The organism is [Rhizobium] kunmingense (genome assembly GCF_977018605.1).
In genome coordinates, this window is the sequence record NZ_CDRNXG010000002.1 from 1 (window position 1) to 56,865 (window position 56,865).

The 56,865-nt window shown below is 59.1% G+C and carries 49 protein-coding genes, 3 tRNA genes, 3 rRNA genes and 2 pseudogenes (1 of these 57 only partly in view); 34 read left to right on the forward strand and 23 right to left on the reverse strand.

Features of this window, described 5'->3' with window-relative positions; genetic code table 11:
- The first annotated feature begins 226 nt into the window (after positions 1-226).
- From AC0JZ4_RS18265 to AC0JZ4_RS18290, 6 genes are all read left to right on the forward strand, one after another.
- Positions 227-1,709 (forward strand): 16S ribosomal RNA (locus AC0JZ4_RS18265).
- A 335-nt stretch (positions 1,710-2,044) separates the two neighbouring features.
- A tRNA-Ile gene (locus AC0JZ4_RS18270) sits at positions 2,045-2,121 on the forward strand.
- Between the two features lie 75 nt (positions 2,122-2,196).
- Positions 2,197-2,272 (forward strand) — tRNA-Ala (locus AC0JZ4_RS18275).
- Between the two features lie 517 nt (positions 2,273-2,789).
- Positions 2,790-5,588: ribosomal RNA gene (locus tag AC0JZ4_RS18280) — 23S ribosomal RNA — on the forward strand.
- A gap of 111 nt (positions 5,589-5,699) precedes the next feature.
- Positions 5,700-5,814 (forward strand): 5S ribosomal RNA (rrf, locus tag AC0JZ4_RS18285).
- The 16S, 23S and 5S rRNA genes sit together here with 3 tRNA genes alongside, the layout of an rRNA operon.
- A 252-nt stretch (positions 5,815-6,066) precedes the next feature.
- Positions 6,067-6,143, forward strand: a tRNA-Met gene (locus AC0JZ4_RS18290).
- Positions 6,144-6,451: 308 nt separating this feature from the next.
- Here AC0JZ4_RS18290 and AC0JZ4_RS18295 read toward each other — a convergent pair.
- Positions 6,452-7,541 (reverse strand): annotated as a pseudogene (locus AC0JZ4_RS18295) (IS3 family transposase).
- A gap of 466 nt (positions 7,542-8,007) precedes the next feature.
- Here AC0JZ4_RS18295 and AC0JZ4_RS18300 point away from each other — a divergent pair.
- Positions 8,008-9,111, forward strand: a complete 1,104-nt coding sequence (locus AC0JZ4_RS18300; RefSeq protein WP_471887942.1) for a nucleotidyltransferase family protein — start codon at positions 8,008-8,010, stop codon at positions 9,109-9,111.
- Positions 9,112-9,240: 129 nt separating this feature from the next.
- Here AC0JZ4_RS18300 and AC0JZ4_RS18305 read toward each other — a convergent pair.
- A pseudogene (locus tag AC0JZ4_RS18305) lies at positions 9,241-9,518 on the reverse strand (type II toxin-antitoxin system VapC family toxin); the annotation flags it as partial.
- A 24-nt stretch (positions 9,519-9,542) separates the two neighbouring features.
- On the opposite strand from AC0JZ4_RS18305, the gene AC0JZ4_RS18310 reads away from it, so the two are divergent.
- The 3 genes from AC0JZ4_RS18310 (at position 9,543) to AC0JZ4_RS18320 (ending at position 11,895) form a co-directional block, all read left to right on the forward strand.
- Complete coding sequence (locus AC0JZ4_RS18310) at positions 9,543-9,626, forward strand: DUF4387 family protein (protein ID WP_471889025.1); 84 nt, start codon at positions 9,543-9,545, stop codon at positions 9,624-9,626.
- A gap of 81 nt (positions 9,627-9,707) precedes the next feature.
- Positions 9,708-10,676, forward strand: coding sequence for a flavin reductase (locus AC0JZ4_RS18315; protein ID WP_471887943.1), 969 nt, complete (start codon positions 9,708-9,710; stop codon positions 10,674-10,676).
- A gap of 94 nt (positions 10,677-10,770) precedes the next feature.
- The gene (locus tag AC0JZ4_RS18320) at positions 10,771-11,895 is read left to right on the forward strand and encodes a zinc-dependent alcohol dehydrogenase family protein (protein WP_471887944.1); all 1,125 of its coding nucleotides are present in this window, start codon (positions 10,771-10,773) and stop codon (positions 11,893-11,895) included.
- A gap of 34 nt (positions 11,896-11,929) precedes the next feature.
- Here the strand turns inward: AC0JZ4_RS18320 and AC0JZ4_RS18325 are convergent, their stop codons facing one another.
- Both AC0JZ4_RS18325 and AC0JZ4_RS18330 read right to left on the reverse strand, forming a co-directional pair.
- The gene (locus AC0JZ4_RS18325) at positions 11,930-12,295 is read right to left on the reverse strand and encodes a DUF1330 domain-containing protein (RefSeq protein ID WP_471887945.1); all 366 of its coding nucleotides are present in this window, start codon (positions 12,293-12,295) and stop codon (positions 11,930-11,932) included.
- Between the two features lie 65 nt (positions 12,296-12,360).
- A complete protein-coding gene (locus tag AC0JZ4_RS18330) occupies positions 12,361-13,065 on the reverse strand; it encodes an SDR family oxidoreductase (RefSeq protein ID WP_471887946.1) in 705 nt (234 codons plus the stop codon).
- Positions 13,066-13,185: 120 nt separating this feature from the next.
- Here AC0JZ4_RS18330 and AC0JZ4_RS18335 point away from each other — a divergent pair, with 120 nt between their 5' ends.
- The gene (locus tag AC0JZ4_RS18335) at positions 13,186-14,064 is read left to right on the forward strand and encodes a LysR substrate-binding domain-containing protein (protein WP_471887947.1); all 879 of its coding nucleotides are present in this window, start codon (positions 13,186-13,188) and stop codon (positions 14,062-14,064) included.
- A gap of 27 nt (positions 14,065-14,091) precedes the next feature.
- Here AC0JZ4_RS18335 and AC0JZ4_RS18340 read toward each other — a convergent pair whose 3' ends face one another.
- A complete protein-coding gene (locus tag AC0JZ4_RS18340; RefSeq protein WP_471887948.1) occupies positions 14,092-15,102 on the reverse strand; it encodes an aldo/keto reductase in 1,011 nt (336 codons plus the stop codon).
- Between the two features lie 42 nt (positions 15,103-15,144).
- On the opposite strand from AC0JZ4_RS18340, the gene AC0JZ4_RS18345 reads away from it, so the two are divergent.
- Positions 15,145-15,540 carry a MerR family transcriptional regulator gene (locus AC0JZ4_RS18345; protein ID WP_471887949.1) on the forward strand — a complete coding sequence of 132 codons (396 nt, stop codon included), beginning with the start codon at positions 15,145-15,147 and terminating at the stop codon, positions 15,538-15,540.
- Between the two features lie 225 nt (positions 15,541-15,765).
- On the opposite strand, the gene AC0JZ4_RS18350 is transcribed toward AC0JZ4_RS18345, so the two are convergent.
- From AC0JZ4_RS18350 to AC0JZ4_RS18365, 4 genes are all read right to left on the reverse strand, one after another.
- The gene (locus AC0JZ4_RS18350) at positions 15,766-16,986 is read right to left on the reverse strand and encodes an MFS transporter (RefSeq protein ID WP_471887950.1); all 1,221 of its coding nucleotides are present in this window, start codon (positions 16,984-16,986) and stop codon (positions 15,766-15,768) included.
- Between the two features lie 55 nt (positions 16,987-17,041).
- Positions 17,042-19,159 (reverse strand): TonB-dependent receptor, encoded by a 2,118-nt coding sequence (locus AC0JZ4_RS18355; RefSeq protein WP_471889026.1) that lies wholly within the window; start codon positions 19,157-19,159, stop codon positions 17,042-17,044.
- A gap of 255 nt (positions 19,160-19,414) precedes the next feature.
- Positions 19,415-20,413, reverse strand: a complete 999-nt coding sequence (locus tag AC0JZ4_RS18360; RefSeq protein ID WP_471887951.1) for a helix-turn-helix transcriptional regulator — start codon at positions 20,411-20,413, stop codon at positions 19,415-19,417.
- Positions 20,414-20,652: 239 nt separating this feature from the next.
- Positions 20,653-20,889: a hypothetical protein gene (locus AC0JZ4_RS18365; protein WP_471889090.1), complete on the reverse strand. Its 237-nt coding sequence runs from the start codon at positions 20,887-20,889 to the stop codon at positions 20,653-20,655.
- On the opposite strand from AC0JZ4_RS18365, the gene AC0JZ4_RS18370 reads away from it, so the two are divergent.
- The 3 genes from AC0JZ4_RS18370 (at position 20,843) to AC0JZ4_RS18380 (ending at position 24,859) form a co-directional block, all read left to right on the forward strand.
- Positions 20,843-21,388, forward strand: coding sequence for a protein-S-isoprenylcysteine O-methyltransferase (locus AC0JZ4_RS18370; RefSeq protein ID WP_471889027.1), 546 nt, complete (start codon positions 20,843-20,845; stop codon positions 21,386-21,388). The genes AC0JZ4_RS18365 and AC0JZ4_RS18370 overlap by 47 nt on opposite strands.
- Positions 21,385-23,154, forward strand: coding sequence for an ABC transporter ATP-binding protein (locus tag AC0JZ4_RS18375; protein ID WP_471887952.1), 1,770 nt, complete (start codon positions 21,385-21,387; stop codon positions 23,152-23,154). Before AC0JZ4_RS18370 ends, AC0JZ4_RS18375 begins: the two co-directional genes overlap by 4 nt.
- A gap of 79 nt (positions 23,155-23,233) precedes the next feature.
- Positions 23,234-24,859, forward strand: coding sequence for an ABC transporter ATP-binding protein (locus AC0JZ4_RS18380; RefSeq protein WP_471887953.1), 1,626 nt, complete (start codon positions 23,234-23,236; stop codon positions 24,857-24,859).
- Between the two features lie 100 nt (positions 24,860-24,959).
- Here the strand turns inward: AC0JZ4_RS18380 and AC0JZ4_RS18385 are convergent, their stop codons facing one another.
- Entirely contained in the window at positions 24,960-25,886 is a 927-nt protein-coding gene (locus AC0JZ4_RS18385) for a ribokinase (protein ID WP_471887954.1), read from the reverse strand.
- 153 nt (positions 25,887-26,039) lie between these two features.
- Here AC0JZ4_RS18385 and AC0JZ4_RS18390 point away from each other — a divergent pair, with 153 nt between their 5' ends.
- The 8 genes from AC0JZ4_RS18390 (at position 26,040) to AC0JZ4_RS18425 (ending at position 32,048) form a co-directional block, all read left to right on the forward strand.
- On the forward strand, positions 26,040-26,795 hold the full coding sequence (locus AC0JZ4_RS18390) for a FadR/GntR family transcriptional regulator (RefSeq protein ID WP_471887955.1): 756 nt from the start codon (positions 26,040-26,042) through the stop codon (positions 26,793-26,795).
- Positions 26,796-26,824: 29 nt separating this feature from the next.
- Positions 26,825-27,271 carry a ribose 5-phosphate isomerase B gene (gene rpiB, locus AC0JZ4_RS18395; RefSeq protein ID WP_471887956.1) on the forward strand — a complete coding sequence of 149 codons (447 nt, stop codon included), beginning with the start codon at positions 26,825-26,827 and terminating at the stop codon, positions 27,269-27,271.
- A gap of 31 nt (positions 27,272-27,302) precedes the next feature.
- Positions 27,303-28,226: an NAD(P)-dependent oxidoreductase gene (locus AC0JZ4_RS18400; RefSeq protein WP_471887957.1), complete on the forward strand. Its 924-nt coding sequence runs from the start codon at positions 27,303-27,305 to the stop codon at positions 28,224-28,226.
- Positions 28,223-28,900, forward strand: coding sequence for an amino acid ABC transporter permease (locus tag AC0JZ4_RS18405; RefSeq protein WP_471887958.1), 678 nt, complete (start codon positions 28,223-28,225; stop codon positions 28,898-28,900). The genes AC0JZ4_RS18400 and AC0JZ4_RS18405 overlap by 4 nt, the downstream gene beginning before the upstream one ends.
- Before the next feature lie 12 nt (positions 28,901-28,912).
- Complete coding sequence (locus AC0JZ4_RS18410) at positions 28,913-29,608, forward strand: amino acid ABC transporter permease (RefSeq protein WP_471887959.1); 696 nt, start codon at positions 28,913-28,915, stop codon at positions 29,606-29,608.
- Positions 29,609-29,610: 2 nt separating this feature from the next.
- On the forward strand, positions 29,611-30,336 hold the full coding sequence (locus tag AC0JZ4_RS18415; protein WP_471887960.1) for an amino acid ABC transporter ATP-binding protein: 726 nt from the start codon (positions 29,611-29,613) through the stop codon (positions 30,334-30,336).
- A gap of 27 nt (positions 30,337-30,363) precedes the next feature.
- Positions 30,364-31,161, forward strand: a complete 798-nt coding sequence (locus AC0JZ4_RS18420) for a transporter substrate-binding domain-containing protein (protein ID WP_471887961.1) — start codon at positions 30,364-30,366, stop codon at positions 31,159-31,161.
- 86 nt (positions 31,162-31,247) lie between these two features.
- Complete coding sequence (locus AC0JZ4_RS18425) at positions 31,248-32,048, forward strand: transporter substrate-binding domain-containing protein (RefSeq protein WP_471887962.1); 801 nt, start codon at positions 31,248-31,250, stop codon at positions 32,046-32,048.
- 546 nt (positions 32,049-32,594) lie between these two features.
- On the opposite strand, the gene AC0JZ4_RS18430 is transcribed toward AC0JZ4_RS18425, so the two are convergent.
- On the reverse strand, positions 32,595-33,494 hold the full coding sequence (locus AC0JZ4_RS18430) for a LysR family transcriptional regulator (RefSeq protein WP_471887963.1): 900 nt from the start codon (positions 33,492-33,494) through the stop codon (positions 32,595-32,597).
- A gap of 119 nt (positions 33,495-33,613) precedes the next feature.
- Between AC0JZ4_RS18430 and AC0JZ4_RS18435 the strand changes: the two genes are divergently transcribed.
- Complete coding sequence (locus AC0JZ4_RS18435; RefSeq protein WP_471887964.1) at positions 33,614-34,546, forward strand: VOC family protein; 933 nt, start codon at positions 33,614-33,616, stop codon at positions 34,544-34,546.
- Between the two features lie 49 nt (positions 34,547-34,595).
- Here AC0JZ4_RS18435 and AC0JZ4_RS18440 read toward each other — a convergent pair whose 3' ends face one another.
- Positions 34,596-35,159: a hypothetical protein gene (locus AC0JZ4_RS18440; RefSeq protein WP_471887965.1), complete on the reverse strand. Its 564-nt coding sequence runs from the start codon at positions 35,157-35,159 to the stop codon at positions 34,596-34,598.
- A 207-nt stretch (positions 35,160-35,366) separates the two neighbouring features.
- On the opposite strand from AC0JZ4_RS18440, the gene AC0JZ4_RS18445 reads away from it, so the two are divergent.
- The 8 genes from AC0JZ4_RS18445 (at position 35,367) to AC0JZ4_RS18480 (ending at position 43,258) form a co-directional block, all read left to right on the forward strand.
- Positions 35,367-36,278 carry a helix-turn-helix domain-containing protein gene (locus AC0JZ4_RS18445; RefSeq protein WP_471887966.1) on the forward strand — a complete coding sequence of 304 codons (912 nt, stop codon included), beginning with the start codon at positions 35,367-35,369 and terminating at the stop codon, positions 36,276-36,278.
- A gap of 458 nt (positions 36,279-36,736) precedes the next feature.
- On the forward strand, positions 36,737-37,426 hold the full coding sequence (locus AC0JZ4_RS18450) for a hydrolase (protein ID WP_471887967.1): 690 nt from the start codon (positions 36,737-36,739) through the stop codon (positions 37,424-37,426).
- 66 nt (positions 37,427-37,492) lie between these two features.
- Positions 37,493-37,783, forward strand: coding sequence for a XapX domain-containing protein (locus AC0JZ4_RS18455; RefSeq protein WP_471887968.1), 291 nt, complete (start codon positions 37,493-37,495; stop codon positions 37,781-37,783).
- On the forward strand, positions 37,783-39,765 hold the full coding sequence (locus AC0JZ4_RS18460; RefSeq protein WP_471887969.1) for an amidohydrolase: 1,983 nt from the start codon (positions 37,783-37,785) through the stop codon (positions 39,763-39,765). Before AC0JZ4_RS18455 ends, AC0JZ4_RS18460 begins: the two co-directional genes overlap by 1 nt.
- Before the next feature lie 80 nt (positions 39,766-39,845).
- Entirely contained in the window at positions 39,846-40,088 is a 243-nt protein-coding gene (locus tag AC0JZ4_RS18465) for a hypothetical protein (RefSeq protein ID WP_471887970.1), read from the forward strand.
- Positions 40,085-40,528 (forward strand): DoxX family protein, encoded by a 444-nt coding sequence (locus AC0JZ4_RS18470; RefSeq protein ID WP_471887971.1) that lies wholly within the window; start codon positions 40,085-40,087, stop codon positions 40,526-40,528. The genes AC0JZ4_RS18465 and AC0JZ4_RS18470 overlap by 4 nt, the downstream gene beginning before the upstream one ends.
- Positions 40,525-42,123, forward strand: a complete 1,599-nt coding sequence (locus AC0JZ4_RS18475; RefSeq protein ID WP_471887972.1) for an MFS transporter — start codon at positions 40,525-40,527, stop codon at positions 42,121-42,123. Before AC0JZ4_RS18470 ends, AC0JZ4_RS18475 begins: the two co-directional genes overlap by 4 nt.
- 298 nt (positions 42,124-42,421) lie before the next feature.
- Positions 42,422-43,258: an alpha/beta fold hydrolase gene (locus AC0JZ4_RS18480; protein WP_471889028.1), complete on the forward strand. Its 837-nt coding sequence runs from the start codon at positions 42,422-42,424 to the stop codon at positions 43,256-43,258.
- Between the two features lie 228 nt (positions 43,259-43,486).
- Here the strand turns inward: AC0JZ4_RS18480 and AC0JZ4_RS18485 are convergent, their stop codons facing one another.
- The gene (locus tag AC0JZ4_RS18485; RefSeq protein ID WP_471887973.1) at positions 43,487-45,277 is read right to left on the reverse strand and encodes a helix-turn-helix domain-containing protein; all 1,791 of its coding nucleotides are present in this window, start codon (positions 45,275-45,277) and stop codon (positions 43,487-43,489) included.
- Positions 45,278-45,400: 123 nt separating this feature from the next.
- Here AC0JZ4_RS18485 and AC0JZ4_RS18490 point away from each other — a divergent pair, with 123 nt between their 5' ends.
- The gene (locus AC0JZ4_RS18490; RefSeq protein WP_471887974.1) at positions 45,401-45,985 is read left to right on the forward strand and encodes an amino acid synthesis family protein; all 585 of its coding nucleotides are present in this window, start codon (positions 45,401-45,403) and stop codon (positions 45,983-45,985) included.
- A gap of 120 nt (positions 45,986-46,105) precedes the next feature.
- On the opposite strand, the gene proX is transcribed toward AC0JZ4_RS18490, so the two are convergent.
- The 9 genes from proX to AC0JZ4_RS18535 form a co-directional block, all read right to left on the reverse strand.
- Positions 46,106-47,146: a glycine betaine/L-proline ABC transporter substrate-binding protein ProX gene (gene proX, locus AC0JZ4_RS18495; RefSeq protein WP_471887975.1), complete on the reverse strand. Its 1,041-nt coding sequence runs from the start codon at positions 47,144-47,146 to the stop codon at positions 46,106-46,108.
- A 49-nt stretch (positions 47,147-47,195) separates the two neighbouring features.
- Positions 47,196-48,143 carry an ABC transporter permease gene (locus AC0JZ4_RS18500; protein ID WP_471887976.1) on the reverse strand — a complete coding sequence of 316 codons (948 nt, stop codon included), beginning with the start codon at positions 48,141-48,143 and terminating at the stop codon, positions 47,196-47,198.
- Positions 48,136-49,281 (reverse strand): quaternary amine ABC transporter ATP-binding protein, encoded by a 1,146-nt coding sequence (locus tag AC0JZ4_RS18505; protein WP_471887977.1) that lies wholly within the window; start codon positions 49,279-49,281, stop codon positions 48,136-48,138. Before AC0JZ4_RS18505 ends, AC0JZ4_RS18500 begins: the two co-directional genes overlap by 8 nt.
- Positions 49,282-49,389: 108 nt before the next feature.
- Entirely contained in the window at positions 49,390-49,704 is a 315-nt protein-coding gene (locus AC0JZ4_RS18510) for an NIPSNAP family protein (RefSeq protein WP_471887978.1), read from the reverse strand.
- A gap of 81 nt (positions 49,705-49,785) precedes the next feature.
- Positions 49,786-50,598 (reverse strand): alpha/beta fold hydrolase, encoded by an 813-nt coding sequence (locus tag AC0JZ4_RS18515; RefSeq protein ID WP_471887979.1) that lies wholly within the window; start codon positions 50,596-50,598, stop codon positions 49,786-49,788.
- Positions 50,595-51,677: an LLM class flavin-dependent oxidoreductase gene (locus AC0JZ4_RS18520; RefSeq protein ID WP_471887980.1), complete on the reverse strand. Its 1,083-nt coding sequence runs from the start codon at positions 51,675-51,677 to the stop codon at positions 50,595-50,597. Before AC0JZ4_RS18520 ends, AC0JZ4_RS18515 begins: the two co-directional genes overlap by 4 nt.
- A gap of 46 nt (positions 51,678-51,723) precedes the next feature.
- The gene (locus AC0JZ4_RS18525; RefSeq protein ID WP_471887981.1) at positions 51,724-53,235 is read right to left on the reverse strand and encodes an aldehyde dehydrogenase; all 1,512 of its coding nucleotides are present in this window, start codon (positions 53,233-53,235) and stop codon (positions 51,724-51,726) included.
- Between the two features lie 24 nt (positions 53,236-53,259).
- Positions 53,260-54,216, reverse strand: coding sequence for a flavin reductase family protein (locus AC0JZ4_RS18530; protein ID WP_471887982.1), 957 nt, complete (start codon positions 54,214-54,216; stop codon positions 53,260-53,262).
- Between the two features lie 146 nt (positions 54,217-54,362).
- Entirely contained in the window at positions 54,363-55,418 is a 1,056-nt protein-coding gene (locus AC0JZ4_RS18535) for an NAD(P)-dependent alcohol dehydrogenase (protein WP_471887983.1), read from the reverse strand.
- Between the two features lie 169 nt (positions 55,419-55,587).
- Here AC0JZ4_RS18535 and AC0JZ4_RS18540 point away from each other — a divergent pair, with 169 nt between their 5' ends.
- Positions 55,588-56,502, forward strand: a complete 915-nt coding sequence (locus tag AC0JZ4_RS18540) for a LysR family transcriptional regulator (RefSeq protein ID WP_471889029.1) — start codon at positions 55,588-55,590, stop codon at positions 56,500-56,502.
- 301 nt (positions 56,503-56,803) lie between these two features.
- Here the strand turns inward: AC0JZ4_RS18540 and AC0JZ4_RS18545 are convergent, their stop codons facing one another.
- A protein-coding gene (locus tag AC0JZ4_RS18545; RefSeq protein WP_471887984.1) for an aliphatic sulfonate ABC transporter substrate-binding protein crosses the window boundary here: on the reverse strand, positions 56,804-56,865 show its end. The gene runs 892 nt beyond the window's last position; the window shows 62 of its 954 coding nt (coding positions 893-954); its start codon lies beyond the right edge, outside the window; it ends in the stop codon at positions 56,804-56,806.

Here is a 56,865-nt window from a genome sequence, read left to right on the forward strand (position 1 = left end):
CGTCGGTTATTTGACAATTTAATATGAGAAGAAAAGAGAAACGTGGTCGGCGGGTTTTCGCGGGCTGTTTCGGGGCTTTAGGGTTTTGGAACGGTCTGTTTAGAAGACAAGATGACGGTCACGTTTTGATTAGAGAACGATGGAAACGATTGCAGCGATGCGATTGGTGTACATTTAAAAAGTTCTCGTCGATTCAGAACATAGTGATCAGTCATGATTGAATTCTCAACTTGAGAGTTTGATCCTGGCTCAGAACGAACGCTGGCGGCAGGCTTAACACATGCAAGTCGAGCGGGCCCTTCGGGGTCAGCGGCAGACGGGTGAGTAACACGTGGGAACATACCCTTTTCTACGGAATAACGCAGGGAAACTTGTGCTAATACCGTATACGCCCTTTTGGGGAAAGATTTATCGGAGAAGGATTGGCCCGCGTTGGATTAGCTAGTTGGTGGGGTAAAGGCCTACCAAGGCGACGATCCATAGCTGGTCTGAGAGGATGATCAGCCACATTGGGACTGAGACACGGCCCAAACTCCTACGGGAGGCAGCAGTGGGGAATATTGGACAATGGGCGCAAGCCTGATCCAGCCATGCCGCGTGAGTGATGAAGGCCTTAGGGTTGTAAAGCTCTTTCACCGATGAAGATAATGACGGTAGTCGGAGAAGAAGCCCCGGCTAACTTCGTGCCAGCAGCCGCGGTAATACGAAGGGGGCTAGCGTTGTTCGGAATTACTGGGCGTAAAGCGCACGTAGGCGGATATTTAAGTCAGGGGTGAAATCCCGCAGCTCAACTGCGGAACTGCCTTTGATACTGGGTATCTTGAGTATGGAAGAGGTAAGTGGAATTGCGAGTGTAGAGGTGAAATTCGTAGATATTCGCAGGAACACCAGTGGCGAAGGCGGCTTACTGGTCCATAACTGACGCTGAGGTGCGAAAGCGTGGGGAGCAAACAGGATTAGATACCCTGGTAGTCCACGCCGTAAACGATGAATGTTAGCCGTCGGGCAGTTTACTGTTCGGTGGCGCAGCTAACGCATTAAACATTCCGCCTGGGGAGTACGGTCGCAAGATTAAAACTCAAAGGAATTGACGGGGGCCCGCACAAGCGGTGGAGCATGTGGTTTAATTCGAAGCAACGCGCAGAACCTTACCAGCCCTTGACATGTCCGGCTATCCAGAGAGATCTGGGGTTCCCTTCGGGGACCGGAACACAGGTGCTGCATGGCTGTCGTCAGCTCGTGTCGTGAGATGTTGGGTTAAGTCCCGCAACGAGCGCAACCCTCGCCCTTAGTTGCCAGCATTCAGTTGGGCACTCTAAGGGGACTGCCGGTGATAAGCCGAGAGGAAGGTGGGGATGACGTCAAGTCCTCATGGCCCTTACGGGCTGGGCTACACACGTGCTACAATGGTGGTGACAGTGGGCAGCGAGACCGCGAGGTCGAGCTAATCTCCAAAAGCCATCTCAGTTCGGATTGCACTCTGCAACTCGAGTGCATGAAGTTGGAATCGCTAGTAATCGCGGATCAGCACGCCGCGGTGAATACGTTCCCGGGCCTTGTACACACCGCCCGTCACACCATGGGAGTTGGTTTTACCCGAAGGTAGTGCGCTAACCGCAAGGAGGCAGCTAACCACGGTAGGGTCAGCGACTGGGGTGAAGTCGTAACAAGGTAGCCGTAGGGGAACCTGCGGCTGGATCACCTCCTTTCTAAGGAAGCTGTGGAATTGGTAAGACGCCTGACCTGATCTTCGGATCACCTCAGGATGAACCTTCCCGTGCTTTTTAGAACATAGATGGCGCCAGTCAGGCGACCATCGAAAACGTAATACGCCACGGAATGCTTTTAGCATCGGATGGTATGGCGAAGACCGCCGACTACGTTTCTCTTTCTTCATTAGGATATGTCCTCACGGCGGTGCCGCGATCCGAACGTCGATCTTCGATCGACTTGGATCTCTCGCCTCCGGACGGGGCGCCAGACGACTGGCGACGGCCTCTGGCCTGTATGGGCGAGCGTCATTGACGTGGAGTTCGTAGAGATCGGGCCTGTAGCTCAGTTGGTTAGAGCACACGCTTGATAAGCGTGGGGTCGGAAGTTCAAGTCTTCCCAGGCCCACCATTCTCCTTTTTAAGGCGGTTGGTTTGTTCGATCTTGATCCTCCTGGTGGCGGTGTCATCGGGTGTTGCGATGGTTGGGGCTGTAGCTCAGCTGGGAGAGCACCTGCTTTGCAAGCAGGGGGTCAGCGGTTCGATCCCGCTCAGCTCCACCAATTCGCATTTGGTGTCGAGAGAGTGGAAGACATATCCTTTGAAGAAAATACAAGTTTGCACTGACCTTGTTGGTCGTGTGCCTGTTCTGCAAAAATCGTGAAGAGAAGATTGATCTGGAGGCTTCCAGGTCTGGGATTTACCGCAAGGTAAGCCTGGGTTTGAAGCTGATCCTTATGATGTCGTTGATGGCCTAGCCGGCCGGACACGAAAGAGGGATCGGTGGAGATAGGAAGCTTGTCACTCTGGTCGGTCGTTGTTGGTGTTTTGACCCTTGGGTTATGGCATCTCTGACGACTTATTGATGTCCGTTTGCTAACCGCACGGACCCGGATTTAATCTCGAGAAGCTGGTCTTAAGACAAGACTGCAAGCGGGTCGCTCGGCGTGACCCCGATAAAGCAGGCTTGTCGAACAAGAACACGTCGATGTCGTCATGAGAAGGTCGGGTTGTAAAAGGTAGCCCTTCCGCCGTTCTGGAAACAGAGCGGCTATATTGATGAGCATTGGCAATGAGAACGATTAAGTGTCGTAAGGGCATTTGGTGGATGCCTTGGCATGCACAGGCGAAGAAGGACGTGATACGCTGCGATAAGCTGTGGGGAGCTGCGAATAAGCTTTGATCCATGGATCTCCGAATGGGGCAACCCACCTTAAATACCTAGAAAGTTTAAGCCGTGCTTCGGTACGGTTTAGGTTTCTAGGTATTGTTTATAAGGTATCTTACCTTCGAATACATAGGGGTAAGAAGCGAACTCAGGGAACTGAAACATCTAAGTACCTGAAGGAAAGGACATCAACCGAGACTCCGTAAGTAGTGGCGAGCGAACGCGGACCAGGCCAGTGGCAATGAGGAATAAAGCTGAACAGGTTGGAAAGCCTGGCTATAGTGGGTGATAGCCCCGTAAGCGTAGAACACTCATTGTCCTTGAGTAGGGCGGGACACGTGAAATCCTGTCTGAACATGGGGAGACCACTCTCCAAGCCTAAGTACTCGTGCATGACCGATAGCGAACAAGTACCGTGAGGGAAAGGTGAAAAGCACCCCGACAAGGGGAGTGAAATAGAACCTGAAACCGGATGCCTACAAGCAGTCGGAGGGCGCAAGCCTGACGGCGTACCTTTTGTATAATGGGTCAACGACTTAGTGTAACTAGCAAGCTTAAGCCGGTAGGTGTAGGCGCAGCGAAAGCGAGTCTGAACAGGGCGTTCAGTTAGTTGCATTAGACCCGAAACCGAGTGATCTAGCCATGAGCAGGTTGAAGGTTGGGTAACACCAACTGGAGGACCGAACCCGCATCTGTTGCAATAGATTGGGATGACTTGTGGCTAGGGGTGAAAGGCCAATCAAACTCGGAGATAGCTGGTTCTCCGCGAAATCTATTTAGGTAGAGCGTCGATCGAATACCCCAGGGGGTAGAGCACTGGATGGGCTATGGGGACTCACCGTCTTACTGATCCTAACCAAACTCCGAATACCTGGGAGTACTAATCGGCAGACACACGGCGGGTGCTAACGTCCGTCGTGAAGAGGGCAACAACCCTGACCTCCAGCTAAGGTCCCCAAGTCATGGCTAAGTGGGAAAGGATGTGAGGATCCCAAAACAACCAGGATGTTGGCTTAGAAGCAGCCATCATTTAAAGAAAGCGTAACAGCTCACTGGTCTAAATAAGGGTCTTTGCGCCGAAAATGTAACGGGGCTAAAGCCATGCACCGAAGCTGAGGATACATCGTAAGATGTGTGGTAGCGGAGCGTTCCGTAAGTCTGTGAAGGGGGACCCGTGAGGGCCCCTGGAGATATCGGAAGTGCGAATGTTGACATGAGTAACGACAAAGGGGGTGAGAGACCCCCTCGCCGAAAGACCAAGGGTTCCTGCTTAAAGTTAATCTGAGCAGGGTTAGCCGGCCCCTAAGCTGAGGCAGAAATGCGTAGGTGATGGGAACCACGTTAATATTCGTGGGCCTGGTGGTAGTGACGGATTGCGTAACTTGTAAGGTCTTATTGGATTGATCTTGCAGGGAAGCGGTTCCAGGAAATAGCTCCACCGTATAGACCGTACCCGAAACCGACACAGGTGGTCAGGTAGAGTATACCAAGGCGCTTGAGAGAACTATGCTGAAGGAACTCGGCAAATTGCACGCGTAACTTCGGAAGAAGCGTGACCCTCTTTTACGCAAGTGGAAGAGGGTGGCACAGACCAGGGGGTAGCGACTGTTTATCAAAAACACAGGGCTCTGCGAAGTCGAAAGACGACGTATAGGGTCTGACGCCTGCCCGGTGCTGGAAGGTTAAAAGGAGAGGTGCAAGCTTTGAATTGAAGCCCCAGTAAACGGCGGCCGTAACTATAACGGTCCTAAGGTAGCGAAATTCCTTGTCGGGTAAGTTCCGACCTGCACGAATGGCGTAACGACTTCCCCGCTGTCTCCAGCATAGACTCAGTGAAATTGAATTCCCCGTGAAGATGCGGGGTTCCTGCGGTTAGACGGAAAGACCCCGTGCACCTTTACTATAGCTTTACACTGGCATTCGTGTCGGCATGTGTAGGATAGGTGGTAGGCTTTGAAGCGGGGACGCCAGTCTTCGTGGAGCCATCCTTGAAATACCACCCTTATCGTCATGGATGTCTAACCGCGGTCCGTCATCCGGATCCGGGACAGTGTATGGTGGGTAGTTTGACTGGGGCGGTCGCCTCCGAAAGAGTAACGGAGGCGCGCGATGGTGGGCTCAGACCGGTCGGAAATCGGTCGTCGAGTGCAATGGCATAAGCCCGCCTGACTGCGAGACTGACAAGTCGAGCAGAGACGAAAGTCGGTCATAGTGATCCGGTGGTCCCGCGTGGAAGGGCCATCGCTCAACGGATAAAAGGTACGCCGGGGATAACAGGCTGATGACCCCCAAGAGTCCATATCGACGGGGTTGTTTGGCACCTCGATGTCGGCTCATCGCATCCTGGGGCTGGAGCAGGTCCCAAGGGTTTGGCTGTTCGCCAATTAAAGCGGTACGTGAGCTGGGTTCAGAACGTCGTGAGACAGTTCGGTCCCTATCTGCCGTGGGTGTAGGAATATTGACAGGATCTGTCCCTAGTACGAGAGGACCGGGATGGACATATCTCTGGTGGACCTGTTGTCGTGCCAACGGCATAGCAGGGTAGCTATATATGGAATGGATAACCGCTGAAGGCATCTAAGCGGGAAACCAACCTGAAAACGAGTATTCCCTATCAGGGCCGTGGTAGACGACCACGTTGATAGGAGGCGTGTGGACGTGCAGTAATGCATGAAGCTTAGCCTTACTAATAGCCCGATTGGCTTAATCGTTCCCATTGATCAATGCTCATCCGCCTGCAAACGCAGGCCGTGAGACAAAGACGTGTTCAAATCAATCACTCAAAGAGTGAACCAGCTTCTCTTCACATTGCCCTTAGATGACCTGGTGGTCATGGCGGGGCGGCCGCACCCGTTCCCATTCCGAACACGGCCGTGAAACGCCCCAGCGCCAATGGTACTCCGTCTTAAGACGCGGGAGAGTAGGTCGCTGCCAGGTCTTCTAAAGGCAATGTCCATCGCAAGATGGAAAACAATCTTCTCATAACGAAAACAAACGGCCCCTGGCCAATACCAAAGGGTCGCCCAAAGCGACCCTTCGTCGTTTGCAGGACAATACCGAATAAGGATGGAACCACAGGCTCAGGCCGGTGCCCTCCTTACAGGAGACAAAACCCAAAGGTTTTGCTCCGGCACAAAGCATCACAGCACAGCTGTGACGCTACCGCGCAAGCAAAAGGCTTGCGCTCAACGCGGGGTGGAGCAGCCCGGTAGCTCGTCAGGCTCATAACCTGAAGGCCGCAGGTTCAAATCCTGCCCCCGCAACCAATATTCCCAAAAATAAATCAACGAAGAAATGCTTCCCGGATCCAGATCGAGGCCGGATAAAGCCGCTTTGGAAATCGGATCTGCCTGGAACCTGCCCGGTCGTTTCCCATCGAGCCATCGCCGATGGGCGGTCATGGTCGCCTTCAGTTCGATTCCGATCTCGATCCGCCGTCGAGGCGGCGGTTCAGATGAGGCTCTGGATGCCGGGGCGGAGCTGGTAGCTCGTGCCGCTGATCGCAGCTTCGGAATAGGTCGCGACGAGCTTCCAGCCGCGTTCCCTGGCGAAAGCTTGACCTGTCACTGAAGTTTCATCCGGCTGCGGCAATTATCCCGGCATAGTCTGCCGGGATCTGGTATCCGAGCGATGAATGCGGCCGGAAATTGTTGTAGTCGTCCGTCCATTCCGCAATGGCGCTGCGGGCATGATCGAGGCCAAAAAACAGGCTCTCGTTGAGCAACTCGTCACGCATGCGGCCGTTGAAGCTCTCACATAGCCGTTTTGCATTGGTTTTCCCGGCGCGATATAGTGCCACTGGACCTTTTGATCCTTCGACCAGGCAAGGATGGCATTCGAGGTCAGTTCGGTCCCATTGTCCGAGACAATCATGCCGGGCTTCCCCCGTCGTTCGATCAGTGTCGTCAGTTCTCGCGCGACACGCCGTCCTGATATCGATGTGTCCGGTATCGCCGCCAGGCATTCTCGCGTGACGTCGTCGACCACATTGAGTGTACGGAAGCGCCTGCCGCAGGCGAACTGATCGTGGACGAAATCCAGTGACCAGCGGGCATTGGCCTTGGCTTCGACGAGGATTGGCGCACGCGTGCCGACAGCACGACGCCTGGCTTTCCGCTTGCGCGCGCAGAGACCTTCCTCGCGATAGGGACGGTAGATGCGATTGACACCGGACGGCTCTCCATCTCGTCGAGGCAAGATGAACAATCGACGATAGCCAAACCGGCGGCGCTCATTGGCCAGATCGCGCAGCTTCGCTCGCAACTCGACCTCAGGCGGTCGCGAGGATCGATAGCGGATCGTCTTTCGGTCTGCGGATACGATCTGGCAGGCCCGCCGCTCTGAAAGGCCGATGATGGCCTTCAGGTGCACGACGGCGTCACGCTTGGCGGCAGGCCCTACCATTTTTTTGAAAGAAGCTCGCGGAGTGCGGCTGTGTCCGGCATCTGTTCGGCGAGCAGCTTCTTCAGCTTGGCGTTCTCATCCTCCAGCGCCTTCAGACGCTTGGCCTCAGACACTTCCATGCCGCCGTATTTGGCTTTCCAGTTGTAAAAGGTCGCCTCGGAAATCCTGTGCCTACGGCAAAGATCAGCCGCTTTGGCTCCGGCCTCCTGTTCCTTCAGCACCCCAATGATCTGCCCGTCCGTAAATCGCTGCTTCTTCATAAGTCCGTCCTCAATGGGCCGGACTCTAATCCATCCTGGAGGAAATTCTCAGTGGCAGGTCACCATTCAGGAGGGGTGGCGGTTTCCGGTAGATGATCGAGCTGACCAAGTAAGGCCAGGATATTCTCCTGGATGCGATTGGCGCAATACGCAGCTCGCAGAATTCGGATGTCTTTCGCTGAAAATGACGTGATGCAATGTCGTTCTTGGTCATGCTCATTCCGTTTTTCTCGGCGTTAATGCCGAGGGCGAGCGGGAATAGGAGGCGAGCTTCAAGAAAGGATGTATCAGATTTATGACCGTGCAGAGACAGCCGATTTGACGATCTCCTTTATGCTTCTCGCTTGGAGATTGTGGAACGCTTGTGCGTTGGTCGATGCATAGGGTGATGTCTCTGCTCTTTCGCAGAGGAGGTGAGTCTGATATACCGTAATTCTAAAAAGGTATAACTCGTGTTGGGATCAAGATGAAAAAGATCGATCTCGTCTATCAGACAATGCTGGCGGAGCTGGGACAACGGTCAATGGACGCCGCCTGGACCGCTGACTTTTCACCAGAAGGCCGCTTTCAGCGCGTGGTGGTCAAGGAAAAAAGCTACTGGTACTTCGACATCCCCGATGGTTCTGGTGGTAAATCCCGGCGCTATGTCGGTCCTGCAGAAGATGGTGAGATCACGCGCCGCGTCGAGACACATCAGCGGCAGAAACATGATCTTATAGCACGGCGGCGGATAGTAAGCAGTCTCACTCGTGAAGGCGGGATGATTGCACCGGATACGATGTCAGGAGCGATCGTGGAAGCGCTCGCATCCGGCGGCCTATTCCGGCTCCGTGGTGTGCTCATCGGCACAGTCGCGTTCCAAACCTATGCAGGCTTGCTCGGCGTTCGATTGCCAGCGGCGGCAATTCTGACCGGCGATGCCGATATCGCCCAGGATTACGCCATCTCTCGCGAGGTTGAAGACACGCTTCCTCCCATCGTTGTTCTCCTTCAGAACGTTGATCCAAGTTTTCGGCCGGTCCCCCACCGATCAGGTTCGATTGCCTCGTCCGCCTTCCAGAATGCTACGGGATATCGTGTAGAATTCCTAACTTCGAACCGGGGATCTAATGACTACATCGACCAACCCGCAAGCATGCCCGCTCTTGGTGGCGCGAGTGCGGATCCACTCCGGTTTCTCGATTTCTTGATCAGAGATCCATTACGAACGATTCTGCTGCACAAGAGCGGCGTCCCAGTAACTGTTCCAGACCCTGCCCGATATGCGGTGCATAAAATGATCGTGGCCACGAGACGAAGAACGGACGGGCTGAGTGCGGTTAAACGCGACAAAGATATACGTCAGGCCGAGATCCTTTTCGAAGCTCTTTATGAGACCCGCAGAGCGTCCGATTTTGCGATTGCGTTTGAGGAAGCGTGGCAACGTGGGCCGGCGTGGCAGGAGGCTCTTCGGAAAGCTGCAAACAGCATGCTGTCTGTAGAAGGTCAAGGTGCGCTAAAACGCATCAGGAGACAGGGCAATATCGAGATCGGCTTAAACCCGCCGGAGGACATCCCTTTAGGGGCTTAGAATTCGGTTACGGGTTTACGGATCCAAAATCGCGCATAAGCTTCAAGACTTTGGGGATTCAGCCAGCTTGGCGTAGATTCAAGTCACATCGATAGCGCAGTGAAGCTGGGAAAACACGTCTTTTCGTCGCTAATGAGGGATTTGGACAGGTAGATGAACCTTCGCACCGACTTTTTTTGCTGCGGTGGCTAGGCGTTTATCTCTCGTCCACAAGCTGCACCGCTGGTCCAGGAGTGTAGAAGTCAATAGGTGTGCGTCAGTGTAACCAATCCCCATGCTGAATATCGATTGGCGTTCAATCACAGTCATCACCTCTACATGGGATGCTATCTTATCGTTTATCGCTGAGCTGCGAGAAACGATAAGATAGCATCCCGTTCTCGCAAACTACCCAGACGGCCGCTGCCTTCAAGGCGACCTTCCCGCGGGCGGTGCCCGCCGGCGACATCGGCGATACCGACGTCTATGGCGCGCAACAGCATGCGCCTCTGCTGGATGTCGATATCCCGCTCTAATTCCAATCCGCCAAGCGAGAGGGTTTTCCGACGGGAGCCGGAAACCCTGTCGCCCATACAAGACGATCCAGGGAGGAAAACATGACCACAGATGCACAGCGGATCCTGCGCAATGCCCTCGGCTCCTTCGCCACCGGCGTCACCGTCGTCACCACCCTTGCTGCGGATGGCAGGGAGGTGGGTCGCACGGCAAACAGTTTCAGTTCCGTATCGCTCGACCCGCCGATGATCCTGTGGAGCCTGTCGAAGACGTCCTCCAGTTTCGAGGATTACCGGCAGGCGAAACATTTCGCCGTCCATATCCTGTCGTCCGAACAGAGCGACATTTCCGGCCTGTTCGCCAGCAAGACGGAAGACAAGTTCGAGGGACTGACGGTCGAGAGGGGTGAGGATGGAATTCCGCTGCTGAAGGACTGTGCCGCCCGGTTCGAATGCCGTACGGCTTACCAATATGAGGGCGGCGATCATATCATCTTCGTCGGCGAGATTACCGGCTTTGCCCATTCCGGCACGCCGCCGCTGGTTTTTCATGGGGGGCAATATGGTCGCCTGATCCGCCATGTCGGCGAAAGCGCCTCTTTTGAGAAGAACGACAGCAGTCTCTCGCCGGACGATTTCATCTACCAGATCTCACGCGTCTTCTATCAGATCCGGTCGAATGCGGTTGTGGAGAGGCGCAGGCGCGGCTGGAGCGGCGCCGATTATGCGGTGCTGACGCTGCTCGGTCACGAAGATGGCCGCGTGCTCGACGACATCCGCGAGATCGGCCGGTCGCGGGGTGACGAAATTACCGATGCAACGATCGTCAAGCTTCAATCGCTCGGGCTCATCAAGGTGGAAGACGGTGGGTCGCCGCGCGCCTATCTGGCGCCCGACGGACGACAGGCGATGATCGAGATCGTTGCCATGCTGAAGGTGGCGGAAGCTGAATGCCTGGCGCTGCTCGATGAGAACGAGGTCTGGGTGCTGAAGCAGTTGCTGAACCGGCTTGCGACATCGAGCAACACCGGATGGCCGCCTTTGCGGCAGCAGGTGGCAAGATCGGCTTGACGTCGAAATAGGACGATATGAGGCTTGCATGGGCGCCGCTGCGGATGCGAGCTTTCGGGATGATCCGCGACTGCGCGGATTTTGGGAGAGAGACATGAAGATCAGAGCCGCGACGCTGCGCGAAATGGGCGCCAGCATGCCTTATTTCGAAAGCAGGCCGCTGGAGATTGCCGAACTGGATCTGGGCCGGCCAGGGCCGGGAGAGGTGCTGGTGCGCATCCGGGCTGCGGGGCTCTGCCACTCGGATCTTTCCGTCATCAACGGCAGCCGGCCACGGCCGATGCCGATGGCGATCGGCCATGAAGCGGCGGGCGAGGTGATCGAGCTCGGCGAAGGGGTCGATGATCTCGATGTCGGCGATCATGTCGTGCTGACTTTCGTGCCGAGCTGCGGCCATTGCCTGCCCTGTGCTGAAGGCCGTCCGGCGCTCTGCGAGCCGGGGGCGGCTGCCAATGGCCGGGGCACACTGCTTTCCGGCGCCATCCGACTTCGATACCGTGGCGAAGCGGTGCATCACCATATCGGCTGCTCGGCCTTTGCCGAACACGCGGTCGTCTCCCGCCGCTCGATCGTCAGGGTCGACAAGGATCTGCCGTTTAATGAAGCTGCGCTTTTCGGCTGCGCGGTGCTGACGGGGGTCGGTGCGGTGGTGAATACGGCCAAGGTGCAGGCGGGGCAGACAACCGTGGTGATCGGCCTCGGTGGTGTCGGTCTGGCAGCTCTTATCGGGGCGATCTCGGCCGGTGCGGCGCAGGTGATTGCCGTCGATCTATCGGACGACAAGCTGGCGATCGCCCGCGAACTTGGCGCGACCGCGACCGTCAATGCTCGGGATGCGGACGCCATTGAGCAGGTTCGGCAACTCACCGATGGCGGTGCCGATTTCGCCTTCGAATTCGCCGGTTCGGAAAAGGCGCTGGAGACCGCCTACAAAATGACCCGGCGTGGCGGCACGACGGTGACGGCAGGCTTGCCTGCACCAACCGCCGCGATGCCGCTCAATATCGTCAGCCTCGTCGCGGAAGAGCGGACGGTGAAGGGCAGCTATATCGGCACCTGCGTGCCCGTTCGTGACATTCCTCGCTTTGCGGCGCTTTACAAGGCGGGCCGTCTGCCGGTGAACAGGCTCTTGAGTGGTACGATCGGGCTGGATGAGATCAATGAGGGCTTCGACCGGCTGCACAGGGGAGAGGTCATCAGGTTGGTGGTCGAGATGTGAAGGTCGTTTCTCTCGGCCAAATTGTACAAGCGCATCATGCGCTCAGGTCGTCCCGCGACCAACGTCTTACGCGGGGAAATACTGCAGCACAGCCGGTCTCGTGCCGCGCTCCTATGACCCCCTCAAAAATTGAAACTTCCCGAGAATAGGCCCTCGCGGCCAGCGGGAGCGAGGCCAGGTAATCGGGGTCCTCATAACATGCTCTTGCCGTCTCGTAGCTTTCAAACCGCAGAATGAACTGGCGCGGGAATTTTTCTCCTTCGACCGTCGCCACCCGGCCGCGGCCCGCGATGATCTCGGCGCCGTAGCGCTTCGCGATGCTTGCGAAGATATCGTTGTAGGCTTTGAGTGCCTCGTTATCCGTAACCTCGCCACCTCTGACAATCCAGTAACCCGACATCCTGTTTCCCCGTGTTGAAGCGGTCCCTCTCAGGGTGACGGGACCGCGGTCTGTCTTGTTCCAGATCACACAGATCGAGTAATGCCGCCATCTACCCGCAGATTCTGGCCGGTAATGTAGCCGGCGCCTTCCGAGACGAGGAAGGAGATGGTGGCCGCCACTTCCGCACTGGTGCCGTAGCGTTTCATCGGGACGCTGTCGCGGCGCTCTTCCGTCGACGGCAGACTGTCGATCCAGCCCGGCAGCACGTTGTTGAGGCGGATGCCTTCACCGGCATAGGTATCGGCATAGATCTTGGAATAGGCAGCAAGCCCGGCGCGGAATACCGCGGAGGTCGGGAACATCGAGGATGGTTCGAATGCCCAGGCGGTGGAGATGTTGACGATCGCACCGGACTTCTGAGCCTGCATGATTGGCGTGACCAGCCGTACGGGGCGGATGACGTTCATCAGGTAGACGTCGAGGCCGGTGTGCCACTGTTCGTCGGTGATCTCGACGATCTGGGCGCGAGGGCCATGGCCGGCGCTGTTGACCAGAGCGTCGACGCGACCCCATTTCTCCATCGTGGTGTCGACCAGTCGCTTGAGGTCGTCGTTGGACTGGTTGGAGCCCGTGACCCCTATGCCGCCAAGTTCCCCGGCAAGCGCTTCGCCTTTACCGGACGACGAGAGGATAGCCACCTTGAAGCCATCGGCGGCCAGACGTCGAGCCGCTGCCGCCCCCATGCCACTGCCGCCCGCGGTGATGATTGCAACTTTTTCTACAGTCATTGACAGTCCCTTTTCTTCCGCGACATCCGATTGCCGAATTTCCAACACGACGGTATCGTTATTTCTCAATGGGAACGAGAGAGTTCTCGTCACCTATCTCAGTAGAAAAACTATCGTATCATGGACGTATTAGGCAGACTCCCGTCGCTCAACGGCCTCAAGGCTTTCGAAGCCGCGGCGCGGCATCTCAATTTCCGGCTTGCCGCCGAAGAGCTTGGGGTGACGCAGGGTGCGGTCGCCCAGCAGGTTCGCGGGCTGGAGGCGGAGCTCGGCGTCGCATTGTTCGAACGCCTGCCACGAACGCTGGCGCTGACAGGTGAAGGGCGGAGCTACATTGCGGATATCCGGCGCGCCCTCGAAATCATCTCGCAGGCGACCACGGAGCTTCGGCCGCAGCCTGTGAAACTGACGATCAGCACGACGCCGACGTTTGCGTCCAAATGGCTGATCCCGAAACTGCCCGATTTCACGGCTCGACATCCGAAGCTCGATCTTCATATTCTGGCGACGGACCGGGTATCGAACTTCCAGCTGGATGGTGTCGATCTTGCGGTTCGATACGGTCGCCCTCCGTTCGGACCTGGACTGGCGCATCAGCTGCTATTCGAGCAGGAAATCATCGCAGTCTGTAGTCCTCACCTGCTTTCGGATCTGGGCGCACCCGGCACTGCCGAGCAACTCGCCCTTTATACGCTTCTCCATGACGCGCACAATTTCTGGCCCGAATTCGTGGAATTGCAATTTGGCCGTCGCGAACAGACGACGTTCAGGGGGATCAGTTTCAGCCAGACATCGCACGCGATAGAGGCCGCGATCGCCGGGCAGGGCATCGTTCTTGCCAACCGTGATTTTGTCGCGCGCGACCTCGTCGACGGGCGTCTCGTGCGCGCGCTCGACGGGGCCCTGCGTGGGCCGTCCGACTTCTATCTGGTGTGGCCACGCTATCGGAAGTCGGACGCGCTCGATGCGGTTCGGATCTGGATCACAGCCGAGACATGAGCCGCATGCCCAGGCTCCAGGCCGAGATCAGATCGCGATACCCCGCACTGCATCAGCCAGCGGATCCAACGCTGCCATGTCCTGCTCCGTCAGCGTGATTGCCGCTGCGCTGACGTTTTCCTGCAGGCGGCTTCGTTTCCGCGTGCCCGGAATGGGAACGGTTTTCACATTCAGCCTTCGGGACTGGGTATAGAGCCATGCAAGTGCAAGCTGGGCCGGCGTAATGCCTTTGGCAGACGCGAGGTCTTCGATCCTGGCGACCAGCCGCATGTTCGCTTCGCGGTTTTCCGCGGAGAAACGGGGGAAATTCTGACGTGCGTCGTTACCGGTCAATGCGCCCGCAAATGCCTGCCCGGTCAGCATTCCGCGACCGAGCGGCGAATAGGGCACCATCGTCACGCCAAGTTCTGCTGCCGCCGGCACCACATTCCCTTCTATGTCGCGCGTGAAAATCGACCATTCCGATTGCAGCGCCGCAATCGGATGAATGGCGTGCGCGGCTCGTAATTCCGATGCGCTGACCGCCGAAAGACCGAGCCATTTCACTTTTCCCGCCGCCACCAAGTCTGTCATCGCCCCGACGGACTCTTCGAGGGGCACGGCGTCGATCCGACGGTGCATGTAATAGAGGTCGATCATATCGACACCGAGCCGCTTGAGCGAGCGATCGACAGCAGCGCGGATGAACTCCGGACGGTTGTCGATATTCCAGTCGTTGGGATTTTCCGGGCTGCGCGTGTAGCCGAACTTCGTCGCGATGACGACCCTGTCGCGGTTGGCTGTAATGAAAGGCGCAAGAAATTCCTCGTTCGCGCCGACACCATACATGTCGGCAGTATCGAACATCGTCACGCCGAACTCGAGGGCTTGTCCGAGTGTTGCGCGGGTTTCGACCTCGTCCGTTTCTCCGTAAAATTCGCTCATTCCCATGCATCCCAGTCCTTGGGCGCCGATCAGAGGGCCATCCCGGCCGAGCTGGACTTGAGGCATGCTAGTCATCCGGCTTGTCATATCGCGTCTCCATATTTCGACAAGCATGCCTTATAAGTATTGAGTGCAGTCCATGGTCAAGGATAGAGAATGCTGATTTCGGAATTTGCAAAAGCGACCGGGCTTCCGATCGATACGATCCGCTTCTACATCACCAAAGGGCTGCTGAAGCCTGAGCGCAGCACCAAGGGCGGCTCGAACCCATACCAGATGTTCAATCCCGATGACGTCACGACGGCACGAATGATCCGCCTCCAGCAGACGCTTGGATATTCGTTGGCGGAGATCCTGGCACTTAACGATGAATATCGCGCCGGGGCGCATTCGCCGGAACGCACGATAGAGGTTTTGAGGATGCAGATCGAAAGGCTGGAAGAAAGACAGGCCGCGCTGAGTGCGGCACTGTCCTTCCTTCGCGGCAAGGTGGGCTGGATCAAGGCCGGCAAGCCGGATGATGCGCCGCGCCTTGAAGATTATCAGTGCTGACCGGATCGAAATTCTTCCCGTCCATGTTCTTCTAAGATCGGCTTTTCGTATGCGAGCCCTGCTCGCCTGTGCTTCAAAGGTTGCTGATAGGCGGCCGGAAGTCAGTTGAGTGCCGCCGATCCAGGCAAGCCTGCTCGGGCGTGAGGTTTCAATGGGTGCGGGCACTCGTCATCGGCAGCTGCCCTGGTTTCCATTGAAAGCGTGTGGCCTGTCTTTTTGATCAGTTCAGCTGGTATGTTGTAGCTGCGTCGTCCGGGGGCTTTCGTTCCTGGGGGAAAAGAAGAGGAAGGCGATCCCGCCTGCGAGCGTGGAGGTTGTCGCAGCCAGAGCGATAACGCCGATATAGCCAAATGACGCCGCAAGGTTGAGTGCCAGTGCCCCCGAGGCAAAGCCGACAAAGCTGTAGAGGCTGTATTGGGCAGTGAAGTCCGTTCCCGCCGAGTTGGGATCGCATCTGTCCATCATCACGGTCATCATCACGGTCGCCAGCGGATTATAAATGAGGAAGACCGCCAGAAGGCCCGGCAAAATCTGAGATGTCGAGCCGGAGCCGGTTGCCAACGGCATTATTGCAAGGATTGCGGCGGCTTGGGCAAAGGCTGCGGCGATGATCATCCGGCGCCGGCCGAAACGTTGGACAAGCCAGCCCATGACAAATACAGCGCCGAGGCCTACGAGCGATCCGGCGATGTTGATGGTGAAGCCCACTTCGTCGGTGGACCACCCGATATCGACCAGCATGGGGGTGAGCAGGCCGAAGGTCATGCCGATCCCGATGGGCAATGTCAGCATGGTGACGATCCACCGACCGGTTCCGGGCTTTCTCCAGAAGCGCCAAAGCTGGGAATAGCCGATCGACCCGATTTTCAGGTCTTCATCGTCGGGTTCCGTCAACATGAAGACCTGGATGAGGGCGATGCCGAGCAGCGCTGCCATCAGCATGAAACATGCCTGCCAGCCCACCTGCTCGAAAATCATCAGCGTCGCGCCGCCGCCGAGCATGATGCCGATCAGACCGCCGGCGACCTGAACGCTATTGCCCCAGCTGCGCTTGTCAGGCGGCAGAAGCTTGATCGTCAGCGCATCGGTGGCGATGTCCTGAGTTGCGGCGAATAGGGTCAGCAGAAGGCTCAGGACAATAAGCTGGCTCAGATTATCGTTGCCGCCTATCTGGCCGATCACCAGAAGCAGCACGATCATCACGCTTTGCGTGATGATCAGCCATCCTCGGTAACGGCCCAGCTGCGAAAACGAAAACCTGTCCACGGCGGGCGCCCAGAACACCTTAAGCACCCAGACAAAGCCCAGAAGATAGAGCGCGCCGATCTCCTCCAGCGATCGGCCCTCGCTGCGCAGGATTGCCGGAAGCCCCATGAAGAAAAAGGCGACAGGCAGGAACTGCGTCACGTAGAGGCTGGCAATCAGGCACCAATGGGCAGGTTTCATTGAGGCATTCCAGTTGTTGTTGTGGGGCTGGTTACTAGAGGATGGCGTTTCGGCATCAGAACTTGACCGTCATGCCGAGGCCGAGGGTGCGTCCGCGCGAGACGACGACCGATTCCACGCCCGTGGTCATGAACGCACCCTGCTGATCCAGGAGATCGCCGACCAGATTCTCGCCGAAGACGTAGAATTCGGTGTCGTTTACCTTCAACCCGACGCGGGCATCGACCACATGCTGCGGGTCCAGCTCGAATGCATTGGCCGTATCGCCTTCACGCTTTCCCACATAACGATAGCCAAGATAGGTAGAAAGCTGCGCGGGCGTCTCGAATGCTGCGATATCTATGTCGGTGAGGTAGGTGAGGGACGCATTCGCAGACCAGAGCGGGACGTTGGGAACGCGGTTGCCCACTTCTGCCGCGAGTACGCCGTCGGCGGGAATGCCGGTGATCTCGGAGCCGGTGATCGTCACACCGGTCGACAGCGTCAGGCCCGAAAGAAGCTCCTGGCGAACTTCCAGTTCGGCGCCATAGGTCTGCAGGCTGAAATTCTCGATCGGGAAGGTGGCGGTCGCTGCGTCATAGCCAAAGATCGCCTCGTCCTTCACGTCGTTGAAGAAGCCTGCGATCCTGAGCGACGTTCCGGTCTCGACGAAGTCAGCCTTGTAGCCGATCTCGTAGGCCCAGATCGACGTCTCGTCATAGCCCTCTTCCGGAAGGCCGATCGTGGCATTGCCGGTGAAACGGGGGTAGCCGCCCGCCTTGGTGCCGCGGCTGACCGTGCCGTAGACGAGGCTGTCGTCGGTCGGCTTGTAGCTCAGCGAGACGCGGCCGGAGAGCATGTTGAAATCACGATCGTCATCCTGCGAATAGCCGGCTACCGAACCGGGGAAGCCGTTTCCGGTATAGATCGCGTCTATCCCCTTGCGCTCATAGGTGTAACGAAGTCCGCCGCCGATCTCGAAGCGCTCGGCGAAAGGCTGGGCGATATCGGCGAAGATCGCGGCGGATGTGGAGGTCAGGTTGACGTCGCGCGTCCCGTTGACGGATGCGGCCGTGCTCGACGTGCCTGTGACGTTTTCGGTGAAGTCGTTGTAGGACAGGACGCCGCCTACGACCCAGCGGGTATCGGCGCCGTCGAGCGATTGCAGCCGCACCTCCTGATAGAACTGGCTTTCCCGCTGATCGGTGACATTCACGTCACCATCAAAGGTGTAGAAAGCCGGGGGAATCGAGAGGCCGAAGGCCCCATAGGTGGCGCTGTTGACGTAACCGTCGGAATTGTCCGTCCAGTTGTAGATGTCGTAATAGGTGAAGCCGGTTGTTGTCTTGAGCGCGAATGTATCGAATTCATGTGAGACGTTGAGCGTCGTATAGGAAAGGTCGCGCTTGAATTCCGGCGTCTGCTGATAGGCATTGCTGTCCCTCAACAGGTACGGATAGCCGGTATCGCCGCTATAACGGTCATAGCCGGTGCTCAAGTGGACTTCCGTGCTGTCACCCGGCGTCCATAACAACTGTCCCTTGAAAGCGCCGAGCCCGAAGCCGCCGATGTCGCCCTGGCCCGGATGGTCGTTGTCCACATAGCCGCCGCGATGAAGATAACGGGCAGCGAAGCGTCCGCTCAGCTCTTCGTTGAGTGCGCCGCCGAGGATGAACTCACCCTTGCGATAGCCCTCCGTGCCAACCTCGGTGGTGATCTGTCGAATGGTTTCGTCGCTTGGCAATTCGCTCTTGATGTTGATCGCGCCGCCGGTGGAGTTTCGGCCGTAAAGCGTGCCCTGCGGACCGCGCAGCACTTCGATCTGGCCAACATCGAGAAGCTGTCCGGTACCACCGAAGGCGGGCAGAGGCACACCGTCGACGATCGTCGGTGCGGTGCTGTTGTCCGGCGACAGCATGGTCGAGAGCGTGCCGACGCCGCGAACGATCGGCTGGGCAGTGCGCGGATCGTCGCCGTAATTGGGCATCTGCAGGCCGACGACATGGCCGGAAAGATCCTGCACCTCGCTGATCCGCTCGCTGGCGATTTCGTCGGCCGTCACGGGTGTGACGGCGACCGGCACTTCGACAACACGTTCGCCATAACGGCGGGCGTCGATGACGATGGGCTCAAGCGTGGTGTCGTCGCTCGTGTTCGCCTCCTGGGCGAGCGCCGAATGGGTACTCAGCAGCACAAGGCACAACAGGGCGGTTCCCGAGAGGAGACGTTTTCGACCATGTCTGGATACCGCAGGTCCCCGAGCCGAAAGGATAGGTTGCCCACAATTGGCCGTGCCGGTCATGCCCGGTGTAAACATTCTTCACTCTCCGAAAATGGCGAACGGCGGGTCACTTCAAGACCGGCCAGCCCGCGTTCCTTGACGATGCAAGGTTATTCCAGCGGCGGACGGGCAGGCCATATGGGGGGTCTATGGCAGGAGACAGATCGCTTATGACGACGGATAAATCCTGCGGCTTCCGGTGCTTCCGGGCGATCGGCCGAAATATTTCTGGAACGCGGCGGAGAAGTTGCTGGCATGGCTGTAGCCGGTGAAATGGGCCGCCTGCGTCACGGTCCAGCCCTCAAGCTCGATACCCGATTGTGCGGTGTCCATCCGCACGTCATGCAGAAAGGCGAAGACCGACTGATCGTAAACCTGACGGAATTTGGTCTTCAGGCCGGAAACACTGACGCCGGCCTCCCTGGCGAGAGACTGCAGGCTGTGCGGCGCGCCCGGTTCGTCGATGATCCGCTGCCGGACCTTTGCCATGCGCTTGCGGTCAACTTCCCTGGCCGTACTTGGGAAGCGTTCTCCAGCATCGCCGATCGACTGGATGGTTCGTGCAACGAGTTCCAAAGCATAGCTCTCGATCAATAGACGTCCGACAGTGCCGGTGATGTTCTCGCTGAAGAGCTGTTGGGAGAGGGCGTTCACCCGCTTGTTGGTGCCGAGCGATATCATCTCGCTCGACCTGACACGTCGCTCGACAAACTCGGCCAGGGTTTCATCGAAGATCGCACCGGGCCGCAATTGCATCAGGATGGACTTGCTGCAATGGCCGGCGATATATCGTCCTTCCGTCTGCGCCTCGTCGGAAAAACTGAAGAGGGCGGCTTCGCCTGGCTGCAGTATCACCTTTTCCCGACCGCTCCCCGCATTGACTTCAGAGGGGCGGCCTTCGAGCGAAATCACCAGGCTGAGAGATCGAGGAAAGACGACCGCATGGTCGCTGTCGCGCAAGGCCCTGATATTGGCCGTGGACAGGTTGATGCCGGAACTCATCGCCCGTGTGTGCAGGTGTCCGTCGAAGAGGCGTGGTTCCTCTTCGCCTGCGGGTTCGGCCACGGCCAATGAATACCGGTCGCAGAACAGCATCGACGCTGCTGAAAATTCCGCTGCGGATACCGTCTGGCCGCTTGCGGCCCTTCGTTCGTGGAAATGCGGCATGACCTACCCGTCGCCCCTGCGATCCGCCTCATGTTCGCGAACCCTGTTAAAGAATTGATACGTCTGCTCACGCTTCAGTGCAATAAACATGATTATTTTAATCCAGATTAATGGACGGCTTTTTGGCTGCAGGCATAGGCGAAGGGGCTGCTGGCATAGGCATGCCGGGTCGCCTCGCTATCCAGCGATCCGCTAAAACCCTTCGGTGTCGGACATTGTTGTGCGGGGAAGTGGATGTCTCAGGTGAGATCGGGCGGTGAGAACGTTTCTGGCGGGGTTGTTTCCGATCCCGCCTCCAAGGGTATGCTCTCGGCTGCATCCGCGAAAATTATCATGATTGCGACCGTTCTGCTTTGCTCCGCGGCGCTTTGGAACGGGCCGGCTTTCGATATCGGTGAGGTCGGGTGGTTCGCGGCCTTTTTGCTGGCCATGGTGATCAGGGCGCCGCATTCGAGGCGAAATGCCGGAAATGCCATTGCTTCATCCTTTGCCGATGCGCGGGATATGGTCGTCTTTCCTCTGTTGCTGACCGTAATGGTCCTGCCGCTTTCCCATCTGGCAGGATGGCGGCCCTCAGGACTGGATTATCGGCTGCCATCCGGCTTGACCTATCTGGGGCTTGCGATGCAGCTTCCCTATCTCTGGATCTTTTATCGCTCGCATGCGGACCTCACCCGCAACTGGAGCCCCGGCCTTGAAATAAGACTTGGCCATGAACTGGTGACAGGGGGCATCTACCGGCATATTCGCCATCCGATGTATGTCGCCGTCGCGATCTCGGCGATCGCGCAGCCGCTTCTGCTGCAGAACTGGCTTGCCGGGCCGCCTGCGATGCTTGCGGCCTTGCTGTTTCTGGCGATCCGCGTCCCGGCTGAGGAGCGGATGATGGAACGCCATTTCGGCGCCGGCTATCTGTCCTATCGCGCAGTAACCGGGCATTTCTTTCCACGACGGCGCAAAGGCCGTCTCTCATGACTGCCGCAGGGCCAGACTATCTGGCGAGCTTCCGGTTGATCTCGCGTTTTCTCGACGGCTCGCGCCTGCTTCTCGGCAGCGCTCTGCTTGCCGCCGTCGTTGCCGCCTTCTGTGAACTCCTTCCGATCTGGCTCCTGACCGAAGTGATCGGCATGACGCTCGATGGCAGCCTTGCGTCCGGGGGCAGTCTCTTCATGGCTGTGCTCATGCTGGGCGGAACTGCTGCCTGCTTCATCGCGACGGGCATGGCCGCCATCCTTGGCCATCTGGCCGCGTTTCGGTCTATCCTCCGCATGCGGGTCACCATTGTCGAGCATATGGCGCGTGTTCCGCTCGGTCTTCTCGAAAGATATCGCAAGGGCGATGCGAAGCGTCTCGTCATAGATGATCCGGACGGGTTGGAAGGCCTCTTCGCACACGGGATACCTGACGCGCTGGGGGCATTCTGTCTTCTGGTGGCAATCTCGATCTGGTTACTCGCTGTCGACTGGCTGGTCGCATTGAGCGCGATGCTTCCCGCCTTTGCCGGACTCGGTGCGCTGGCAATCGCCATGCGACGTTCGGCAAAGCTTGCCGCGGCATTTCAGGCTGCCAGCATGAGGATGAACGCATCCATCGTGGAAATGCTCGGCGGGATCGCGGTGCTGAAGATCTTCAGGGGAGGGGTGGGAACCGGTGCCGCAAGGGATGCCGTAAGGGCACACACGCGTGCGGAAACGGCCATGTCCGTCGATTACATTCCGTTCGGTGCGATCTTCACCACCCTGATTGCGGCCAATGTCGCCTTCATCCTGCCGATCGGTCTAATGCGGATACACCAGCGTGTTATCGAGCCGGCTGACCTGCTCTTCGCCATCGCTCTTGGAACAGCCTACAGTCCACCGCTGCTGAAACTGTTCGCCCAGTTTCACCGGTTTGCCTCGGTCAGTCTGAGCGCGACACTGGCAGCCGATCTTCTCGCCGTCGCGCCGCAACATGATTCCGGCGAGATGCATGAGCTCATGCGATCGGATGTGGCATTCGAGCACGTCCATTTCGCATATGGAGGCACGCCCGTTCTTCGGAACATCACGTTTACCGCACCACAGGGACAGATGACCGCGCTTGTCGGTCCGTCGGGCGCAGGCAAGACGACGATCGCCAGTCTCGTGCCGCGTCTGCTCGATATCGCCTCTGGCGCCATTAGCATAGGCGGTGTCGACATAAGGAGGCTCGGTCTCAGGCAATTGCAGGATACGGTGGCGCTGCTGCCGCAGGACGCATTTCTGTTCAACGATACGCTGCTGGAAAACCTTCGTATCGGAAAACCTGAAGCGAGCCAGGCCCAGGTCGAGGCGGCTCTACGCGCGGCGCAGCTTGAGGCGTTCGTCGATCGGCTGCCGGACGGCTTGTCGACGCGGCTGGGTCGGGGAGGGGTGACGCCGTCCGGAGGCGAGAGGCAGCGGATCGCGATCGCAAGACTCATTTTGAAGGACGCCCCGATCGTCGTCCTCGACGAGGCCACCGCGCTCCTCGATACCGACAATGAGGCCGCGCTGATGAAAGCGATCGATGCGCTGGTGGAAAGCCGCACGGTTCTGATCATCGCTCACCGGCTGAATACCGTTCGTAACGCGGCCAATATTCTGGTGGTCGATCAGGGGCAGATCCACGAGCAGGGCACGCATGATGCGTTGCTTGCCCGGAACGCGCTCTACGCCCGTCTGTGGGAGACGGGGTCTGCCACGGTTGACCCACAGATCACCAAACTTGGCGGCAAAGTCTGATCGGATGATGCAACCGGAGCAGTCTCGATCATCGGTGATCCTATCGCTTGCGCGCCTATGGCAACTTGCGCCCCGGACAATGCGCCGGCTTATCTTGAAGGGGCTGGTTTTCCGAATGCTGCAGGCCTTCTGCCTCGCTGGCGTGTTCGGTATCATCAGCCTGTGGGCTCATGCCCTCGCAAGGGGATCCGCTACGTCATTGGAAGCGATCGCCGCGACGTGCATCGCCGTGCTTGCAATGCTTTTCTTGCAATTCCTGTTTGCCTATTGGTCGGTGGGCTGCATATGGCTGACGAGTTTCCGGCTTGTCGGCGCGATACGCCACAAGTTGCTTCGGCGCACCATCGATCTGCCGATGACATTTCATCTGTCTCGACCGAAGGGTGAACTTGCCAACGCGCTGACGAGCGATCTGGCGCTGATCGAAAACCTGCTGACCGATGGCCTGCCGCGCATGGTTCATTCGCTCTCCCTGCCGCTCTTCGTCCTCCTCGTCATTTGTCTGATAGATCCAGTGACGGCCGCCCTCGCCATCCTGCCGATCATTGCCGCGCTTCCGCTGCTTTTGCTCGCCTGCCGTCACCTCGCCAGGCTGTCTGACGATAAACAAAGCGCCCAGGCAGATGCCACCTCGCAAGTGTTGCAATGGGTCGAGGGCATGGCAACGGTGCGCACCTTCGGCATGCTTGAGCGCAAGCGCGCGCCTTACAAACGGCCGCTTCTGGAGATCCATCGAATTTCGGTGAGCATGGTCGCACGCCTGACTGCACCGCTGCTGGGTTTCGCAGCTGTGGTCACAATCGGGCTTGCGGTGGTCGTAGCCGTTGCAGGTTACCGCCACGGTGTCGGTGCGCTATCGGCGGGGCAGGCGGCGGCGATTTTGACCCTGTCGCTTCCGCTCTACGCGCCGCTTCTGGGGCTGGCTCAGTTCATGGAGCTTGCAGCGGTCGCGCAGGGCGCTATCGGTCGGCTGAACGCGATCATGCAGGCGAGACCGGCATGTCCTGCTCCGGGGCTGGTTCCCTCAGGATATGCCGTCACATGCGAAGGGGCCGGCTTTCGCTATCCTTCCGCAAGGCAGGCATTGAAGCCGGTCAGTCTCCATATTCCCGAGCGCGGGCTGACTGCGATCGTTGGACCATCCGGTACCGGCAAGAGCACGCTCCTTCACCTTATGGCCGGGCTTTTGCAGCCGACAGAAGGTCGGGTTCAGATCGGCGGCGTGGATGTCGTGGACATCAAGGCAGCCGAGCTGAACAGGCTGATTTCCTTCGTGTCCCAGGACGTGGTCCTGTTCAGCGGGTCGGTGCGGGATAACATTGCCATGGGCAATCCTGCCGCAAAACAGACCGAGATCGAGATGGCGGCCAGGGCGGCAGGCGCCCATGCCTTTATCAATGAACTGGCGGATGGCTACGATACGCAGATCGGAGATGCCGGTTTCGCCCTTTCGGGTGGACAACGCCAGCGGCTGTCGCTTGCGAGAGGTATTCTGAAGGCTACGCCGATTATTCTGATCGACGAGGGGACGGCTTCCGTCGACAACCTCGCGGTTCAACAGATCGTTTCGGCACTAAAGGTCATCGCCCGAGATCGCTCGGTCGTGCTCGCGACGCACGGCGTGTCGTTGCTTGGAAGTGTCGAACAGATCATCAGCCTCGACAGATCTCCATCCTGTTCACAGCAGGATGGAGATCTGACCTGAACGGCGGGGCTCGAGTCTAGCCAGTTTCCTTGGCAAGATGCAGCGCCCATGAACCCGACGAGGGAAAGAGGGCCGACCGTCCATGTCGCCGTGGCGGTCATCAGTCCGGCAAGTGTAAAGAGTGCAAGCCGCTTGCCTTCAGCAGATCGTCGTTGCTGGGAATGGCCGATTGCGCACCCTTGGAGAGGCACGTGATCGAAGCCGCCGTCGCTGCGCGCCCCAGTGCCTCCTCGAAGGTCATGCCCTGATCGAGGCCGCTGACGAGATAACCGCAGAAGGTGTCGCCTGCTCCGACGGTATCGACCGGCTGGATTTCAGGACTGTCGGCCTGCAGCAGTTCGCCATTGCGGATGGCTATCACCCCGTCCTTGCCGAGCGTCACGACATAGGTTTGTCCCGTCTGCTGGTGCAGGCGCTGCAGAGCCTGTTTTCGCGCCTGAAGATCGGTCGCCGGAAATCCGGTCAACATATCGAACTCGGTCTCGTTGGCGATGACGATGTCGGCGAGAGCGGCCAGTCTGCTGGCGTCGGAAGTAAATGGAGCGGTGTTCAGGATCGTGGTGCTGCCTATTTCGCGGGCGACGAGCAGGGCGCGCTCAACTGTTGCCGCCGGAATTTCCAGCTGCAGCATCAGGAAATCATCAGGTGACATTCCTTCGACTGCCGCCTCCGTGGAATAGGCATCCACCGCATCGTTCGCGCCCGGGATGACCGTGATCATGTTCTCGCCGGAGGCATCGACGAGAATGACCGCCGTACCGGTTGCCGCCGCTTGCGTACGCACCAGGGAGAGATCCGTTCCCGCCCCGTGCAGCAGCTTGAGCGCGGTCTCGGCGAAGCCGTCATCGCCGACCGCGCCGACCATGCGAACATGGCTTCCCGACAAGGTCGCGGCCAGCGCCTGGTTAGCTCCCTTTCCTCCAGGCGATGTCTCGAATGTTCTCCCGGCAACCGTCTCACCCGGTGTTGGAAGACGGTCGACGGTGGCGACGAGATCCAGATTGATCGATCCCAAGACGGTAATCATACGTGTTGCTCCTCCCGAATGTTCCGGTGTCTTGCTGACTGCCGTCAGCTGAATGCAATCCGGAACAATAACTTAACAAAAATCCCAACTCGGCCGCTTGACACTGTGTCGACCGTGGATAGTGTAGTGGTAATACCACGGTATGGACAAGGCATGACCGAGAAAAAATCAATTCGACGCGAACCGCAGGAAGCTGGTGCCCATAACCGGGTCTCGGCATTTCTGCGCGACCAATTGCTGTCGGGAGAGCTGAAGGCGGGAGACTGTCTGCTTCCGGAGCGTGAGCTTGCGGTTCTGCTCAACGTCAGTCGCCCGGTCCTGAGGGAAGCCCTGCGAGCCTTGTCGATGATCGGTGCGGTGGAGATCAGGCACGGCGTCGGGACGATCGTGAAACGGCCCGATGCGACGGCGCTGGGCGATGTGTTCAGCTTCATGCTTGCGCATGGCTCGAATGTTACCGGCGATATCATGGAGGCGCGAAAGGCGATCGAGCATCATGCTGTCCGTCTGGCATGCCAGCGTGCCACCGAACAGGATTTCGTCAATATCGCGAGTGCTCTGCGGCATATCGTGGAAACGATCGACGATCCGGATGCCGGCGGCCTTGCCGACTTCCAGTTCCATGAGGCGATCGTCAACGCCTCGCATTCGCCGACACTGGTGACGATTTACGCGTCGATATCCCAGCTCATGATGCGTTCTCACCTGGAGCGCCGTGAAAAGATCATCCGTGTCGAAGGAATTGAGGAGTTCCTGATCGACCACCATCGGCTGATCCTGGAAGCCCTCGCAGCCCGCGACCGGGTTCGGGCAGACGATCTGCTGCATCAGCACTTCGAAATCGGCGCGGATTTCCGCCGTCGGGCAAGTCTCTACGAACTGGCGAAAGGAGCGATTGCTCCAGCCTAGTTCTCATTCAATCAAAAGGGAGGAATTTCATGAACATTGTCATCGGTAGCGATCACGCGGGTTTCCCGCTCAAGGCGGACGTGATCGAGGTGCTGAAAGAGCTCGGTCACAAGGTCGAGGACATCGGCAGCTTCACCCCCGATCCTGTCGATTTCCCGGACATCGCCGGCCTGCTTTGCCAGAAGGTGCGCGACGGTGCTGCCGAGCGCGGTATTCTCGTCTGCGGGACCGGCGTCGGTGCAGCCATCGCCGCAAACAAGATCAACGGCATCCGCGCCGCAGTCTGCCATGACGTGCACTCTGCGCATCAGAGCGTCGAGCACGACGACGTAAATGTCATGTGCATCGGTGCCAAGATCGTCGGCCCTTGGCTCGCCCGCGATCTGGTCGTCGCGTATCTCGATGCCGAGTTCGACCGCAACGAGGATTTCGTCCGACGTGTCGAAAAACTCTCCGCATTGGAAAAGGCGCAGTAACGCGCCCACCAGTTCAATCGGGAGAGCAGACATGACGACCAGTAATTTTCCGAGGCTCGCATTTGTCGGGCTTGGCGTGATGGGCCGTGAGATGGCCCGTCACCTCATCACTGCCGGTTATCCGGTAAAGATCTACGATATATCGACGGATGCGGTAGCCAGCCTTGCGGCGCAGGGGGGCGTGTCGTCGACGAGCGTCGCGGAGGCGGTCTCCGGCGCGGACATCGTCATATCGATGCTGCCGAACACGCCTCAGGTCGAGGAGATCGTCTATCGGGACGGCGTACTTGATCATATGCCCTCCGGCGGGATCTTCATCGACATGAGCACGATCTCGCCCGAGGCGACGCGTGCGATGTCTTCAGCTCTTGCCGCCAAATCCATTGCGATGCTCGACGGTCCTGTCTCCGGAGGTCCGATCGGTGCCAAGAATGCGGCGCTTTCCATTATGGTCGGTGGCGACAGTGTCGCCTTCGACCGCGCCGAAGCGGTGCTCAAAGTCATGGGTACGACGGTTACCCATGTCGGAGCGTCGGGTGCAGGCCAAACGGTCAAACTTTGCAACCAGCTTATCTGCGCAGTCAACATTCAGGCCGTCTGCGAGGCACTTGCGCTTGGTCGGGCAAGCGGCGTCGATCTCGACCAGATGCGCGACGTGTTGCTCGGCGGTTCCGCGTCCTCCTGGATGCTGGACAAGCTGGGGCCGGCGATGATTGCAGGCGACGCAAGCGCAGGCTTTCGCATCGACCTGATGCTCAAGGATCTCCGGCTTGTTCTGGAAATGGCGGGGCAGAAGGACGTGCCGCTGCCCGCCACGTCGCTTGTCACTTCACAGTATGTGGAGGCGAGGGCGCATGGCGAAGGAGCAAACGGCAACCAGGCGCTGTTCCGGGTCTATGACCGTATGACCGGGCAGGATCAGCCGACGCCACAGCTCGCGGCGGCGCAGCCATGAGTTTCGATTTTTCAGTCGTTTTCCTTCGCTGGCAGATGCTGGTCGATGGTATGGCGCTGACCGCCCAGCTGGCGCTGATCACAACCGTGACGGGCTTCCTCATCGGAACGGCGTGCGCAATCGCGCGCCGCTCCGGCGGCACGGTGCTGCGCAGGATTGCCGCGACTTACGTCGAGAGTATCCGCAATACGCCGTTTCTGGTGCAGATCTTCGTAATCTACTTCGGACTTTCCAGCCTGGGCTTTTCCCTCGGGGCCATCTTCGTGGCCGTCGTGGCGCTGACGGTCAATGTCGGAGCCTATACCGCCGAGATCATGCGCGCAGGTTTCGATTCCATCCAGAAGGGACAATGGGAGGCCGGCGAGTGCCTCGGCCTGTCACCGGTGCAGCTCTACTGGCATGTGGGGCTTCGCCCTGCCATGGAGCGTGTCTATCCGGCACTGACGAGCCAGTTCATTCTTCTAATGCTCGCCTCGTCGGTCACTTCCCAGATCTCCGCCGAAGAGCTGACGGCTGCCGGAAATTTCATCCAGTCGGAAACATACCGGCCATTCGAGACCTATCTCGTCGTCGCCGTCATCTATCTGTTTCTGTCCCTCGTCATGCGCGCGTTCTTCTGGGCGCTGGGCATGGCGCTCTTCCCGCGCCGTCGCCGGCTCGGGACACCGTTGTAAGGGAGGCGGCCCATGGCAAGTGCATTCAACTACAACCATCTCATGTTCCTGCTGAACGGTGCCCTGTGGACAATCGTCCTGACGTTGATGGCATTCGTCGGTGGTGGTTTTTTCGGCTTTCTGGTGGCGCTCGGGCGCATCACGCCGTCGCGGGCGGTTCGTCTGGTGACCGCAACCTATGTTCAGCTTATCCAGGGCACGCCGCTTCTGGTGATCATGTTCATCATCTATTTCGGCCTGCCGACCCTCGGCTTGTCGATCTCCCCGCTCTTTGCCGCGGGTATCTCGCTGACCATCTATGTCAGTGCGTATCTCGGCGAAATCTGGCGAGGGTGCCTGGAATCGGTGCCGAAGGCGCAGTGGGAGGCGGCCGAGTGCCTGGCGCTTTCGCGAACGCAGCGGATGTTCAAGGTGATCCTGCCGCAGGCTGTGCGGATCGCCACACCGCCGACTGTCGGCTTCAGCGTGCAGATCGTAAAGAACACGTCGCTCGCATCCGTCGTCGGCTTCGTCGAGCTGACGCGAGCGGGACAGCTCATCAACAACTCGATCTTCGAGCCCTTCCTTATCTACCTCATCGTTGCCGCCCTCTATTTCTGCCTTTGCTTCCCGCTTTCGGCGTTCAGCCAGCGGCTTGAGACCATGGGTGCGAGGCGGCGTGTGGGGACGGAGCCGGAAACACAGGGCGCAGCAATACAGGGAGGCTGATCATGTCGATGATCGCACTAAAACAAGTGAAGAAGAGCTTCGGCGCACTGACGGTGCTGCAGGGCGTGAGTTTTTCTGTCGAGAGGGGGCAGGTGGCGGCACTGATCGGTGCCAGCGGCTCTGGCAAGAGTACGGCGCTGCGCTGTGTCGACCGGCTCGAGGTCATCGACAGCGGCGAAATCACGGTTGCAGATCACAACGTGCATGACCCCAAGCTCGATCTGCGCAAACTGCGTCTCGACGTCGGGATCGTCTTCCAGAGCTACAATCTGTTTCCTCATCTGACGATCGAGGAGAACATCATGCTCGCCCCGCGCTCCGTCAAGAATGTGCCCAAGGCCGAGGCCCGCGAGCTTGCACGGACAGCGCTCGAACGTGTCGGTCTCGGCGAGAAGGCCAACCACTATCCGGAGCAGCTGTCGGGAGGACAGCAGCAGCGGGGTGCTATCGCGCGGTCGCTGGCGATGGAGCCAAAGGTGATGCTGTTCGACGAAGTGACGTCGGCGCTTGATCCCAAGCTGACGGGGGAGGTGCTGCGCGTCATCGAGAAGCTCGCGGAAAGCGGCATGACGATGATCATGGTCACCCATGAAATGAACTTCGCCAGAAAGGTCGCCGACCGCGTGATCTTCATGCATCGCGGCCTCGTGCACGAGGAGGGCGACGCTTCAATCCTGAGCGCGCCGAAAACATCGGAACTCCAGGATTTCCTGAGTCACGATCTGTGAAACCATAATAAAACGGAGGAGAATGACATGTTGAAGAAGTTTCTCGCATTCGGCGTCGTGGGAGCGATGCTGACGACCCAGGCCGTTCCGGCGCTGGCCGACACCTATGCCGACGTCATCGCGGCAAAGAAGATCCGCGTTTCGACAGACCTTGCGATCCCGCCTTCCGGCATGCTCGATGCCAACCTGAAGCCTGTTGGCTCGGACGTGGAGACCGCGCAACTTCTGGCAAAGGACTGGGGTGTCGAGCTCGAGTTCGTCCAGACGACCGGAGCCACACGTATCCCGAACCTGCAGACGAACAAAGCTGATATCGTCATCTCGACGCTCTCGGTCACCGCCGAGCGGGCGCAGGTCATCGACTTTTCCAAGCCCTATGCTGGTCTGCTCTCGGTGATCGCCGCCCCGGCCGCGTCGCCGATCAAGGACTGGGCCGATCTCAAGGGACAGACGGTGACCGTCACTCGCGGGACGACGCAGGACAGCGAACTGACTAAGCTTGCGGGCGAGCACGGCTTTACCGTCACCCGTTACGATGACGATGCGACCATGGTCACCGCTGCGGTTTCGGGACAGGCGAAGGCGATTGCGACGTCTGCGACGCTCGTGAAGCAGGTCCACGACAAGAACCCGACACTCGCATTCGAGCCGAAGATCACCATCCGGGTTCTCAATCTCGCGATCGGCGTGAAGAAGAACGAGCCGGAACTGCTGGCGAAGCTCGACGAATGGGTCGTGGCGAACCTGAAGAACGGCAAGCTGAACGAGATATATCAGAAGTACCACGGTTCGCCGCTTCCGAAGGAGATCGTGAACGCCGAATAACTTTCTGTCGTGGGGGCCGCGCCGGACAGCGTTCCCGCGGCTCCCCGCGAAATCCACGCATGACTTTACCAAGGGGAGGAGAAGACATGACATTCAAGAGACTTGCAGCGGTGAGCGCCGTCATGGCCGTCATCGCATTTGCGGCGGCTCCGGCATCGGCCGATGCGCTGTCCGACATCAAGGCTGCCGGCAAGATCAGGGTATCGATCGATCTTGCCAGTCCGCCGAACGGAATGCTCGACGGCAATCTGAAGGCGACGGGATCAGATGTAGAAACGGCCGAGCTGCTTGCCAGGGACTGGGGTGTCGAACTTGAGATCGTGCAGACGACAGGCGCGACGCGCATTCCGAACCTGCAGACGAACAAGGCCGACATCGTCATCTCGACCCTGGCGGTTACCGACGAGCGCAGAAAGGTGATCGACTTCTCAAGAGCGTATTCCGGCCAGTTGTCCATGGTCGGCGCGCCGGCCTCTATGCAGGTGAAGGACTGGGCGGATCTCAAGGGCAAGGTGGTTACGGTGTGCCGCGGCACCACCCAGGACGTTGATATGACGAAGCGTTCTGCGGAGGTCGGCTTCACGATCGCGCGCTATGACGACGAGGGAGCGATGGTGACGGCTGCGGTCTCCGGACAGGCCACCATCGTCGCGACGTCGGAAGCCCTGATCAAGCAGATCGCGGCCAAGGCGAAGGCGCAGGAGTTCGAACCGAAGTTCGTCATCCGGGTCTTCGATCTTGCGGTCGGTGCCCGAAAGAACGAACCGGAGCTTCTTGCCGCGCTTGATGAATGGGTGGGTACGAACCTGAAGAATGGCAAGCTTAACGAGATCTACGAGCGCTACCACGGTCATCCGCTTCCCGAGGAAATCGTAAACGGGAAATAAGATGATCGGCTTCTGCGCCCAGTCGGATAATCCGCTGGCGCAGATGCCAAGAAATGTGTCTGCTCATCGAACAAAATGTCGCGGGAACACGCTCGAGCCTAATGTGCTTCCCGCGGCAATCTCTTTCAATCCGCTCTGCAAGATCGTCACGCTTTCGCTATCGCCGGCCGAAGCTTGGGCTAGTGCACATCTTCGAGAGTGTTGCTAGGAGCACGTTCGCATCGTGGCGATGTAGTCGCCATCGGGTTGTCGAACATCACTCTACCTCGGTCATGTGATGTTCATTGGCACGACCGGCTTTGACTGCTTCCGAGGCCAGGAGATGGGCTTTCGTCCGAGTTCGCTATCGTTTCCGGCACGGGCTGCGGCGCCTTTCTGGTCTCGTTTCCGGCGGGCTCTGCGGCGATCGAGGATTTCGGCAAATCGCCTTTTCGCAGGCCGGAATAGATGGCTCCCCTTGTTGACGGGACAGAGCATCGACCGGGTTCCGCGATGGCCAAACAGCCTACGTGCCAGATCGAAAGCTCGGAAAAGGGTCGGCCGGGATCATCCGATCATCGTCATATGAGACTGCACCTGTTCCTCGAAGAATTTTGAGAACGAGGCGATGCGCGGCGGCAGTGCCTGATAGGGCGGATAGTAGAGCGTCAGCCAGAGATCCGGGGGCGACCAGCCTTTGAAGACATGCACCAGTCTGCCGGTTCTCAAGTGTTCGGCAATATGGAAGCCGGGCAGCATCGCGACACCTGCGCCATCGGCTGCCATGTCCGCCAGGACTTCACCGCTATTGGCGCTGAAGGCGCGACCGGCCGAGATCGTCATGCTCGACCCGCCGTCCGAAAGCACCCAGCTTTCCCGCCGGCTTTCGCCGCTATAGGCAAGGCAATCGTCCGGTGAAAGCTCGCTCGGATGTTGCATATCGACAAACCGGCTGCCGGGGGAGGCCACCAGAATGCGCGGCACGACGCGGATCTTGCGCCAGATGGTGAACTTGTCGGAGGGTTGCGAAGAAATGCGGATCGCCAGATCGTAATCGTCATCGACGATGTTCACCAGACCGTCGGAGAGCGAGATCTCGAAGCTCATCTTCGGATAACGCTCCTTGAAACCCGAGAGGATCGGCGGCAGCACGGCCTTGCCGAACCATGTCGGGGCGCTGATGCGCAGTCGTCCCTCATCGGTCTTGTGGGCGTTCATCACATCCCGGCGCGCATTTTCAAGCGACTCTATCGCCGGTTGGACCTGCGCTGCAAAAACCGCGCCGTCAGTTGTTAGCGAAACCTGCCGCGTGGTTCTGACGAAAAGCTGCACGCCGAGATCGGTCTCCAGCGCCGCAATGGCGCGGGTCACGGCCGCCGGCGTCATGTCGAGTTCGCGGGCGACCTGGGCGAAATTGCGCTTTTCGGCGGCAAGCAGAAAGATCCTGAGGGCTTTGTAATCGTTCATCTGATTATTTCAAAAATTGCAACTCAATCGAAAGCAATATTGCAATTCCGCGAGATGATCAATCGGCCTAAATCTTTGCCCACGAACACAGATAAACGCCGAGAAAGAAAGGCACTCAGATGATCAAGGATATCAAGGGACTGCACCACGTCACGTCTATGGCGTCGGATGCCCGACAGAACAACCGCTTCTTCACCGAAACAATCGGCCTGCGCCGGGTCAAGCAGACCGTCAATTTCGACGACCCGAGCGTCTACCACCTCTATTATGGTGACGAAAACGGTTCGGCCGGCACCGTCATGACCTATTTCCCGTTCCAGCACATGATGCTTGGCCGTCCGGGCGTCGGCGAAGTCGGTGAAACCCAGTTCTCGGTCCCGAAAGGGGCGTTGAAATTCTGGCAGGATCGTTTTGCCGCGCAGGGTGTCAGCGGGATTGAGGTCGACACGGTTTTTGGCGCCAACCGCTTGCGTTTCATGGGGCCGGATGGTGATGCGCTTGCGCTGATCGAAGCTGCCGATGACAGCCGCAAGCCATGGCTGGCAGAGGGTCTTCCTGACGATGCCGCGATCCGTGGTTTCGCTGGCGCACGCTTCAGCCTGCACGATACGGCGGCGACCGAGGAACTGCTCGGCTTCATGGGCTACCAGCGTGCCGAAAAGGAGGGTGATGTCACCCGCTTCATCATTCCCGGCGGCAACGGTGCCGATACGATCGATCTCGCAGCCCTTCCGAAAACACCGTTCGCCCGGCAGGGGGCCGGTTCCGTCCATCACATCGCCTTTGCTGTCGACAACCGCGAAAAGCAGCTCGAAGTCCGCAAGGCGCTGATGGACACCGGATATCAGGTCACGCCGGTCATCGACCGTGATTACTTCTGGGCGATCTATTTCCGCACGCCGGGCGGCGTGCTGTTTGAAATCGCTACCAATGAGCCCGGTTTCAACCGTGATGAAGACACCGCGCATCTCGGCGAAGTGCTGAAATTGCCCACCCAGTACGAGCCCTTCCGTGACCGGATCGAAGCCAATCTGGAGCCGCTGGCAGCCTGATGACAGAATAGACAATCAAAACGCCGCGTGTCCGAGTGACCGCGGCGTTTTAATGCCTGTGGCGGGAGCATCCATACCGTTGTGCGATATGGGCGTTGAATGCCAGCGCGACATGCACGAGAAGCCGATCCCTGACATCGTCAGGCATGTCGAACAACGGCATCAGGGCAGCGCCGATATCGCGCACCGTGCGGTCTTCCACCCCGCGACAGATCGTCAGGTCATCGACGCGCGGTTCGCCTGCCTCGTCGGCAAGTTCTGTCAGATGCAGGCTGGGAATGTGGAAGACCAGTACTTCGAAACGGCCACGAATGGCAATGCCGGCGCCCTGTTTCAGGCTGATCAGGCAGATCGATCCTTTGGGATAAATTTTCAGCGGTGACGGCGGTCGATCCGGCCAGATATCGTGATGCTCGGCATCGACCAGATAAAGGACGACCAGGAATGCGTCATCGGCCGGCAGGATAACGGGATGATCGCCATCCTCGTAATGACGCCAGAGATGGGTGATGGAAAGCTCCGCGCGGCGCAATGGTCTGGTCGTCAGCGATCGGGCATTTTCGGTCCCGAAATAGTCGGCAATCTTCTCGCCCACCGGCAATGCTTTCATCACATGCGTCTCGCTTGTTCCCGTATGCTCGACGCTTGATGTCGCGGGTGTTGAGAAAAGTTGCAGGCTTCGGTCCGCCGTAAACGGCATGGCGTCATCAATTATATTCTAGAATCATCCGCGTGATAGAACGGAATGGACACAATCCTGCAGTCATGGCATCAAATCGCAATTCTCGCGTGAATGCTTGCATCAGAAGGTCCGTGCATCATGGTCCATAAATCCGTCGTCGGAACGAAATCTTCTTCCGGCCCGACAACCGACAGTTTCGGATGCCCTTTCGACAAGCTGTACAAGGACCAGACCCTTCACGGCGCGGATATTTCGTTTTTCCGCAAGGGCACGAAAGACGACAGAATAGAGCAGGTGATAACGTTGGCCAGCGATCGCGGGTTTGCCATCGGCATCTCCACGCTTGCCGGGCACACACGCCGGATTTTTCACGAACATCATGCGACATCTCACGTGTTCGAAGAGAATTCGCTCTACATTCGCAATCTCGCCGAGCCCTACAAGGCCGATCTCATTGGGGCTTTCGACATGCTCCTGCTCGAGATTTCCCCGGTTTCCCTGGCCAGGATCGTCGAAGAGGCCGATTTTTCCGGCGTGACGATGCTGGAGGCGGAAACGGCCTCCACCGATCCCGTCCTTGCCAATCTTGTCCGCGCGCTCATTCCGGCTCTGGAACGCCCCGAAGAGGCCAGCAAGCTGTTTGTCGATCAGTTGGCGACCGCAATCGGTACCCATCTGGTGCAACGGTATGGCGGCAAACTGCCGGTATCTTCGATCCGCTCCAGAAAGCTGTCGCGTTCGCACGAGGTTCTCGCCAAAAACCTTCTTCTCGAAAATCTGGAAGGCGATATTTCCATCATGGACGTGTCGCGCGCCTGCAATCTCTCTCGCGGCTATTTCATTCGCGCCTTTCGCGAAACGACCGGCGTGACGCCCTATCGATGGCTCATCAACGAGCGGATCGCGCGGGCACGTGAACTGCTGAAGAATTCGGATACGCCGCTTTCCGAAGTGGCGATTTCCTGCGGTTTTGCCGACCAGAGCCATTTTACCCGCGTCTTTACCCATGTGGTCGGAGCAACGCCGGGGCATTGGCGGCGCAACGCCTGATCGGATTTTTTTGTTCATCGCGTTGATGATACCCGGCTGGCTTTGAGCGCCCCGCCGGTCAGATTTGTTATTTGGCAAATCTGATGTTCCTTACGTTCAATTCACAGGACTTTGAGACAAGACCATTGGCGCCATTTGGGCGATTTTCCGCACTGCCGAACGATCATCATCGGGCTTCAGCCCAAGACGCGACGGGAGCCGGAAACACAGCGCGATAATTTCAAAAATCGCAATTCATTCGCAATTAATATTGCAATTCCGTGAATTTCGAAATCGCTTTAGGTTTCCTTTCAGCAGCCAAGACGAACGAGAGTGGACGGAGCGGCAACGCTCGAAAGGCTCCAGACACTCCAACAACCTCCTGAGACGCGCGCCGATCCCGGTGCGTGACCGGCAGGTGCTGCCCAGTCGAAACCTGCCGCATCAGCGGTTCAACAAACGCCAAGAGGAACCTTAAAATGTCCAAGCTCGAAGTCCTGACCCCGAAGAACAGCCAGCTCATCTTCATCGACCAGCAGCCGCAGATGGCGTTCGGCGTCCAGTCGATGGATCGCCAGGTTCTCAAGAACAATGTCGTCGGTCTCGCCAAGGCGGCAAAGATCTTCAACGTGCCCACCACCATCACCACGGTCGAAACCCTCTCGTTCTCCGGCCACACCTTTCCGGAACTGCTGTCGGTCTTCCCTGAAAACGATATTCTCGAGCGTACCTCGATGAACTCCTGGGACGACCAGAATGTTCGCGATGCACTCGACAGACATGCTGCCGAAGGCCGTAAGAAGATCGTCGTTTCGGGTCTGTGGACCGAAGTCTGCAACACGACCTTCTCGCTGTCTGCGATGAACGACCGTTCCGACTTCGAAATCTACATGGTTGCCGATGCTTCCGGCGGTACCACATCCGATGCCCACAAATACGCGATGGACCGCATGGTTCAGGCCGGCGTGATCCCGGTCACATGGCAGCAGGTTCTGCTCGAATGGCAGCGCGACTGGGCGCACCGCGAAACCTATGACGCCGTCACCGCGCTCGCCAAGGAACATTCCGGCGCTTACGGCATGGGCATCGATTACGCCTACACGATGGTCCACGACGCCGCAGAGCGCGTCACCCACGGCAAGCGCATCGGCCCGAACCCCGCCAAGTAAGTCTGATGAAACCGCTCCGATACCCCCTGATCGGAGCGGCTTTCCTGTCACCGAGGAGGTTTCCCCATGAAAATCTATCTTCTGTCTCTCGGCGCCGGTCTGCTGGTCGGCATCGTCTATAGCCTGCTCAACGTTCGCTCGCCCGCGCCACCGGTGATCGCTCTGGTCGGCCTGCTCGGCATTCTCGTCGGCGAACAGATCATTCCCTTGGCAAAGACCCTCTGGGCCAAGGAGCCTGCAGCGATCTCGTGGATCCAGCAGATCAAGCCGCACATGTTCGGCCATATGCCCAAGGGCAATGAGCGCACTGCCGATCTCGCCGGTAGTCAGATCTCATCGACAAAGGAGCAAGGCTGATGCCGACACGTCGAACCCTTCTCGGCGCGGCGTCCAGCCTCGCTTTTCCTTCGCTTTTCTCGTCGGCCCGCGCTGCCGATCCCGTCAAAACCGGAACCGATACAATGCATCCCGACACCATTCTCCATAACGGTCAGGTCACCACGCTCGACCGCGCCAATCCCAACGCCACAGCCATCGCCATCAAGGATGGACTGTTCCAGGAGGTCGGCAGCGATGCCGAGATCATGGCGCTTGCCGGTCCCGACACGAAGATCGTCAACCTCAAGGGCAAGCGTGTCCTGCCCGGCCTGATCGACAACCACACCCACGTCGTGCGCGGCGGCCTCAACTACAATATGGAACTGCGTTGGGATGGCGTCCGCTCGCTGGCCGATGCGATGGATATGCTCAAGCGCCAGGTGGCAATCACGCCTGCGCCGCAATGGGTGCGCGTCGTCGGCGGCTTTACCGAGCATCAGTTTGCCGAAAAACGCCTGCCGACCATCGAGGAAATCAATGCGATCGCGCCCGATACGCCGGTTTTCCTGCTGCATCTTTATGACCGCGCGCTGCTGAATGGTGCCGCTCTTCGCGCCGTCGGTTATACCCGTGATACGCCAAACCCGCATGGTGGCGAAATCACCCGTGATGCCAACGGCAACCCGACCGGCATGCTGCTCGCCAAGCCGAATGCCGGCATCCTCTATTCGACGCTCGCCAAGGGGCCAAAGTTGCCCTTCGATTATCAGGTCAATTCCACCCGCCATTTCATGCGCGAACTCAATCGTCTCGGTATTACCGGGGTCATCGATGCCGGCGGCGGCAATCAGAATTACCCGGACGATTACCAAGTCATCCAAAAGCTGTCGGACGAAAACCAGCTCACTGTTCGTCTGGCCTACAATCTCTTCACCCAGAAGCCGAAGGAAGAGAAGGAAGATTTTCTCAACTGGACATCCTCGGTCAAATACAAGCAGGGCAACGACTATTTCCGTCACAACGGAGCGGGCGAAATGCTCGTCTTCTCCGCTGCCGATTTCGAGGATTTCCGCCAGCCGCGCCCGGAAATGGGCCCGGAAATGGAAGGCGAACTGGAAGAGGTCGTGCGGGTGCTTGCTGAAAACCGCTGGCCCTGGCGCATGCACGCCACCTATGACGAGACCATTTCGCGTTCTCTCGATGTGTTCGAGAAGGTCAACAAGGATATCCCGCTCGAAGGCCTCAACTGGTTCTTCGACCATGCCGAAACCATCTCGGAACGTTCGATCGACCGCATTGCGGCACTTGGCGGCGGCATCGCCACCCAGCATCGTATGGCCTATCAGGGCGAATATTTTGTCGAGCGTTACGGCCATGGCGTTGCCGAAGCCACGCCGCCGATCCGCCGCATGATCGAAAAAGGCGTCAATGTCTCGGCCGGGACCGATGCCACCCGCGTCGCCTCCTATAACCCCTGGGTTTCGCTCTCGTGGATGGTAACCGGCAAGACGGTTGGCGGCATGCAGCTTTATCCGCGCGCCAATTGCCTCGACCGCGAAACGGCGCTGCGCATGTGGACCGAAAAGGTCACATGGTTCTCCAACGAAGAGGGCAAGAAGGGCCGGATCGAAAAGGGTCAGTTCGCCGATCTCGTCGTGCCGGACAAGGACTTTTTTGCCTGCGCCGAGGACGAGATCTCGTTCCTGACGTCTGAGCTGACCATGGTCGGCGGCAAGATCGTCTATGGTGCCGGTGAATTTTCCGCACTCGACGAAAGCAACATTCCGCCTGCCATGCCGGACTGGTCGCCGGTCCGAAAATTCGGAGGTTATGCCGCCTGGGGCGAACCGGAAGGGGCCGGCGCCCGCTCGCTGCGCCGCACGGCAATCTCGACATGCGGTTGCGCCAGCGACTGCGGTGTTCATGGTCACGACCACGCGGGCGCGTGGACCTCGAAACTGCCGATCGCGGACATGAAGGGCTTTTTCGGTGCGCTCGGTTGCTCCTGCTGGGCCGTGTGAGGCACTCGCTGACCACGGCCTTATGGGGCGCTCAAGCATAGAAACGTGATCCTCGGGCTTGTCCCGAGGATCTGTTCGCGTTGAAGACTGCGCATTGGGCCGATGGCTTGGATCCTCGGGACAAGCCCGAGGATGACGCCGAGTGGTGGGTTGGTCCGGCAGACCCGTCGAGTGGTCAACTAGATTTAATTGCGTTTATCGCAATTAAGTCGACATTTTTAATGCAATTGTTGGCCGCAATCTTTCCCGCCAATATCGCTCCATCAGCCGACAAAAACCGCCGACCGGTTCCACCGGCCAAACCTTTAGAGGAGCAGACATGACCGATCATTCTCCATCCACCGCTCGCCCGCGCACACTGCTTGCGCGCATCGTTGCTGCCCCTGCGACAGGCACGGCAGCGTTGCTTGCTCTCTGCGCGGCCTATATTCAGGGGCCGCTCACCAAGCTGTTCGATTTCAACGGAGCTTTGGCCGAAATGGAGCATTTTGGCCTGCATCCGGCCGCCTTCTTCGCGGTCGCGGTCATCGCCTTCGAACTGACGGCCTCCGCCATGGTCGTGTCCGGTTTTCTGCGCTGGGCAGGCGCGCTTGCGCTGTCGGGCTTCACGCTTCTCGCCACTCTCATTGCCCTTCGCTTCTGGGAGATGGCTCCCGGCATGGATCGCATGATGGCGACCAATGCTTTCTTCGAACATCTTGGCCTCGCCGGCGCTTTCGTCATCGTCGCCGCAATCGATCTGACCAAGGGAGAAGGCAAATGAGCGCCGCAAAATCCTCTGGAGGCAGCTTTGCCCCGCTCGCCCAACCGGTTTTTGCAGTCCTCTGGGCGGCGACCGTGCTTGGCAATACCGGCAGCTTCATGCGTGATGTCGCCAGCTCGTGGCTGATGACCGATCTTTCCGCTTCGCCGGCCGCGGTCGCCATGGTCCAGGCGGCGGGCACGTTGCCGATCTTTCTGCTCGCCATTCCGGCGGGCGTGCTGACCGATATCCTCGATCGCCGTAAATTCCTCATCGCGGTGCAGGTCCTGCTGGCATCGGTCAGCCTCACGCTGATGGCGCTCGCCCATACCGGCATGCTGTCGATCACCTCGCTGATTGCCCTGACATTCGTCGGCGGCATCGGTGCGGCGCTGATGGGGCCGACATGGCAGGCGATCGTGCCGGAGCTCGTGCCGCGTCAGGATGTCAAAAGCGCCGTGGCGCTGAATTCGCTCGGTATCAATATTGCCCGATCGATCGGCCCGGCTGCGGGTGGCCTGCTGCTTGCTGCCTTCGGGGCGGGCGTCACCTACGGCGCCGACGTTGCGAGTTATCTCGTTGTTATCGCCGCACTTGTCTGGTGGCCGAGGGCAAAGAATACCAATGATGCGCTGGCGGAAGGCTTTTTCGGCGCATTCCGTGCCGGGCTACGTTACACCCGTGCCAGCCGCCCGCTGCATGTCGTGCTCGTTCGTGCCGCGATCTTCTTCGCCTTTGCCAGCGCCGTCTGGGCGCTTCTACCGCTCGTGGCCCGGCAGTTGCTTGGCGGTGATGCCAGCTTCTACGGCCTTCTGCTCGGTGCCGTCGGCGCCGGTGCGATCGGCGGGGCGCTGGTCATGCCGAAACTGCGTTCACGCTTCGATGCCGATGGCCTTCTGCTCGGTGCTGCCATCATTACTGCACTGGTCATGGGTGCCTTGGCGCTTGCACCGCCAAAATGGCTCGCCATCGTCGTCCTGCTGTTCCTCGGCGCAGCCTGGATCACGGCACTGACCACGCTCAATGGCGCTGCCCAATCCATCCTGCCCAACTGGGTGCGTGGCCGCGGTCTTGCCGTCTATCTCACCGTCTTCAACGGCGCGATGACCGCAGGCAGCATCGGCTGGGGTGCGGTGGGTGAAGCCGCAGGCATACAGGGTACATTGCTCATCGGTGCTGCCGGATTGCTTGTCGCCGGTTTTATCATGCATCGCCTGAAACTGCCCACCGGTGATGCGGACATGATCCCGTCCAACCATTGGCCCGAACCGCTTGTTGCAGAACCCGTCGCCCACGACCGCGGCCCGGTGCTGATCCTCATCGAATACCATGTCGAAAAGCACCACCGCACTGCCTTCCTGCATGCTCTGGACGAACTCTCCCAAGAGCGCCGCCGCGATGGTGCCTATGGCTGGGGCGTGACGGAGGACTCGGCTGATCCGGAAAAACTGGTCGAATGGTTCATGGTCGAATCGTGGGCCGAGCATCTGCGCCAGCATCAGCGGGTCTCCCATGCCGATGCCGATCTGCAGGGCAAGGTCCTTGCCTACCACAGCGGTTCGGAAAAGCCCGTGGTGCGCCACTTCCTGACGATCAACCGGCCGGGCGCTGCCTGAGGAGACACGGAGAGGCGGTATCCGCTGCCTCTCTAATAATTTCAAAAATCGCAATTAATTCTAAAATATTGATGCAATTGTTGGGGCCGCATTTTCCGAGCAATATGCCTCCATCAGACGAACACGGGGTCGTTTGAACCAAGCGAAAACGATCCGAGGAACAGACATGACAACGAACAGCCTTCCCATCACCCGGCGTGGCGCTCTTCTCTCCGGCGCTGCCGTTGCCGCCACTTTTGCAATCCCAACATCGTTCACCCTCGCAGCCGATGCTGCAGCCACCGAAGGAAACAAGACCATGGCTTATCTAACCACCAAGGACGGCGTCGACATCTTCTATAAGGACTGGGGTCCGAAGGATGCGCAGCCGATCGTTTTCCACCACGGCTGGCCGCTGTCGTCCGACGACTGGGACGCGCAGATGCTGTTCTTCCTCTCCAAGGGCTATCGCGTTGTCGCGCATGACCGCCGTGGCCATGGCCGTTCTGCACAGGTTGCCGAAGGTCACGACATGGACCATTACGCAGCCGACGCCTTTGCCGTTGTCGAGCATCTGGACCTGAAGAATGCCGTCCATATCGGCCATTCCACTGGCGGCGGTGAAGTCGCCCGTTATGTCGCCAAGCACGGCCAGCCCGCCGGTCGCGTTGCCAAGGCGGTTCTGGTGTCGGCTGTTCCACCGCTGATGCTGAAGACCGACGCCAACCCGGAAGGCCTGCCGATCGAAGTGTTCGACGGTTTCCGCTCGGCGCTTGCCGCCAACCGCGCCCAGTTCTTCCGCGACGTTCCGGCCGGTCCGTTCTACGGCTTCAACCGGGACGGCGCCACGGTGCAGGAAGGCGTGATCCAGAACTGGTGGCGTCAGGGCATGATGGGCGGCGCAAAGGCTCATTACGATGGCATCAAGGCGTTCTCCGAAACCGACCAGACGGACGACCTGAAGGCGATCACCGTGCCGACGCTTGTGCTGCATGGCGAAGACGACCAGATCGTTCCGATCGCGGATTCGGCGCTCAAGTCCGCCAAGCTTCTGAAGAACGGCACGCTGAAGACCTATCCGGGCTTTTCGCACGGCATGCTGACCGTCAATGCCGATGTGCTGAACGCCGATCTTCTGGCCTTCGTGAAGAGCTGATGGCCGAACTGGAGATACGGCGCCACGATCGCCGTATCTCCATCCCGTTGGGAAGATGAGATGGAGATCCCATAGGGGCCGGCGAGATCGACTCGCAAGTGGTTTCGTTGGCCCGGAACAGGCACGACGCTCTTGGAGCGGCCGGCATAGACTGCCTTCGACAATGGCTGCGTCGTTCCGGATGGCGTGCCGGACTTGAACGGGCCGCATATGGGTTGAGGAATTCTTTCAGGCATTCGCGCTGATGAGATCCGACATGCGGATCGCCAGTTCGATTTCGAAGCGCCTTGCCTGTGTTTCCAGGTCGAGACCGAACATTTCCGACAGTTTGTTGAGGCGATAGCGCAATGTCGTGACGTGGATCTCCAGCACATCCGCACATTGCTGATTGCGATATCCGGCCTCAATATAGGCCTTCAGCGTTGTGAAGAACTGCGTATCATTCTGTCTGTCATGCTCAAGGATTGCGCCGACGGAGGTGCGGATGAAACGCCCGACCCAATCGAGATCGGCGGTGGCGACCAGCATAGGCAGCGGGCCGAGGTCCTCAGACAGGAGAATGCCCGTCCGTCCAAATGACCGAGCGATCTCCAGGATAATATTACAGCTCGCCCATTGCTGCTGATAATCCGCCAGACCGTGACATGGGGCGCTGAGGACGAGCGTGGGTTCCATCGGAGTGTAATGCCGTATTTCATGCAGAACCTTGCGCATTGTCTCTTGCGAGGCGGCATTCGAGAGGTTTTTCCACGATGGCATTAGCATGACGATGCGGTGCGAGTGGCCGATGATCACCGGACTTGCGTCGTTCTTTTCGAACAGCAGACTCATGCCTTGCTGGATGTTGGCAAGTGCTGCCGCAGCCATTCCATCCCGTTGCGGGAAAGCTGCGATGATCATGCGGTATGGCCGGTCGAGGCGTATTCCGTGTTTGAGGGCCCGCTGTGTCAGATCCTTTTCAGTCTTCCACTTCCCCTCGACGATTTCGGCGAAGAGATCATCCAGCGTGCGTCGCTCGGACTGGAAACGGATCAGGTTTCGCATCAGTTGGACGCTGACGGCAAGCCGCGCGCTGCCGACGAGTAGTTGCTCATATTCGCTCAGCTCTTCCTCTCCGAACAGGATGAGCGCGCCGACGACCTCGCCGTCGATCCGCAGGGGATGGACACTGGCAGCCAGATCGATGCCCTGACGTTGCATGAGGACGTGGAACTCGGCCAGTGTCGCACCCTCCAGCCGCATCGTCTCGAAAGGCAACCGGTGGATCTGCGGGCGCAGCTGGCCTTCGACGATCTCCTGCCATTCGTCATCCTTGATGAGATGCGGCGCCGGCGTGCGGCCAGGCAAGATCGTATTGGTCGTCAAGTCGATGACGAGTGCCGGGCGCATGATGATCGGATATATGGTTTCGCAGAGTTTCTGGACGGAGCCGTCCGAAATCGCCTGCTGCATCAGCTGCGTGTGGGTGGCCAGCACCATCTCCCTCGCACGCGCGGAATTCTTCTGCTCGGTAATCGTCTTCTGCTTCTCGACCGCGATCGAGCCCAGATGTACGACGAGCTGCATGAGCGCGAGATCCGTCGGCCCGAGATCCTTGACCTTCTCGGAATTAACCGTCAGCACCATCGGTCTGCCGTGCAGATCCGTTCCTCTCATCGGCATCACCAGGACGCTGGAATATCCCCGTTCGTGCGATTCCTTGCGAAACCCCGGAAATTCCTCGGAAGTTCGGGCGTCGGGTATGAAGACCGGCTGATTGCCGCGCAGGGCAACCAGCGACGGGCTGGTCGCCAGAACCCAGCGGTCCTCGGGTGTGCCAAGCTGAAGCGTCGGGTCGTAGCGGACGGTGACGTAGCCATAGCCGCTGGCGAGATCGATGCTCATGATCGAACCACGAAGCCAGTTGCCGTTACGGCAGGCCGCCACGATCAATTGGTGAAGTGTCGCCTCCGCATCACTGCCGCTGTTGATGAGGTCTGCGACGTCCTCCAGTCCCATGATCAGAGAATTGATATCCATAGCGAGGCCGCTCTCTCCAAATGCAGGGCAGAATCTTTCTTTGATCCTCTAAAACAAGGATGAATTTGACGTCTGTCAATAAGACCTTGAGGGCTTCAACAAGCGTGGAGGCCGAGCCGGCAGATGACCCTGACAATTCGCAAGATATTTTCCGCCACCGAAGAAGTGCTCATCGAGGGCGGCAAGCAAGCAGACCGCCCTGTGGTGGCTGTCGTGGTCGCGGCGGTGCTGACCAACCCCTGGGCAGGACGGGGTTTTACCGATGACCTGAGGCCGATCATCAACGAGTATGCGCCGGTTCTGGGCAAGCTGATGACAGATCGGTTGACCAATATGATGCCGCCTCAGCGTATCGAAGCCTATGGCAAATGCGCGGCGGTGGGCCTGGACGGCGAGATCGAGCACGGCTCTGCTCTCATTCATACGCTGCGTTTCGGAAATCTCTTCCGGGAGGCCGCGGGCGGCACGGCCTATCTGAGCTTCACCAATACGCGCAACACGGCGGGCAGCCTGCTGTCTTTGCCGATGACCCACAAGACGGCGACGGGAACACGGTCTCACTTCATCACCCTGAATTTCCAGATTGCCGATGCGCCCCGGTCCGACGAAATCCTGATCGCCATCGGTGCATCGGATGGCGGACGTGCACATGCCCGTATCGGAGATCGTTTCCAGGATATGGAAGAGATGGGGATCAAGCAGGCCTGATCTTCTCCGAATTATAAAGGGATGCACTGCGACGGTTGGTGCATCCTTTCCCATAAGAGAGGCCGGCATGCGCTCGTCATGCCGGCCTCTTGCCTTATGGACTCAAAGGTCCGCCGCTGTTTAGTTGGTTGCCGCCTTCGCGGCCTCTGCGACCCAGCCGTCGAAAGTCGACTGGTTTTGGGCAATCCAGTCCTGGCCAAGCTTGGTCAACGCGCGGTCCGACTTATCCTTGTTCAGGCCGGTCTCCCATTCTGCCCAGGTGGATGTCGGCCAGCGTGCCTGTTCGATGAGCTTTGCCGCTGCGGGATTTTCCTTGAGGAAGTCGTTGTTGACTCCCAGCTGCCAGTTCCATGAGCCGGTGGTCATGCGGCACGGGTCCTGTCCGCCGGCGCAACCGACCACGCCGTTCACCAGATGGCCGTTCTGCGCGGTAATGCCTTCCGGCAGCGCATCGAAGGGGATCGGCAGCCAGACCGTGTCGGTTCCCGGCTTGAGCGTGTCGGTCACCCAGGAGGGCGTCCAGGCGTAGGTGAGGATCGGCTCTCCGCGTTTGAAACGCGCAAAGGTTTCCGCCAGAAGGACCTCATATTTGGCGCGTACCGGCTGGACGGTATCCGTCAGGCCGAATTTTTCAATCTGGAAATCGACCACGTCACCGCATCGCCAGCCCGGATCGCAGCTCGGCATGTCCGCCTTGCCATCGCCGTTGGAGTCGAAGAGGGCGGCGATCTTGGGGTCTTTCAATTGCTCGATATTTGTCAGGTTATGGGCCTCGGCCGTCTTTTTGTCGACGAGATAGCCGTTGGTGCCGCCGCTGATGATCGAGCCTTCGGTGACGATCGAAACGCGATCCTTTACCTTTACATAGGATGCTTCCGTCTGCGGCATGTTCATGTCCGCCACCATATCGAGGTCGCCCTGCGCGGCCGCCTGAAGTGCGGGCGTGGTGCCAAGCGTCGTCATGCGTACGCCGTAGCCGAGCTTCTTCAGCCCCTCTACCAGGATTGCATCCTGGACATAGTTTGCCCCGAGGCTGTCGCTTCGCGCAAACTTGATGGTCTTGCCGTCACCCGGCAGAGCATCTGCCGAAGCCGTGCCGGCGAGCATGAGCGCGATGATTGCGCCGGTCGGAATTACACTGCATTTCCCCATGTTTTTCATTGGCAGTCTCCCAGTTGGATTTAAGTCTCGATGCTATTCTCCAACCGGATCACAGGGATCCGGAGGTTGCTTTCTCCGGCTCGACCCCGCCTCTCGGACGAGAGGAATAGAGCGAACGCAGAAATCGGGTGGCGAAGGGCGCGTTCTTTTTCGAGTCCGATTTTTTCGACGCGAGGGCCTGGGTCAGGCGGTCGAGAACCATGGCGAGAAGCACGATCGCGATGCCGCCGATGGCCGCCCTTCCGACATCAAGCCTGCCGAGGCCCTGCAATACGACGAGACCAAGGCCTTCGGCACCGATCATCGCAACGACCACGGACATGACCATGGCAGTGAGGACTGTCTGATTGAGGCCGCCGAGGATTGTCGGAATGGCGAGGGGAAGCTGGATCTCCCAAAGCATCTGGCGTCGATCCGCGCCAAAAGCTTGCCCGGCCTCGACCAGTTCCTTGTCGACCATGCGAATGCCGAGATTGGTGAAGCGGATGAGCGGCGGCGTTGCGGCAACGATGACGGCCACGCCGCCGGGTACCGTACCCACGCCGAAGAGCATGACCACCGGCACCAGATAGACGAATGTCGGCGTCGTCTGCATGATGTCGAGGATCGGTCGGACGATGCTCCAGACCCGATCATTCCTCGCCGACCAGACGCCGACCGGGATGCCGATGATGGTGCAGACGAGGATGGCCGTGGTTATCAGTGAGAGGGTCGTCATCGCATCGGCCCAGACGCCGAGTGCGGCGACGACGATCAGCGCGGCGGCGCTGAAGCACGCAAGCGGCAGGCTGGCCAGCCAGTAGGCGAGCGCGAAGACGAGGACCACGAAGATCGGAAACGGGGTTCCGAGAAAGACTGCTTCGGTGATCTGCAGCAGGTTTTCGACCGGCCACCGGATCATCAGGAAAAAGGGGCGGAAATTGAAGGCAAGCCATTCGACTGCCTGCTGTATCCACGCGTCTACCGGAAAGATGTTGAGGTCATCGGCTTCAAACATGTGAGGCTCCAGCGCTGTCTGGACGGGAGGAGGTCGAGGCTATCTTTGCCAGCATCTGTTCCGACGTCAGTTGCCCGACCATGCGTTTGTCCCGATCGACCACGACGAGCGGCAAACCCTCCCGATAGGCGCGGGCGGCATCGATCAGCTTCGTGTCGTCACGAACGGTAACCACGTCGGTGCGAATGCGGCCAGCAAGTGCGTCGCCGCTGCGAACCTTTTCGACATCGGCAGGCGCGAGCCTACCGACAACCCGCATGTCGTCATCGACGACGATGGCATCGGAAAACTTGCCGGCCGAAACGATCCTCGCGCCGCCGATATCGAGGACATCGCTGCAGGCGAGCATGGAACTGCGGGCATCGAAGAGCCTGGAGCGGTCGACGTCACGGGTGAAGGAGGCGACGTAATCGCCGCCCGGATCGAGGACGATATCGACCGGCGTGCCCTCCCGCACCACCCTTCCATCGGACATGATCGCGATGCGATTGCCGAGCTTGAGAGCCTCCTGGAAGTCGTGGGTGATGAAGACGATCGTCTTTTTCAGGGTGCGCTGCAGCCGCAGGAGTTCGTCCTGCATTTCCGAGCGGATCAGCGGGTCGAGGGCGCTGAACGCTTCATCCATGATGAGAAGGTCGGCGTCGGTCGCCAGTGCCCGTGCGAGCCCGACGCGCTGGCGCATGCCGCCACTCAGCTCATCAGGCCTGTGATAGGACCATCGCGCCAGGCCGACGACGGAGAGGACCTCTTCCGCGCGTCTGCGACGTTCCGACCGGGCGATGCCGCGCAGCTTCAGCCCGAACTCGACGTTTTCGATGACGCTTTTGTTGGGCAAGAGGGCGAAGTGCTGGAAGACCATGGAGATGCGTGTGCGGCGGACCTCCCGCAAGGCGGCCTCGTCGAGCGGCACGATGTCCTGTCCGTCGAGCAGGATGCGCCCGGCAGTCGGTTCATTGAGGCGGTTCAGGCAGCGTGCCAGCGTGGATTTTCCCGAACCTGACAGGCCCATGATCATGTAGATGGCGCCCGATGGCACGGACAGGGAAACGTCGTCGACGCCGACCACCAGGCCGAGCTCGCTCAGAACCCGGTCCTTGTCGGCGCCACCTTTCAGCATGGTGACCGCTTTTTGCGGCATGTCACCAAAGACCTTGTAAAGTCCTTCAACCCTAAGTCGTTCAGTCAATCGTTCGCCCTCTTTTTTGCCACCGCTTTGGTGTGCGGTGGTTTTCTTGCATGCTTGGCTTCATTGCAGCGGAGAGAAATCGGTCGGCAGCAGAATCCTGTTTTCCATGGTTTCGATGCAGGCGCTCAGGCGGGGTGTAAAGGCCTGCCAGCGTGGGTCTCCGGCAAGTTCCTGCCGTCTCGTTGACCGGTCGACGAGATCGTCATAACCCCACAGGTGCACGACGTGGTTCAATGGGCCGATCTCGGTGACGAAGTAGCCGATGAGATTGCCGAGGATGGGCTTCTGGATCGCAAGGCCCTCGTCGCGCACCAGCGCGAGATAGTCCCGAAGCTTTCCCGAGCGAATGCGGTATGTGCGCTCCTCCACGATCATACGTCGGCTCCGCAGGGTGTGAAGTGGTGTTGCATCATCCGGACCGGCTGGAGCTTGCCTGCTCGTGTTTGCGTCGAATGGCTAGACATCGGCGCCCACCCGTTCAGCGAGGAAGTCTTCAAGCATAGATGCGACGATATCCGGTGCTTCGATCAGTATGGAGTGTCGCAGTTCCGACAGGATTTTCAATTTTGCGCCGGGAATGTTTTCCGCCATGAAACGGGCCATGCGCGGATTGGAGCCGATATCCATTTCGCCCGTCGCGACCAGGGTGGGACGGTCAATCCTGTCCAGCAACCCGCCAAAATCGGTCTCCGCCAGAACGCGATAGGCAGCGGCGTAGCATTCGGGATCGTTCTCGGCGTTGCGGCGACGAAGATCAGCCATCAGTTGCGGGTTGTCGGCCTGGAATTTTTCGGAGAACCAGCGCGACATCGATGCGTCATAATGGGAGCCGCGCTCGCCCGAACGCAAGGCTTCGAGCCGCGCCGCCACCCGCTGCCGTTCCTCCGACGTCCGGCCCGCCACGGTCGAAAGCAGGGCGAGACGGCGAATGCGGTTCTGGTGCGTCAAGGCGATACGCTGGGCGACCAGGCCGCCAAGCGAGAAGCCGACGAGATGGAAGGTGTCGAAGCCGACCTTGTCGGCGAGAGCAAGGGTATCGTTGACGAAGTCGTCGATCTCATAACGTCCCTTGAGCTTGGCGGACTTTCCGTGCCCGCGAAGATCGAAGGTCAGTATCTTGAAGCGGTGCCCAAGCCGTTGCGTGATGTCATTCCAGGCTTCCAGGGAGGCTCCCACGCCGTGGACGCAGATCAGCGGTTCATTGCCTTCACCACTCAGGCGATAGTTGATACTGACGTCGCCGACCGCGTGCTGGCTGTCCTCGCTCATTGGGCAGCCTCCAGCGGTTCCGACGCCCTCTCGCGCTCGCGTGCGGCGAAGACCGGTATGATTTCTTCGGCAAACAGCTCCAGTGTCCGCTTCTGCAGCTCGAAGGGCAGATTGTAGTTCATACCGAGGCAAAGCTCGTCGACGCCTGCGGCCTCATAGGCCTGCAGCTTTTCGATCACCTCGTCCGGTGTTCCGAAAAGCATGTTGGCGCGGATGCTTTCGGGATTGTAGTTCTCGCGTCCGGCAACAGCCTCGTAGGGTACCGGCTGCGGGAACCCGTTGGAGACGGTGCCGATATTCTGAAACAGGTTTTCGAAATAGCGGCCATAATCCGCGCTGTGCTGGACGAAGGTCTCCCAGTCACTTGCCTTGTCGAAGACGCCCGCGCGCCGCTGCATCAGGAAGAGCGGGCGGGGTACTTCTGGATGATCGGCCACTGCCTTCTCGAATTTGGCCGCCAGGTTGGCCACCTCGGACATGGGCTGCGACAGGGGCGTCGACATGATGTTGGCCCCCAGTCCCACGGCCCAATCGAAGCTGCCCGGGTCGCGCGCTGCGACCCAAATGCGCGGATGCGGCTTCTGCAACGGCTTTGGAACAGAAGTCGCCGTCGGAAACTTCCAGATCTCGCCATCATGGGCGTAGTCTCCCTCCCACAGCTTCTTCACCGCCGGAAGCAGTTCCTTCATGTAGGCCACGCCTTGCTGCTGCGGCATGCCGCCGGCCATGCGGTCGAATTCGTACTGATAGGCACCGCGGGCAATGCCGAATTCCAGGCGGCCGCCCGTCAGGTGGTCGCAGAGCGCGGCTTCTCCCGCCAACCGGATCGGGCTCCAGTAGGGAGCGACGACGGTCGCGGTGCCGAGCCTGATGCGATCCGTGTGCTGCGCGAGCCAGGTGAGGACGGTGAAAGGGTTCGGCGCGATGGTGAACTCGATCGTATGATGCTCGGCGGTCCAGAGCGTTTGAAAGCCGCCGCGGTCGGCGATCTGCGCCAGTTCCAACATGTTGCGGGTGACTTCCGTCATCGACGCATCCGGCGAAGCGCGTTCCAGATGCAGTGAAAGCGAGAATTTCATTGTCTTCCCTTCCGGGTTTGCGAAAAGCGAAACTGAGATGTGCCCGTTATTTCAAGCGGATGACGAACGGGTCCTGCATGGCTCCGGAATAGTCGAGGACGACGTTCTTCACGCGCGAGAACTCGCGCATGACGTCGAAGCCGCCGCGCCGACCGTAACCGCTCTCCTTGAAGCCACCCATCGAGGACATGAAGGCCGCCGAGCGATAGGTATTGATCCAGACCGTGCCCGCATCGATCTGCGTGGCAAAGCGCATCGCGCGGTCGATATCCTTGGTCCAGATGCCCGATGCGAGGCCGTAGCGGGTGTCGTTGGCGAGCGCGATCATCTCCTCCTCGCTGGAGAAAGGCATGACGCCGACCACCGGGCCGAAGAGTTCATCGCGCATGAAGCCCATGTCGTTCCGGGCGTCGGTCAACACTGTCGGCTCGTAATACCAGCCCCCGGCGAGATCGCTGCGTTGCGGACGTCTGCCGCCCGCTGCAACCTTGGCGCCCTCGCGGATGCCGGATGCGACGTAGGATTCCACCTTGCTGACCTGGTCCAGCAGAGCAAGCGGGCCGATGTCGGATGTCTCCAGCATCGGATGGCCGAGCGAGATGCGGCTCGTGCGCTCCACAAGCGCCTCGACGAAGCGATCATAGATGCTTGCCTCGACGAAGCATCGCGACCCCGCTACGCAGGTCTGTCCTGCGGCGGCAAAGACACCCGCCACGACGCCGTTGACCGTGCGTTCGATATCGACGTCACCGAAGACGACATGGGGGGATTTTCCACCCAGTTCCATCTGGCACTGCACCAGATTGTCGGCGGCGTTTCGCGCGATCGTTCGCCCGGTCTGGGTACTGCCGGTAAAGACGATCTTGGCAAGACCGGGATGTTTGACCAAGGCGTCGCCGGTGGCACGACCGGAACCGGTGACGACATTGACGACACCGGGGGGGAAACCGGCGGCCTCGACAAGCTCCATCAGGGCCAGCGTGGAGGCCGTCGCATGTTCCGAGGGCTTGATGACGACGGTATTGCCGATGGCAAGGCAGGGCGCCAGCGTGCCGGTCAACAGCATCAGAGGCGAATTCCAGGGCGTGATCATCGCAACGACGCCGATCGGCTCGCGCATGGTGAAGTTGAGCATGTCCAGCTTGTTGACGGGGATGGTCTCCCCCTGAAGCTTGTCGGCCATGCCGGCGAAATAGGTGTAGGAATCGGGCAGCGCCCGCATCTGCGCCCGCATTTCCTTGATCAGCTTGCCGTTGTCACGCGTCTCGATCTCTGCGAGCAGGTCGGCGTTTTCCAGCATGAGTTCGGCAAGGCGGCGGACCAGTTTCCCGCGTGTGGTCTGGGTCATCCGGCGCCATGCGGGGTCTGAAAATGCCGCGCGGGCGGCTTCCACTGCGTCGGACACATCGTCCGGACCGGCGTCGGCGAATTCATACCAGGGCTCGCCGGTGGTCGGGTCGTAGCTCTTCAGATAGTTGCCGCTCTTCGGTTCGACGGACCGTCCCGCGATCACCATCTTCTGGCGGGAGCCCTCGAGTGACGTTACGGTCGTTTTCATGCTTACCCTCGCAAATGTTTTAAATCAGGCGCTGTAGGCGCTCTCGCTTTCGATCATTGCCACCCGGCCGCCTTCACGGCCGTCCATGTAGATGCCGAACCGTTGAGCTTGCCGCTCTCGGACATAGCGGCGCAGCACGGCACGCAATTCGCTGCTCCGCATCCGGTCGTAAGGCAGGGCGTCGACGGGAAAGAACTGAAGATCGTCCGGCAATTCCCGCTGCGAGGAACCTGCTGCGAGCCGGGCACGATAGATGATGTGACCGGGGTCGCTGTCGGCGACATCGAACACGGAGTAGAGAAATGTCCGTTCCGGTTCGACATGGACGGATTGTCCACCGTCCAGAAGGATATGATCGCCGTTGCGGCGCGTATTTGCGGTTGGCAGAGACAATTTTCCCGCGTCGTCGCTGCGCAGCAGGATGCACCCGTCGCCTTCGATCAGATAACCACTCACCATTCCGCGCGGCGCCAGCCACCCGGTCGGCAATGGGTCGTCGATCTTGACATAGCGCCCGCGGCAGAAGCCGAGCGGAGCGGCGGGGCTGGTGCCGAAAGCCCGGACGCGGCCGATCAGCACGAAATGATCGCCGGCATCAACCTGATCGTGAACGGTGCAGTCGAACCATGTCATGCTGTCGGTCAGGACCGGCGCGCCGGTGTGTACGTGGTCGGTGTTCACGCTCGTGAACTTGTCGTTCGTCTTCGAGGCGAAGGTCGCCGAGACATCCTTCTGATCTTGATGCAGCAGGTTGACTGCGAATTCGGTCGCCTGGGAAAAGGCGGTAGAGCTTGATGCAGACTTGCCGATGCAGACCAGAAGCAGGGGCGGGTCGAGCGAGACCGAGGTGAACGAGTTGGCTGTCATTCCGCGAGGAGTGCCGTCCGGCTCCCGTGTCGTGATCACGGTCACACCGGTCACGAAGGTCCCAAATGCTCGTCTGAGCTCAATCGGGTCGATGCTGCTGTCTCGAATGTCCATGGCGGATCTTCCTAATCGCGAGCGTCTGTGGGGCTCACGATATCGGAGAGGGCGCCGGCGGCTTCCTTCAAATCAGGGAAGGCGAGACTTATCTTTTATCAATTTCAAGTAAGGGCACGGGTGCCAAGGCCCGTGCCCCGTTCGTATCAGTCTCTCAGCGATGCGAGATCGATAACGAACCGATACTTCACATCGCTCTTCAGCATTCGGCCATATGCTTCGTTGATGTCCTGGATCTTGATGACCTCGACATCCGAGACGATTCCATGGGTGCCGCAGAAATCCAGCATTTCCTGCGTCTCGGCGAGACCGCCGATCAGCGAGGCGCCAAGCGACCTGCCGCGGAACACCATCGGCGCCGTGTTGAGGGTCGTGCTCAGCGGACCAAGGTAACCGACCAGAACAATGGTGCCTTCCGGCGCAAGGGTTGCGATATAGGGGTTGAGATCATGATCGTAGGGGACGGTATCGATGATCAGATCGAAGCTGCTCGCAACAGCCTTCATTTCCTCCTCGCTGCCGGAGATGACGATGCGATCTGCGCCCAGCCGGCGCGCATCGGCTTCCTTGCCCTTCGACCGGCTGAACAGCGTTACGTCCGCGCCCATCGCCTTTGCCAGCTTGAGGGCCATGTGGCCGAGACCGCCCAGGCCGACGACGGCGACCTTCTTGCCGGGACCGGCCTTCCAGCGGCGCAACGGGGAATAGGTGGTGATGCCGGCGCATAGCAGCGGCGCCGCTCCGGCGAGTTCCAGGTTCTCCGGAACGCTGAGAACGAACTTGTCATTCACGACCATCTTTTCGGAATATCCACCATAGGTCGGCGTTCCGTCATGGCGATCCTTTCCTGCATAGGTCAGCGTGCTGCCATTCGCGCAATATTGCTCAAGCAGGCTCTTGCAGGGATTGCAGTGCTGGCAGGAATCGACCAGGCAGCCAACGCCGACCGTGTCGCCGACCTTGAATTTACTGACCGACGGACCGACGCGCGTTACCTTGCCGATGATTTCATGGCCCGGAACGATAGGGTATGTTTCACCACCCCAGTCATTGCGGACATGGTGAATGTCGGAATGGCATACGCCGCAGAACAGAACGTCGAGTTCGACGTCATCCTGTCGCAGGTCGCGGCGGTCGAACGACCATGGCACGAGATCGGCATCTGACGCGTGTGCCGCATAGCCTTTGACTGTCGTGGGCATTTTCAAGCTCCTTGTTTGCTGCGCTCCCCGCCTTGCTCAGGTCGGTCGCACCTCGTTTGCGGAACTTAATGGTCAATCCGTTATGCGACTATGGTTGTTTGTTTGCATTCAGTTATCGATAGAGCTTATTAATCTTCGGATCGAAAAGAGCGGATTCTGGAGCGATGACATGCCGGTGGAAACCTCGCGGGAGACAATCCGGGATCTGGTGACTTTTGTACTCGTGGCTCGCGAACTGAATTTCACAAAAGCCGCTGCGAAGCTCGGCGTATCGCAATCGGCGCTGAGCTACACGATCAAGTCGCTTGAGGAGAGGCTCGGCGTGAGGTTGCTCACGCGCACGACACGCAAGGTCAGCCTCACCGAAGCGGGCGAAAAGCTGCTCGAGACCGCCGGGCAGCATTTCGACGGGATCGATGCGGCTCTGGCAGGCCTGACCAGTTTGCGTGATAGGCCGGCCGGAACCGTGCGGATTGCAGCGTCGGATCATGCCGCCGACACGGTCCTCAAACCGGTATTGAGGCGGCTTCTCGTGAGCTATCCGGATGTGAAGGCTGAAATCGTCGTCGACAACGCAATGACCGATATCGTTGCGGAGCGATGTGATGCGGGTATTCGCCTGGGGGAGCATCTTGCCGAAGGCATGGTTGCACGAAGAGTAGGGCCGGATATCCGCATGGCGGTCGTGGCGACGAAGGACTATTTCAATCTACGTGGCAGGCCGCGCGCACCCGAAGACCTGGTGAACCACAACTGTCTCGCGCTACGCCTCCAAACGCATGGCGGGATCTATTCCTGGGAATTCGAGAAGGGCAAGAGGACCGCCAACCTGCGCCCGAACGGTCAGATCGTCAGCAACATGCCGGCGCAGATCCTCGATTATTGTCTGAGTGGCCTCGGCATCGCCTGCATGCCTGAAAGCTATTTCGAAGCGCACATCGCTTCGGGTCGCCTGGAACGGGTGCTGGCCGACTGGTGTGCACCGTTCGATGGCTACTACATCTATTACCCAAGCCGGCATCAGCCGACACAGGCATTCAGCTTGATCCTGGATGCGTTGCGTGGTGCATTACCAAGCCGGTAGAAGCTCCGATTGATAAACTCGGCTTATTGGCGACTGCCAAACAGGCCTTTCACCGAGTAGAGAGTTCTTCTCCAGATCCGTTGGCAGCAAGCCGGCGCATCTTCTCGCCACTCGTAAGGTGGCATCGGAGGTCCCCGCCTTCGGACAGACCTCGCCAACAGATGTTCCGTCCCCTGCCTGTTTCAAGACAACTGCGATCTGTGCTTCCACAAGCTTCGAAGCCCTCATCGAATTCCCCTACCGGCATCATTGTCAGACATCCCGGTAGGGGCGTGAGGGAGTAAATCGGTAAACCCAACCGTTACTTCAGCGAGACGACGCCGGCTGCCACATCGGGCAGGACAGGGATGATGCCGCTGCTGG

Coding starts and splice junctions, on each gene's coding strand:
- AC0JZ4_RS18300 (WP_471887942.1), top strand. CDS start 8,008: ATGAAAAAGATCGATCTCGTCTATCAGACAATGCTGGCGGAGCTGGGA.
- AC0JZ4_RS18315 (WP_471887943.1), top strand. CDS start 9,708: ATGACCACAGATGCACAGCGGATCCTGCGCAATGCCCTCGGCTCCTTC.
- AC0JZ4_RS18320 (WP_471887944.1), top strand. CDS start 10,771: ATGAAGATCAGAGCCGCGACGCTGCGCGAAATGGGCGCCAGCATGCCT.
- AC0JZ4_RS18325 (WP_471887945.1), bottom strand. CDS start 12,295: ATGTCGGGTTACTGGATTGTCAGAGGTGGCGAGGTTACGGATAACGAG.
- AC0JZ4_RS18330 (WP_471887946.1), bottom strand. CDS start 13,065: ATGACTGTAGAAAAAGTTGCAATCATCACCGCGGGCGGCAGTGGCATG.
- AC0JZ4_RS18335 (WP_471887947.1), top strand. CDS start 13,186: ATGGACGTATTAGGCAGACTCCCGTCGCTCAACGGCCTCAAGGCTTTC.
- AC0JZ4_RS18340 (WP_471887948.1), bottom strand. CDS start 15,102: ATGCTTGTCGAAATATGGAGACGCGATATGACAAGCCGGATGACTAGC.
- AC0JZ4_RS18345 (WP_471887949.1), top strand. CDS start 15,145: ATGCTGATTTCGGAATTTGCAAAAGCGACCGGGCTTCCGATCGATACG.
- AC0JZ4_RS18350 (WP_471887950.1), bottom strand. CDS start 16,986: ATGAAACCTGCCCATTGGTGCCTGATTGCCAGCCTCTACGTGACGCAG.
- AC0JZ4_RS18360 (WP_471887951.1), bottom strand. CDS start 20,413: ATGCCGCATTTCCACGAACGAAGGGCCGCAAGCGGCCAGACGGTATCC.
- AC0JZ4_RS18370 (WP_471889027.1), top strand. CDS start 20,843: ATGGTGATCAGGGCGCCGCATTCGAGGCGAAATGCCGGAAATGCCATT.
- AC0JZ4_RS18365 (WP_471889090.1), bottom strand. CDS start 20,889: ATGGCATTTCCGGCATTTCGCCTCGAATGCGGCGCCCTGATCACCATG.
- AC0JZ4_RS18375 (WP_471887952.1), top strand. CDS start 21,385: ATGACTGCCGCAGGGCCAGACTATCTGGCGAGCTTCCGGTTGATCTCG.
- AC0JZ4_RS18380 (WP_471887953.1), top strand. CDS start 23,234: ATGCGCCGGCTTATCTTGAAGGGGCTGGTTTTCCGAATGCTGCAGGCC.
- AC0JZ4_RS18385 (WP_471887954.1), bottom strand. CDS start 25,886: ATGATTACCGTCTTGGGATCGATCAATCTGGATCTCGTCGCCACCGTC.
- AC0JZ4_RS18390 (WP_471887955.1), top strand. CDS start 26,040: ATGACCGAGAAAAAATCAATTCGACGCGAACCGCAGGAAGCTGGTGCC.
- rpiB (WP_471887956.1), top strand. CDS start 26,825: ATGAACATTGTCATCGGTAGCGATCACGCGGGTTTCCCGCTCAAGGCG.
- AC0JZ4_RS18400 (WP_471887957.1), top strand. CDS start 27,303: ATGACGACCAGTAATTTTCCGAGGCTCGCATTTGTCGGGCTTGGCGTG.
- AC0JZ4_RS18405 (WP_471887958.1), top strand. CDS start 28,223: ATGAGTTTCGATTTTTCAGTCGTTTTCCTTCGCTGGCAGATGCTGGTC.
- AC0JZ4_RS18410 (WP_471887959.1), top strand. CDS start 28,913: ATGGCAAGTGCATTCAACTACAACCATCTCATGTTCCTGCTGAACGGT.
- AC0JZ4_RS18415 (WP_471887960.1), top strand. CDS start 29,611: ATGTCGATGATCGCACTAAAACAAGTGAAGAAGAGCTTCGGCGCACTG.
- AC0JZ4_RS18420 (WP_471887961.1), top strand. CDS start 30,364: ATGTTGAAGAAGTTTCTCGCATTCGGCGTCGTGGGAGCGATGCTGACG.
- AC0JZ4_RS18425 (WP_471887962.1), top strand. CDS start 31,248: ATGACATTCAAGAGACTTGCAGCGGTGAGCGCCGTCATGGCCGTCATC.
- AC0JZ4_RS18430 (WP_471887963.1), bottom strand. CDS start 33,494: ATGAACGATTACAAAGCCCTCAGGATCTTTCTGCTTGCCGCCGAAAAG.
- AC0JZ4_RS18435 (WP_471887964.1), top strand. CDS start 33,614: ATGATCAAGGATATCAAGGGACTGCACCACGTCACGTCTATGGCGTCG.
- AC0JZ4_RS18445 (WP_471887966.1), top strand. CDS start 35,367: ATGGTCCATAAATCCGTCGTCGGAACGAAATCTTCTTCCGGCCCGACA.
- AC0JZ4_RS18450 (WP_471887967.1), top strand. CDS start 36,737: ATGTCCAAGCTCGAAGTCCTGACCCCGAAGAACAGCCAGCTCATCTTC.
- AC0JZ4_RS18455 (WP_471887968.1), top strand. CDS start 37,493: ATGAAAATCTATCTTCTGTCTCTCGGCGCCGGTCTGCTGGTCGGCATC.
- AC0JZ4_RS18460 (WP_471887969.1), top strand. CDS start 37,783: ATGCCGACACGTCGAACCCTTCTCGGCGCGGCGTCCAGCCTCGCTTTT.
- AC0JZ4_RS18470 (WP_471887971.1), top strand. CDS start 40,085: ATGACCGATCATTCTCCATCCACCGCTCGCCCGCGCACACTGCTTGCG.
- AC0JZ4_RS18475 (WP_471887972.1), top strand. CDS start 40,525: ATGAGCGCCGCAAAATCCTCTGGAGGCAGCTTTGCCCCGCTCGCCCAA.
- AC0JZ4_RS18480 (WP_471889028.1), top strand. CDS start 42,422: ATGGCTTATCTAACCACCAAGGACGGCGTCGACATCTTCTATAAGGAC.
- AC0JZ4_RS18485 (WP_471887973.1), bottom strand. CDS start 45,277: ATGGATATCAATTCTCTGATCATGGGACTGGAGGACGTCGCAGACCTC.
- AC0JZ4_RS18490 (WP_471887974.1), top strand. CDS start 45,401: ATGACCCTGACAATTCGCAAGATATTTTCCGCCACCGAAGAAGTGCTC.
- proX (WP_471887975.1), bottom strand. CDS start 47,146: ATGAAAAACATGGGGAAATGCAGTGTAATTCCGACCGGCGCAATCATC.
- AC0JZ4_RS18500 (WP_471887976.1), bottom strand. CDS start 48,143: ATGTTTGAAGCCGATGACCTCAACATCTTTCCGGTAGACGCGTGGATA.
- AC0JZ4_RS18505 (WP_471887977.1), bottom strand. CDS start 49,281: ATGCCGCAAAAAGCGGTCACCATGCTGAAAGGTGGCGCCGACAAGGAC.
- AC0JZ4_RS18510 (WP_471887978.1), bottom strand. CDS start 49,704: ATGATCGTGGAGGAGCGCACATACCGCATTCGCTCGGGAAAGCTTCGG.
- AC0JZ4_RS18515 (WP_471887979.1), bottom strand. CDS start 50,598: ATGAGCGAGGACAGCCAGCACGCGGTCGGCGACGTCAGTATCAACTAT.
- AC0JZ4_RS18520 (WP_471887980.1), bottom strand. CDS start 51,677: ATGAAATTCTCGCTTTCACTGCATCTGGAACGCGCTTCGCCGGATGCG.
- AC0JZ4_RS18525 (WP_471887981.1), bottom strand. CDS start 53,235: ATGAAAACGACCGTAACGTCACTCGAGGGCTCCCGCCAGAAGATGGTG.
- AC0JZ4_RS18530 (WP_471887982.1), bottom strand. CDS start 54,216: ATGGACATTCGAGACAGCAGCATCGACCCGATTGAGCTCAGACGAGCA.
- AC0JZ4_RS18535 (WP_471887983.1), bottom strand. CDS start 55,418: ATGCCCACGACAGTCAAAGGCTATGCGGCACACGCGTCAGATGCCGAT.
- AC0JZ4_RS18540 (WP_471889029.1), top strand. CDS start 55,588: ATGCCGGTGGAAACCTCGCGGGAGACAATCCGGGATCTGGTGACTTTT.